Origin of the sequence: Streptomyces sp. NPDC048604 (assembly GCF_043199435.1) — a bacterium.
Classification (GTDB): domain Bacteria; phylum Actinomycetota; class Actinomycetes; order Streptomycetales; family Streptomycetaceae; genus Streptomyces.
The window spans coordinates 168883-224856 of record NZ_JBICVX010000008.1 but is presented as its reverse complement, the minus strand read 5'-3'; the positions used below and the strand labels follow the sequence as shown (position 1 = coordinate 224856).

Genomic DNA, 55974 nt, shown 5'->3' with positions numbered 1-55974 from the left:
GCGAGCCAGGCGGCGGCCACCTCGACGGCGAGCGGCAGGTCGCCGACGGCCTCGGCGACCCGGTCGGCGTCGCGGGACGGCAGCCGGTTGACCCGGCGGGACAGGTGCTCGACGCTCTCGGGGCGGGTGAAGACGTCGACCTCGACGGTGTCGACCCGGCTGGCGACGGGCCGGTTCCGGCAGGTGACCAGGATGTGCCCGTACACCCCGTCGGAGATCGGCCCGGTCTCGTCGGGCAGCAGGTCGAGCACCTGGTCCAGGTCCTCGACGTTGTCGAAGATCAACAGCCAGCGGCGGTACGGAGCACCGCGGCGCAGCGCCTGGAGGGCGGCCGTGGCGGCCTCGGTCACGTTGCCGTCGCCGGCGAGGCCGAGTTCGACGGCGAGGTCGGCCAGCGCGGACACGACCCGGTCGGGCTGCTCGGCCTCGACCCACCACACCAGCTCGTAGTCGGCCCGGAACCGGTGCGCGTACTCACGGGCCACCTGGGTCTTGCCGACGCCGCCGAGGCCGTACAGCACCTGCGGCAGCCGGCGTCCGGCGCGGCTGTCGCCGCGCAGCTGGTCGCGGAGCCGTTCGAGGATGGGCGTGCGGCCGGTGAACCAGGCGTGCCGGGGCCGTACGTTCCAGACCCTCGGACTGCCGCCGGGGAAGCGCGGGCCGCCCGGTGCGACCGGGGCCGTGCCGACGGCCTCCTCCCGGTCCAGGGCGGTCAGCAGCGTGGACGCGGCCTCGTCGGGGTCGAGCCTGACGAGGTCGACGACGCCGCGGCTGCTCAGCGGCAGCCCGAGCCGGACGTCGCCGACGCGGACGGGCACGAGCTGACGGCGCGCACCGGAGGGGTCCTGGCCGATGACGGCCTCCCACATGGCGCGGGCGCGGTGCGAGTTGAGGTACGCCTGGGACACCACGGAGACCACGCGGTAGCCGCCGCTGGCGGCGAAGTCGGCGTCGACGCCGGAGAGCGGCATGGTGCGGGCGTCGAGGGCGGCGACCTGGAAGCCGCCCCGGTTCAGCAGGGAGGTGAGCCAGTCGGCCCACATCTGGTCCTCGGCCACGTAGGACAGCACGATGTTGGCGGGCGGGGCGGGCCGGCGGCGGGTGTAGGCGCTGACGTAGGCGAGGCGTTCGGCCTCGTCGATGGACGGCATGGAGGTGACGTCGCCGCGGGTGAGCACCGAGGTGAGGCGCTCGCAGGAGGTGAGCAGCGAGCTGGAGACGTTGGGCGCGTCGCCGAAGGTCGCCAGAATCTCCTCGTACGCGTAGAACGGCCGGTACGGGATCTCCACGGTTCCCCAGTACTGGGCGAGTTCCTCGCCGCTCATGCCGCTGGGCAGTCCCGTGAAGCTCTTGCGGGCGAGGGCCCGGCCGGCGTCCGCCTTCTCCTTCTCGCCGTCGTCGATGCGCATCGGTACGGGCAGGATCCGGATGTTCCGGTCGCCGAAGCGTTCCTCGATGTCGTGGGCGACGGAGGAGGCGCCTTCGATGCTCTGGTCGCTGAGGGTGAAGCAGACGACCAGGACCTCGGGCATCTGGACGGTGCAGATGTCGGCGATGTCGCTGAGTCCGGTGCGGCTGTCGATCAGCGTGTAGTCGTAGTGCTTGCGCATGTCGGCGCGCATGGCGTCGAAGAACTGGCCGCCTTTGAAACGCTCGTAGAAGTCGTCCCAGTCCATCTTGCCGACGGTCGCCTGGTAGTCGCGGTTGCGCCGGCCGGCGGACAGGAAGTCGAGGCTTCCGCCGCGGGGGAACGCCCAGTTAAGGGAGGTGGCGTGGGGCCGGACGCGGGCGTATTCGCGGTGCCAGTCCCGCTCCCGTTCGGCGGGCCGCCGTACCTCCGTCTGGTATTCGGTGATGAGGTTGATCAGCCCGGGTGTGGCCTCCAGGGCGGCCAGGTCGAGAAAGGGATGGAAGAACCGGTGTAAGCCCGGTGCTTCCAGGTCCCAGTCGACCGCGAGCACACGGTGGCCGTTGGAGGCGAGGATCCATGCGGTGTTGGCGAGGGCCATGGTCCGGCCGGTCCCGCCCTTGTACGAATAGAAGGTAACAACGGTGCCTTCACGGTTCGCGGTCATACGGCGGTGTCCTCACCCTTCTCCGGCGTGCTCGGGTACTCCTCCGACGTGCTCGGTTCCGTGTGCGATGTGCTGGGCGCTTCCCGCGACGCGCTCGGCGCCTCGTCCGGCGTGCTCGGCTTCTCGTCCGTGCGCTGTGCGGGCAGCCCCGGGGCGTCCGCCCCGTACCCGATGCCGCTCGGCAGCACCCGGGGCAGCGGGGTGCTGGGTCCGTCCGGCGGGAAGGTGCGGGCGTGGGCCTTGTAGTGCCGCTCGGCGGCCTCGACGGCGCGGGGCAGCTCGTGGTTGAAGGCCTCCAGGGTGAGCAGTCCGCCGCCGGGCGAGCGGTGTCCCGCGGATTCCAGCTGCCGGGGGGCGAGGGCCGCCTCGGCCATCTCTCGCAACTCCGGTTCCCGTGCGGCGGATTCGGGGTCCGCTCGGTTCCACGGCACCATGACGCTGATCCAGGGACGGTCCTCGGAGCAGAGCTTGTCGACCAGTTCCCGCCCGTGCCGGGTGGCGAGCGCCCAGCGGTCCATGAGCAGCAGCCCGGGCGCGCTCGGCGGCCCCGGGGCGAGCATGCGGCCGGCGTCGGCGTCGAACTCGCCGACGGACACCCGGTAGTCCAGGTTCCGCACCAGCTCCGCCGCGTGCTCCGCCAGTGGGCGGGACGAGTCGGGCCGGTACGGGTTCCACTCGCGGACGTGGGTGCCGTAGCAGTCGGGGCCGCGGTGGTCGGGCAGTTCGGTACGGGAGCAGGCCAGGACGGAGACGTCCATCTGCCGGGCGGGGCCGGGCGGCCCGAAGGCGCTGGGGACGGAGAGATAGTCCCGATGGGGGTCGCCGTCGGGCAGGCTGGTCTCCTGGGCGACCCGGACGATCCGTTTGGCGAGCAGATAGACGGCCCGCTCGTACTGCTCGCGCAGGTACTTCAGCTTGATCAGCCCGTAGAAGCCCTCGTCGGCGTATTCCTCCCCGAAGCTCGCATGGTTGAACTGCAATCTCTCGGCGGGCTGCGGCAGTTGTTTCGGCGGCACGGGCACCCACAGCGCGGGAACGATCTCGCTGACGGAGCTTCCATTGCCCCGGGACTGGTGATTGACCGCCCGCTGGGAGAACGCGAACCATTCCCGGCCGCACTGTTCACTGAGGAAATAGCGCGGAGAATAGAGCGGGACGAAGACCCGGGAGTAGGAGAGCGCTTCGGAGAGTCTCTCCTGCCAGCCCTCCCCCGGCTGCATCTGCTTGTCCATGAAGCCTGCCGGCACTCCGGCGGGCAGTGAGGTCAACGACAGTACGTGGTCGCACAGGTCACGAAAGAAGCGTTCCACCCAGTGGTTCGGATCACGGTCGTCCGGGTGATTCTTCGGGGTGTGCGCATAACTCAGAAAGAAGTACGGCGCCGCACGATCACGACTTCCGCCTCCCGCGATTCCGGACACGAACGACTCCCCCCGTCCATGCGTATGGTGCCCAGTGTCCCTCAGAAGGGCCGGGATTCCGCAGCCTTCCCGCACATTCCTTCCACGAAACGCTCACCGAGACCGGAGAGCCCGGGGAGCGTGGTGAGCGCCGGTGGAACTGGGGTGGCGCGAGGGGCACTCGGGTCGTCCGCCGCGTCCACGAGCCGGGCGTACGCGTCCTCCATGGCGTCGAGGAGCAGCCCGGCGGCCGGGGCGGCGGGGACCGTCAGAGCGCAGGCGTCCCGCAGCGCACGGAACTTGACGCGCTGGAACTCGCGGACCAGCAGCCGCGCCAGTTCGTCGGTCCGCTCGGGCAGGGCGATGCCGACGGCCCCGACGGCGTCGCGGGCGGAGAGCGAGAAGCCGCCTCCGGCGCGGGGGGCAAGGGGCGTGATGCTGCGCAGGCCGGCGGCGAGGGCCGGGGCGAACGCGGGCAGTCCGGCGCCGATGGCCCCCCAGGCGGCGGCGAGGTCCTCGGCCCAGGCCTTGGCGTCTCCCGTCGCGAGCCGGTCGGCGGCGGTCGGCCAGGCGCGGCGCAGCGGGTCGGTGTCCTCCAGGGTGACGGTCCAGCCGGGGAGTTCGACGAGCCGGACGGGACGCCAGGACGGAGAGGGGCAGTCGAGGCCCTCGTCCCAGCCGATGCGCAGCTCTCGCCCGCCGGCGCGTACGGTGAACTCCTCGTCGCCCGCCGACACCTGGGCGAAGCCGGTCACGCCGTCGAGAAGGACGACTCCGAGTCCGGGGAGCCGGAGCAGTCCGCCGCCGGCGGGCGCGCCGTCGGCGGGCCCGCGCAGGGGGACGGAGACCGCCGCCGTGTGACGGGCCCGGAGAGCCGCGGCGGCGACGAGTTCGGCGAGCCCGCCGCCGGCCGGAGCGCCGGAGCGGAGGAGGCCGGTGGCCCAGGGGCGGGTCCAGGGGTGGACGAGGACGGTGTCGAGCGCGTCGGGCGCCTCCGCGTCGAGAACGTCGAGAAGCTCCCAGGCCGCCTGCTCCATGGGGTCCTGCCGGGCCGGGTCGGCCGCGCGACGGCGCAGGGTGACCAACAGGTCGGCTACGGCAAGGAGCTGAGCGGCGGACAGCCGGGCGAGGGTGTCGGCGCTGCCGTGTCCGCGGGCGAGGACGTCGAAGGCGGCGAGGTCTCCGGGGGTCTCGGAGGGCCAGGCGTCGAGGCGGCGCAGGCGGGCGTGCTCACGGTCCCGGACGGCGTGCACGAGGGCTTTCAGGTCCGCGCAGAAGACGGAGGGGTTGTCGAAGCCGGTGTCCTCGGGGGTGGCTCCGGTGCGGTACCGGTGGGCGTACAGCCCGCCTCCGCAGGAGGTGACGACCGGGCAGGCCCTGCAGGCGGCGCTGAGGTCCTCGACGGACTGCCGGCGGGCGGCCATGCCCGGGTGGTCCAGGACGTCGTCGAGGGTGTGGCTGAAGACGTCCATGCCGGTGGCGGGCGCGCCGTCGTAGGCGGTCTTGAGGCTGTCGGCCTGCTCGAAACTGCCGTCGGTCTCGACCACCACGAGATCGGCCGGGGTGAGGCCGAGGGATTCGATCAGGCTGCTCTCGCCGCGCAAGGTGCGGTGGATCGACTCGAACATGCGGATGCCGACGGGGCGTCCGCCGGCGTCCCAGCGCTCGTGGATCGCGTCGAGCCACTCCGCGTACGGCGTCGGAGAGGGGCCGGGCCGCAGCGGCGGTTCGTCCCAGGTCGCGTGCGGGAGCAGGAAGTCGATGCGGGGCGGGTCGAGTTCGACCAGGGCGTCGTAGACCTTGACCGGGTCGTTGCGGACGTCGACGGTGCACATCAGTCCGGCGAAGAGGTGCCGGTACCGGGGCCGGTTGAGGAGTTCGACGGCCTTGAGGACCTGGGCGTGGCTGGACCGGCCGTTCGCGTAGCGGCGGTGCCGGTCGTTGGCTTCCTTGTCCCCGTCGAGGGAGACGCCCACGGTGATGCCGAGTTCGTCGAAGAGCTCACAGAAGCGTTCACTCAGCAGGACGCCGTTGGTGTGAATCTTCAGATTGAGGGCGGTCACTCCGTCCAGGGCGCGGTGCAGTTCCTCGGCCGCCATGCGGATTCCGGCGGGGCCGGCCAGGAGGGGTTCACCGCCGTGCAGGACGACGTGGACGCCGGGGAGTTCGTGGGTGCGCGCATGGTCGGCGATGCGTGACGCCGTGCGGGCCAGGATCGCCCGGGAGATCATTCTGGGCCGGCCTCGCCAACTCGTGTCGGCGTGCTCGTACACGTAGCAGTGATCACACGCAAGATCACAGCGGCTGTGCAGCTTGACGACGAACTGGGTGAGTGTCGGCAAAGGCCGGTCCATGGTGTGCGAAGTCGACTTTCCGGTGGCTAGAAGGCCGACTGGAAAGCCGCGTCCACCTGGGGGACCGGCGTGGCCGAGGGGGTCGGCAGGATCCGGCTCAGGGGAGCGCTTGCATCCCCTCGACCCAGCACGGAGACGCGCTGATGAACCGACACGCGAGGGCCGCCGTGCCGACGGGAGACGTTCCCGGGCCTGGCGGCCGCGGAGACGAGAGTGGTAGCCATGGATTGCCTCTCCTCGATAGTGCTTGGATCACACCGCCCCGCCCTGGTGCACATGGTAAGCAAAGGTGCGACTTCGGGCAGAACGCCACCCCCTAGCGCGCATAACGTTCTGCGGGTGCGACGGGTTCTCTCGCGAACGTCGGCGTCATCCAAACGTGTGACCAGGTCAGGGTACCGGCCCATCTCTCCCCTGTGGCGAGTCTGTGAAAACCCCTGTGCAGCAAGGGAGTTGACCACTTTCACTCCTGTCTCAGACGTACCGGGAGGGTGGCGGTGCTGTTGCCGACGAAGCTCTTGTGGCGGGGGAGGTCGGGGGGTGGGGTGGCCAGGGTGAGGGTGGGGAAACGGGTGAAGAGGGACTGCAGCGCGACGGTCGTTTCCAGGCGGGCCAGAGGGGCGCCGAGGCAGTAGTGGGGGCCGTGGCCCAGGGAGAGGTGTTTGGCGGGGGTGCGGCGGGTGAGGTCGAAGGCGGCGGCGTCCTCGCCGTGGGCGGACGGGTCGCGGCCCGCCGCGGAGTAGCCGGCCAGGACCGGGGTGCCCCGGGGGATGAGGGCGCCGTGGAGGGTCAGGTCGCGGGTGGGGTAGCGGAACGGGAAGTAGCTCACGGGGCTGTCCCAGCGCAGGGTCTCCTCCACGACGTCCGGCCAGGTGGCGCGGCCTGCGAGGACGTGGGCGAGTTGGGCCGGGTGGGTGCACAGGGCACGGACCGCGTTGGTGATCAGGTTCAGGGTGGTCTCGTGGCCGGCGATGATCAGCAGGAGCAGGGTGCCGATGAGTTCGGGGCCGCTGAGCCGGTCGCCGTCCTCCTCGCGGGCCGCGATCAGGGCGCTGGTCAGGTCGTCTCCGGGGGACTTCGCCCGGTCGGCGGCTATGGCGGTCAGCAGGGAGAGCAGGTCGCGGTTCGCGTTCAGGGCCTCTTCCGGGCCTACATCAGTCGAGACGACCCGGTTCGACAGGGCGTGCAGGCCGTCCTGGTGCTCCTCGGCCACGCCCATGAGTTCGCAGATCACGCCGAGCGGGAGCGGCAACGCGTAGTGGCGGCGCAGGTCCGCGACGCCGTCGCCCGCCTCCGCCGCCGCCTCCAGGTCGTCGAGCAGGGTGGAGGTCATCGCCTCTACGCGCGGGCGGAGTTCCTCCACCCTGCGCGGCGTGAACGCGCGGCTCACCAGGGCGCGCAGCCGCCGGTGGTCCGCGTCGTCCGCGGTCGTCATGCCCTGGACGGTGGCGAAGGTCCGCAGCGGCCAGCCCTCGGGGACGCGGCCCTCAGCCAGGGCGGTGAAGTGCCGCGCCCCCTTCGCGACGTCCGGGTGCGCCAGGAACTCCCGTAGCGCTTCATGGCCGAGGACGGCCATGCCGGCGACCTCGCCCGGCAGGACGACCGGGACCACCGGTCCCCGCGCCGCCAGCAGGCGTGCGTTGCCGGCGTGCGGGCAGCCCCCTGCGGGATCCATGCGATGGGGCGGGCTCTGCTGGGATGGAGCGGTCAACTGGCTCCTCCTGATGGCGCGTTGGCGGCGTCCGGGGATCCGGGTCGGACCAGGGTAGGAGGTTTCGGGGTTTCTCGTACCTCGTCCGTCGGCCATCCGCGCCGTCTCACAGCAGTTCCGCGAGGCCCCTTCGGGTCGTCGCCAGGACCACGCGGTCGCCGGCCTTCAGTACGTATCCGGGGTGCAACTGCCACACCAGGTGCGGCTGCTCGCGACCACCGGCGCCACGGCCCTGCCGGCTGACGTTACGGTCGTCCGGGGCGGTGGTCTCCAGGGCGATGACGCGCCAGGCCCCGGGGTGGAAGGCCTCCGCCACCGTGCGGCCCTCCAGGAGGGGATGCCCCGCCACCTCGAGGGCGGCGAAGAGCAGGACGCGGCGTTCCACCGGTATGGCGCCGAGGATCTGGCGGCCCATCATCGCCGCGGCGAACGACGGCGCGGCCAGGTGGGAGACGCTGCGGCTGCGGGTCACGGCCTCGGGGTGGGCGGCGCGGAGGGTGCGGTACACGGCGGTGGCGAAGTCGTCGTCGTACAGACGCATCGCGACCTTCAGGTCCGGCTTGAGGGCGCGGGCGGCCAGCGCCGCCTCCAGGTTGGTGATGTCGATGCTGGTCAGCGCCAGGAGCGCCTGGGCGCGGTGGATGCGCGCGGCCTCCAGGACGCCCTCCTCGGTGACGTCGCCGACCACGGTCGGCACCCGCAGCCGTCTGGCCAGGGCGATCCCGCGCGCCTCCGGGTCGGACTCCACGCACACCACCTGGATCCCGAGGGCGCGCAGCCGGAGGAGGACGCGGGTGCCGACCTTGCCGAGGCCCAGCAGGACGACGTGGCCGGACAGGGCGCGGGAGGGGCGGCGCAGCGAGGTCGCGGAGCGGAACGTGCCCAGCGCCTCCAGGAGTCCGGCGACGAGGACGGGCAGCACCAGGAGGCCGGTGAAGCCCGCGAGGATCTGCAGGATCTGCCGGCTGACGGGTTCCTCGACCGCCGGGTCGCCGATGGCGAAGATGTCCAGCAGGGTCAGGTACGCGGCGTGCAGCGGGTGGTCGCCGGTGGTCAGCCAGGTGGCGACGGCGATGGCGGCGACCGCGGCCACCACGCCCGCCAGCGACCAGCGGAACCGGCGGGAGAACAGCGAGGCGACGGGCAGGAACCCGGCGCCGCTCGCCCGGGCCGCCGTCGGCGCCGTGCCGTTCGGGCCGGTGTGACTGATCGCCTCCAGGACGACCGTGCCGCGTCCGGTGGCCGCCGCGACGGCGCGGTCGTCGGGCAGCAGCTGCGGTCCGAGCCGGCCGCTGGTGTGCGAACCCTCGATGCCCGCGGGGTCGTTGGTGGTGGACGACAGCAGGGCCAGCGTGCACAGGCCCGGGTCGGTGAGCCGGCCGCGGGCCGGCGGCGGCCGGTCCACCGCGCGCAGCAGCAGCCCGCCGGCCTGGACGACCTTGCTCGTCCCGGCGACGGCGGTGGCCGCGAGGGCGGGCGCCGCGGTGTCGGCGTCGGAGAGCACCGTCGTGGCGGCGTCCAGGGCCTCCAGGTCCAGCCCCGGCTCGGCGACGGCGGCGGCCTGGTCGAGCAGGTTCTCCAGGTGCTGGCCGAGCTTGCGGTTGTAGAGCCGGATGACGAGGCGCAGGCGCGGGTTGAGCCGGCGCGCGGCGAGGGCGTGCCGGATGTTGGCCTCGTCGTCGTCGTGGACGAGGGCGAGGGCCGAGGCCCGCTGGACGCCCACGCGGACGAGGACGTCCTCGTCGATCCCGGTGGCCTCGACGATCCGGATCGGCCGGATCTCGCCGGTCGTGGTGATCCCCGCCGCGCCCGGTACACCCCCGGGCGCCGAACCGGCCGTCGGCCCGGCCGCCGTCCCGGTCGGAGTCGCTGTCGCGCCCGGCGCGGCCACCGTGCGGCTCACCGCGGCGGTCACCCGGCCGAACAGCGCCATGGCCCGGCCGGGGCGCGGGGCCGTCGGCTCCTCCGGGACGGGGGCCACGGCGGGGACGACGAGGGTGACCAGTTCCCGGTACGCGTCGCTGAGCTCGCTCGCGAGCCGGTGCGCGAGCACGTCGTCGCCGCACACGATCATGTGGCCGGACGGCGCGGGCCCGCCCGGCCGGTCCGCCTCGCCTCGGGCCGCCGGTCCGCCCGCGGGCGCGCCGAAGCCCCCGGCGTACGGGTCCCTGGGCGGCGGCGGGCCGGGCGTGTCCGATGTCCCGGGCGGCGCGGCGGGTGCCGGCCACGGGGCGGGCTCCGGTCCCGGGGCAGGCGCGGGTACGGGCGGCGGGGCCCCGTCGGAGGCGGCGGCCGCAGGCGACGGATCCTCACCCGGTCGGCTCTGGTGCAGAAGTGACGACACGTGAGACAGCATGCCTGGTCGCGACCCCTGACGTGCGCGGTATCCCCCGGCAGGTCAGGTGCGCCGCGCTACGCCGGTCGGCGCATCTCGTCCTGCGGACGCGGCGGAGCCGTTCCTACCGTGACTGAATGATCGTCACCTCAGCGGTTCGTCATGCCGCCGCCGGCGCCACGGCGCTCCTGCTCGCCCTGGAGGCCCCGGCAGCCCTCGCCGCGACCGTCGCCGAGCCCACTCCCCCGCCCCGCTCCTTCGTCGACCCCGCGCAGCTGCACCGGCCGGGCACCCAGGTCCAGCGGCTGCCGGGTGCTCCCGCCCTGCCGGACGACCTCTCCGCCCGGGCGTGGCTGCTGGCCGACGCGCACTCGGGCGAGGTGCTGGCCGCGCACGACGCGCACCGGCGGCTGCCGCCGGCGAGCACGCTGAAGACGCTGTTCGCGCTGACCGCCATGCCGAACCTGCCGGCCGACCTGCGGCACAAGGTGACGGAGGACGAACTGGACGGCATCGGCTCGGGCAGCAGTCTGGTCGGCGTGAAAGAGGGTTACACCTACAAGGTCTCCGACCTGTGGAACGGGGTCTTCCTCGGCTCCGGCAACGACGCGGTGCGGGTGCTGGCGGCGCTCGACGGCGGCTGGGACGGCATGGCCCGCAAGATGCAGCAGAAGGCGGAGGCGCTCGGCGCGCGGGACACGCGGGTGGTGTCACCGGACGGCTACGACGCGCCGGGCCAGGTCTCGTCCGCGTACGACCTGGCGGTCTTCGGCCGCGCGGGGCTGCAGAACCCGGACTTCGCCCGCTACAGCGCCACCGCGTACACGGAATTCCCGGCCGGCGGCTGGTCGTACGGGATCCGGAACACCAACCGGCTGCTCACCGGCGCCGACGGGGTGGCCCGCTACCCGGGCCTGATCGGCGTCAAGAACGGCTACACGAGCGGCGCGGGCAACACGCTGATCGCGGCCGCGCAGCGCGGCTCGCGGACCTTGGTCGTGACGGTCATGGACCCGCGGTCGGGCGGCGGGCTCGCGGTGTACGAGGAGGCGCGGCGGCTGCTCGACTGGGGGTTCGAGGCGGCGGGGAAGGTACGGCCGGTGGGCTCGCTGCAGCCGGGGCCCGCACCCGCCGACGCGCAGCGGGCGGCGGGCCCGGACCACCCGGCGAAGGGGGCGGCCGACGCCAAGGGCGCGGCCGCCGCCCGTCCGGAGGCGGCGGCCGCGCAGGAGCCGGCGGAAAGCGGCGGCCTGCCGCTGGGGTTCGTCGGCTCCGCGCTGGCGGCCGCCGCGGGTCTGTGGTTCTGGCGGCGCAGGAACGCGGGAGGGAACCCCGAGGGCCGGGGCTGAAGGGAGTTGAAAGGCGGGGACTCCATGGCAACGAGCGCCTCGCTCAATGCCCCGGTGAGCGCTTGAGTTCGGCCTTGTTCCTCGGCCCGCTCGCGGCTCTCGACTACCCGCCGGGCCTGCCTTCAGGCACCCGGGGGAGCCAGATCTCGAACCAGACCGCCTTGCCCTCGCCGCGCGGCACCGAACCCCACGCCTCGGCGAGCCGCTCCACCAGGTAGAGGCCGTGCCCGGAGGGGTGGCCCGCCCGGTGCCGGCCGTGCGGGCGCGGCGGGACGGGGCTGGTGTCGCTGACCTGCACCCACAGCCGGTCGCCGGAACGCTCGAGCACCAGCTCGTACGGGGCACCGCCATGGGTGTGCGCATTGGTGACGACCTCGGAGACGAGCAGCAGGACGTCGTCGACGACCGCCCGGCCCGTCGCCCCGTCCCTGCCGAACCACTCGTCGAGCACCTCGGCGGTCCTGTCCCGGCACTCCCCCACGGTCACCTGACCGTCGGCGAGCGGGATCCGGCGGGTGGTCGACGGCGGCCTCACCTTCCGTTCGTCGCCCATGTCGCTGCGCGTACCCCGCGAAACGGGTCGAACCACCTGATAGAGGGCATAATTCGTAAAGGAACCTCGTACGACGGACCCCGTCGGAGGTGCCTCATGTCAGGGTCCACAGCACGCGGCCCCGCCCCCGACGCCGCGCCCGCCCCCTCCCCCGCAGCCGTGCGGAGACACGCACTCGGCGGACTGCCCGAACTCGACCGGCCCACGGCCGTCGGCACGCGAGAGGCGCGGACCCTGTCGGCCGCCCTCTTCGCCCGCCTCACGGAGCTGGAGGAGGGCACACCAGAGCATGCGTACGTGCGCAACACGCTGGTGGAGCTCAACCTCAGCCTGGTGAAGTTCGCCGCCCGCCGGTTCCGGAACCGGGCCGAGCCGGCCGAGGACATCGTCCAGGCCGGCACGATCGGCCTGATCAAGGCGATCAACCGGTTCGAGCCGGGGCGCGGGGTGGAGTTCTCGGCGTTCGCGCTGCCGACGATCGTCGGCGAGATGAAGCGGTTCTTCCGTGACACCAGCTGGTCCGTCCAGGTGCCGCGCCGCCTCCAGGAGCTGCGCATCGACCTCGCGAAGGCGGTCGACGGACTGGAGCAGGAGCTGGGCCGGCGGCCCACCCGGGCCGAGCTCGCCGGGCGTCTGGGCACGGACGAGGCGACCGTCGCGGAGGGCGAGCAGGCGGCGAACGCCTACGCGGCCCGCTCCCTGGACACCCCGCTCGGCGACGACGAGGACGCCTTCAACGGCCTGCTGCGCCACCTGGGCACGGAGGAGCGCGCGTACGAGGTGACCGACGCGCTGGAGTCGCTGAAGCCGCTGCTCGCCCGGCTCGACGCGCGCGACCGCGAGATCCTGTCGCTCCGGTTCGGCGCGGAACTCACCCAGACGGAGATCGGCGCACGGCTCGGCCTCTCGCAGATGCACGTCTCGCGCCTGCTGGCCCGCATCATGCGCACCCTGCGCGACGGGCTGCTCGACGACGCCCAGGACGCGGCGTAGGACGACGAGCACCGCGTACGCCCGAAGCAGCGGCCCGGGCTACCGGACCGGCCCCGGCAGCAAGGGCCCCGGCCCCGCGATCTCCATCCACACCACCTTGCCGCGCCCGTCCGGGCGCGGCTGCGAGCCCCAGCGTCCCGCGAGCAGGTCGAGGACCATCACGCCGTGGCCACCGGGCAGCGAGGCGGGGCGCGGCGCGCCGCGCTTCGGGAGTTCGGGGCTCGGGTCGGTCACTTCCACCCGCAGCACGTGGCCGCGCCGGCGCAGTACGAGTTCCTCGGGGCCGCCGGCGTGCAGGCAGGCGTTGGTGACGACCTCCGACACGAGCAGCAGCACGTCGTCGGCCCGTTCGCCGGCCTCGGGGTCGCGGGCCGGGGTCCAGCCCCAGTCGGCGAGGGCACGGGCGGTGAAGTCACGGCATCGGGTGACCGCCTGTTCGCCGCCGCGGAGTTCGAGCCGGCGCACCCGGTCGGGCTCCGCCGCGTCCCGCGTGTCGTCGTCGGCCATCGGCGTCACCGCTGTTCCGGCCGCCGGTCCGCGGCCGCGAGCGCGGCGCGCAGGTCGTCGTGGACCGTGAAGACGGTGCGCGCCCCGGTGATCTCGAACATCCGGTTCACCGGCGGCCGCAGGTCCGCCAGCTCCACCCGGCCGCCGGCCTCCTGCGCCTGGAGCCGGGCCCGCAGCAGGGCGTTGAGGCCGGTGGAGTCGCAGAAGGTCAGGGCGGCGCAGTCGACGACGATCCGCGCGGCGCCGGCCTCGATCTGCTCGTCCAGCGCGGTGCGCAGCGGGTCGGCCGTGTCGTGGTCGAGCTCGCCCGTGAGGGTGAGCACGACCACCCCGGGTCCGGCCGTCACGCGCCGGTCGACGTCCACGCCGAACCGTCCGGAATCACCGGCCATCCGCCGCCCGCCTCCTTCGTCCGCCTGCCCCCGCCCCTCCCCTCGACTATCGCGCCGATGGGGCGGGGGTGCGAGCGGCGGTCAGCCCGCCGCCTCCGCCGGGGCGGGAGGGACGGCGGCGGTGCTGCGGCCGATGGCGGTACTGCCGACGGCGGTACTGCCGACGGCCGTGCTGCCGACGGCGCTGCGGCCGACGTAGTGCTCCGCGGCGTGCACGGCCTCACGCGCCGTGCGCTCGCCCATCAGGACGCACAGGGTGTAGGCGGTGTCCTCGAAGCGGCGGCGGATCCCCAGATCCCCGGGACGCGACAGCACGATCCGCTCCTGCGCGCGGTAGTGGTGCAGGAGTCGGTCGATCGTGTTTCGGTCGGGCAGCAGCATCATGTCCTCCTGGCTGGACCCCCGCTGCGGCCATCTTGGGGCCGATCGGTCGCCCCCGCGAGCCGGACGGGCACGTTCCGTGACCCTTTGGCCCCCGCATGGCCTCTGACGTGCGAAAAGACCCCGCGAAAGTCGGTGGGAGCGCTTCGGGACGACCCGGGCCAGGACCCGGATCTCCGAAGATGCGGGCGTCCGCGCGGTGACCGAGAGTGTGCCTCATGGAAACCGCGGGAGGCGCACCGCTGCGCGTGGTCGTCGTCGGCGCGACCGGGAACGTCGGGACGAGCGTGGTACGGGCGCTGGCCGAGGACCCGAGGATCGGCTCGGTCCTCGGCCTCGCCCGCCGCCGGCCCGCCCTCGAGGTGCCGAAGACGTCCTGGGAGACCGTGGACCTGACCGACGACGACGCGGGCCCGGCACTGACCCGCCACTTCGCGGACGCCGCCGCGGTCGTCCATCTGGCCTGGCGGTTCGGGCCCACGCGCGATCCGCTGACGACCTGGCGGACCAACGTGCTCGGCTCGATGCGGGTGTTCGACGCGGTGGCGGCGGCGCGGACGCCGGTGCTCGTGCACGCCTCGTCGGTGGGCGCGTACGCGCCGGGGCCCAAATCCGGCCCCGGCGTGACCGAGGCATGGCCGACGCACGGCTGGCCGGGGGCCGCGTACTGCCGGGAGAAGGCGTACCTGGAGCGGGTCCTGGACGCGTACGAGTACGAGCACCCGGAGATCCGGGTGGTGCGGATGCGCCCCGGCTTCCTCTTCAAGGAGGAGGCGGCCAGCGAGCAGCGCCGGATCTTCGCGGGGCGGCTGTTCCCCGGGGCGCTGCTGCGCCCGGAGCTGATCCCGCTGGTGCCGGACCTCGACGGGCTGCGCTTCCAGACGCTGCACACCGACGACGCGGCGCAGGCGTACCGGCTCGCGGTCCTCGCCGACGTGCGCGGGGCGTTCAACCTCGCGGCCGAACCGGTCGTGGACGCCCGGCAGTTGGCCGGGCTGCTGGACGCACGCACGGTACGGCTGCCGGACGGCGCGGTCCGCGGGGCGCTGTCGGCGGCCTGGCGGCTGCGGCTGGCCCAGGCGTCGCCGGGGCTCTTCGACGCCGTGCTGCACCTGCCGGTGATGTCCACCGAGCGGGCCCGCCGCGAACTGGGCTGGCAGCCCACGACCAGCTCCCTGGAGGCCCTTGAGGCCTTCCTGCGCGGGGTGCGCACGGGCGCCGGCGACCGTACCGCGCCGCTGGCCGGCCGCCGCATCGGCTGACCGGCCACAAGCGATTCGGCACGGCGGATCGCGCCGACGCTCCGCCGACGGAACGATCGGCGGCGGTGCGGAATAATGCTGCCATGCGCATCTCAGCCAGGGCCGACTACGCCGTGCGTGCGGCACTGCACCTCGCCGCCGCACAGGACGAGGGCCCGCTGAAGGCCGAGGCCGTCGCGGACGCGCAGGGCATCTCGCACAAGTTCCTCGAGGGCATCCTCGGCGACATGCGGCGCGGCGGCCTCGTGCAGAGCCAGCGCGGCGGCAACGGCGGGTACTGGCTGGCGCGGCCGGCGGCCGAGATCTCGGTCGCGGACGTGATCCGCGTGGTGGACGGCCCGCTGGTGTCGGTACGCGGGGTGCGGCCCCCGGAGCTGGCGTACACGGGTCCGGCGGAGTCGCTGCTGCCGCTGTGGATCGCGGTACGGGCCAATGTCCGCCGGGTCCTCGAAGGGGTGTCGCTGGAGGACGTGGCCGCGGGGAGGCTGCCGGCGGAGATCACGGCGCTCGCGGATGCCCCGGAGGCGTGGACCAACCCCTGACCCACCCGGGGACGAACACCTGACCCACCCAGGCCGGTGAGACCCGCGTCTCACTCGCCGATACCCCGTTGTCCGCGATACGAACTGCCCCTGGAGTCCGATGCCTTCGCCGTGGAAGTATCCCTAGTATTCCAGTGGGAAAAGTAGGAATCACGGTGAGGGGGAGCGGAGACCATGCGAGGCGATACTGCGGCGGCGGACTGGCGACGCGTCACACGGGAGGTCGCCGACGACCTCGCCGTGGACGCGCTCGCCCGCGACCGGGCCGGCAAGCCCCCGTACGACGAGGTCGCGCGGCTCCGGGAGGCGGGGCTGCCGGCCCGGCTCGTCCCGCCGACACCGGGCGGGCGACGCGGGGCGGCCCTGGCCGCGGCCTGCGCCGCGCTCCGGGAGCTGGCGGCGGCCGACGGCTCGGTGGGTGAACTCCTCGCCCACCACTACGCGTTGGCATGGAGCTCCCGGCTCCTCGCAACCGCGGAGACCGGCGGGGCCGACAGGGCCGGTGACGCGGCGGGAGCCAGCAGGGCCGAGCCCGTGGACCGGGCGGCCGCGCGGGAGGGCTGGCTGCTCGCGGGCGGCGTGGAGCCGTCCCGTACCGGACCGGACCTGACCGTCACCCCGGCCCGGCAGGGCCATGTCCTCGACGGCAGGCGGTACTTCGCCTCCGGCGTGACCGTCGCCGACCGGCTCGTCGTCGGCGCGCGGTGTACCGCGACCGGGGACCTCCTGGTCGTCCTCGCCGACCCCGCCGACCCGACCGTCTTCGTCGAACCCGCCGCCGACCGCGTCGGCCAGCGAGTGGCCGGGGCGGGCTCCGTCGCCTTCGACTCCACACCCGTCGCCGCGTCCCAGGTCCTCGGCCGGCTGCCGCGCGACGAGCACGCCGTCGCCCCGTACGCCGGACTCGCCCCGCTCCTGCTGCGGCTGCTCCTCGTGCACGTCGCCCTCGGCGTGGCCGAGGGCGCGCTGGCCGAGGCCCGGGACGTCAGCCGCGCCGCGCACGCCGCGCCCATACCCGAGGGGGCCGCCTTCGCAGCGGCCCGCGACGACGATCCGTACCTGCTGCTCGCGTACGGAGAGCTGGCCACCGCCGCCCACGCCGCCGCGTCCGTCGTGGCCCGCGCCACCGACGGGCTGACCGGCGGGCTGGCCGCTGGCCCCGGCCTCGGCGTGGAGGAGCGCGCCGAGCCGGCGGTCCTGGTCGCGGCGGCCGAGGCGGTCACCGGCCGGGTGGCCGTGCACCTCACCACCCGCGTCCTGGAACTCGTCGGCCCGGCGGCCACCGACGGCGCAACGGGCCTCGACCGCTTCTGGCGCGACGCCCGCGCGCTGACCGCCGGCCACTCCCCCGCCCACCGGCTCCGCGCGATCGGCGACCACTACCTCAACGCCGGTCTGCCCCTGGCGGGTTGACCCTCGGGCGGCGGCCGGCTGCCGGACGCCCCATCCTGGAAGGAGCACCGTAGGGCCGCAGCGCATGGAGGGCAGCCGCATGAGTCTCGAGATCGTCGCCGGAGTGGACGGTTCCGCGGAGAGTCTCGCCGCGGCGCACTGGGCGGCCCGCGAGGCGGGACGGCGCAGGCTGCCGCTACGGCTCGTGCACGCCTGGCTCTGGCAGCCGCTGGACCTGCCCATCGAGCAGGACCGGAACACGCAGGCCCGGCTCGCCGAGGAACTCCTCAAGGACGCGGAGTCCGCCGTCGTCGCGGCGCACCCCGAGGTCGCGGTGACGGCGGAGATCGTCCCGGACACCCCGGTCGCCGCCGTGCTCGGCGTCCAGGAGCGGGCGGCGATGCTGGTCGTCGGCTCGCGCGGACACGGCGCGCTGGCCGGCTTCCTGCTCGGCTCGTACGGGCAGCAGATCATCGCCGGCGCGGAGCGGCCCGTCGTCGCGGTCCGCTCGCGCGACGCGGCAGGGGCCGACGCGGCGGGGGCCGACGCCTCGGCCGACGCGGGCGAGGTCGTGGTCGGACAGCTCGGCACCCCGGAGGACAGCGCCCCGGCGCTGCGGTTCGCCTTCGAGACGGCGGCCGCGCGCGGGGCCGTGCTGCGCGCCGTACGGGCGTGGAGCCTGCCGCCGCTCTACTCGTACAGCCCCGGTTCGATGCGGGCGGCGGACGAGGCGGGCGGTCTGGTGCCGTTCGAGGAGAAGGCCCTGCACGAGGCCCTGGCGCCGTGGCGCGAGCGTCACCCCGAGGTACGCGTGACCGAGCTCGTGGAGATCGGCAGCGCGGGCCAGGTCCTGCTCTCCGCCTCCGCGTCGGCGTCCCTGCTGGTGGTCGGCCGCCGCGCCAAGCGCGGCGCGATCGGCCCGCGGATCGGCTCCGTCGCCCATGCGGCCCTGCACCACGCGAACTGCCCGGTGACGGTCGTCCCACACGACTGACGGCCGGCGGGCGGCCAGGGCGAGGGCGAAGTCGGCCCGCCGTACGTCCTTCCGCCCGGCTCCGCGTGCCGTCCGCGCGGGGCGCGCCGAGACTGGGGCGCATGGAGCAGCGCGACGACGAGAGCGGGGCGCGGGCGGCCCGGGGCCCCAAGTGGCGCGCTCCGGCGGTGGCCGGAGTGCTGGCGGTGACCGGATGGGTCTGTCTGGTCCCCCCGGAGCCGCCCCGGCCGGACGGGAGCGAGACTCCCCCCGCCGGTCCCCCGGCCCGTACCGAACCAGGGCTCGGTACGCCCGAGCGGTACGCCGAACAGCTCGTCGCGCTGGTCAACGCCGAGCGGCTACGGGCGGGTTGCGACCCGCTGCGGTCCTCGGGGCCGCTGCGCGCGGCCGCGCAGGGGCACGCCGACGACATGGCGGCGCGCGGCTACTACGAGCACCGCGACCCGGACGGCTCGGACGGCGGCGACCGGATCACGGCGGCCGGGTACGACTGGCGGGCCTGGGGCGAGAACATCCACCGCGGCCCGAAGACGCCGGCGACGGCGATGCGGGACTGGATGGACAGCGCCGCGCACCGGCGCAACATCGTCAACTGCTCGTTCAAGGATCTGGGCGTGGGAGTCAACCTCCGCGCCAACGGCCCCTGGTGGGTCCAGGTCTTCGGCGCGAAGGGCTGAGGCGGCCCCGCCCTCCTCGTCTGCCTGCTCGCCGTCCGGTCAGGACGGCTTGGCGAGCGTCTGCACCCAGACGGTGCCGTCGGGTCCCGACACGGCAGCGACGCCGGTGTCCCGGTACTGGCAGTCGAGCAGGTTGCGGCGGTGCCCGGAGCTGTCCATCCAGCCGCCGACCACCGCGTCGGGCTCCCGCTGCCCGAGCGCCAGGTTCTCGCCGACCGCGCTCCAGGAGTAGCCGGCGGCGCTGACGCGCGCGTCGACGTTCCGTCCGTCGGGGCTCGCGTGGTCGAAGTAGCCGCGCTCCACCATGTCGCGGCCGTGTGTGCGCGCCGCCTCGGTGAGTTTCGGGTCGAGCCGCAGCGGCCCGCAACCGGCCTCGCCCCGGCGGAGGTTGACGATCCGCGTGAGCCGCTCGGCGACCGTCGGCCGGGGCGCGGTCCGGGACACCTTGGGCTTGGGGCGGGACGGGCTGGGACTGGGCGAGGCGCTCGGGCTCGGGCTCGGCGGCGTGACCGGGACCGTCGCCACGACGGTCGGCGGCGCGGCGGCGGGCGGCGGCCCGGCCGGCTCCTCCCGCTCGGGCCAGAGGGTGACGAGCAGCAGCGCGGTGACGGCGACCGCTCCTCCCCCGAGCGCGAACCGCCGCCCGCCGCCCGGCCCCACAGGTGCGGCACCGACGGCCGCCGCATCCGTCCCCGGTGCACCCGTCCCGGCCGGCGCGCCGGCCGCCTCGTACGCGCCGGTGCCGGCTGGCTCGTACCCGGCAGTGCCGGCCGCCTCGTACCCGCCGGCGACCGTCTCGTACGCTCCCGTGCCCGGCGACCCGGCCCCCGCGCCGATCAGCGGGACGACGAGGCCGAGCCCCACGAGGAGGCCCTCCGCCGGCGCCAGCCCGGACCACGCCCCCGAGCAGACCCGGCAGTCCCGCAGGTGGCGGGCGATCCGCTTGCGCCACAGCGGCGAGGGGTCGCCGTCCCAGGCCGCCACCGTGTCGGCGAGGGACGGGCAGCGGGGGTCGGCGGCCAACGCGCGGACGATGCCGCGCCCGGTCTCCAGCTGTTCCTTCATGCGCCGCACCCGCACCGCAGCGTGCTGCGCGCCCACGCCCAGGGCCTCGGCGAGCTCCGCGCGATCGAGCTCGCCCGCGGCCTCCAGCCACCACAGGGCCAGCAGCTCGCGGTCGTCGGCATCGAGCCACCGGGTGGCCTCGGCGACCTCGCGGCGCTGCCCGGACAGGCCGAGCCGCAGGATCGTGAGGTCCACGAAGTCGCCGGCCGGGTCGGGGGTCTCCGCGACCGTGTCGAGGCCGGTCTGCGGCTGCTGCTGCCGGGCGCGCCAGCGGTGGCGTATCTGGTTCATCGCGATGGCGACCAGCCAGGAGCGCAGGCGGGCCGGTTCGCGCAGTCCGTCGAGCCCGTCGAAGGCGCGGACCATGGTCTCCTGCACGACGTCGTCGACGTCCGCGTGCCCGTTCAGGGCGCGGCCGACGATGTTGTAGACCAGCGGAAGGTACGCGGCCGCCAGCGCGTCCCGGGCTCCCGGGTCGCCGGACCGCACCGCGTTCACCAGCTCCTCGGCGCGCCGCTCGTCGCTGTGCATGTCCGTGCTCCCTCGTGCCTGATCCGTGTCGTCCCGTCGTACGGGAGATCCACGGGAGGCCGTGGGATGACGGTTTTGCGGGCGCCGCGACCGGAATTCTTCAGTCGGAGACGGTACGCCGTGGCTCGCTCGGGGTGTCGGGCGGGTACGGGACAGTCGCCCCGCCGCCGGCCCGGACGGCCGCGACGACGGCGTCGTGCAGGTCCCGGCTCTCCTGTTCGGAGGAGCAGGGGACGGGGCTGCCCGACAGGGTGAACCAGTCGGAGGCGCCCGTGTACTGCACGGCGACGCGTGCCTCGTCGTCCGCGTAGGTGGTGTGCACCGTCAGGTCACCCGTGACGATGCCGCCCTCCTCGGTGAGGACCCCGCCGCGTCCGGTGTAGACCCCGGCCGTCGTCCATGATGCCCAGCTCATTCCCTCAGGTTCACACCGTGGTTCGGGTTCCGCCACCGGCGGGCCGGAGGCATTCCGTCCGGGGACCGAAAGCCGCGCCGTACGGGACCGGAAGCCCGCGGCCGTACGGGACCGCCCCGGCAGGACGGGAGCCTGCCGGGGCGGTACGCGCGGTGCGGGCGGCCGGGGCCGCCGCGGATCAGCCGAGGCTCGCGACGGCCTCGTTGAACGTCGCGGACGGACGCATGACGGCCGCGGCCTTGGCCGGGTCGGGCTGGTAGTAGCCGCCGATCTCGGCCGAGGCGCCCTGGACGGCGTTCAGCTCCTCGACGATCTTCGCCTCGTTCGCGGTGAGCGTCTCGGCGAACGGCGCGAAGGCCTTGGCCAGCTCGGCGTCGTCGGTCTGCTTGGCCAGCTCCTGGGCCCAGTACAGGGCGAGGTAGAAGTGGCTGCCGCGGTTGTCGATGCCGCCGACGCGACGGGTCGGCGACTTGTCCTCGTTGAGGAAGGTCGCGGTGCCGCGGTCGAGGGTGTCGGCCAGGACCTGCGCACGGGCGTTGCCCGTGGTGGTCGCCAGGTGCTCGAAGGAGGCGGCCAGGGCGAAGAACTCGCCGAGGCTGTCCCAGCGCAGGTAGTTCTCCTTGACGAGCTGCTGGACGTGCTTCGGGGCGGAGCCGCCGGCGCCGGTCTCGAACAGGCCGCCGCCCGCCATCAGCGGGACCACGGAGAGCATCTTGGCGCTGGTGCCCAGCTCCAGGATCGGGAAGAGGTCGGTCAGGTAGTCGCGGAGCACGTTGCCGGTGACCGAGATGGTGTTCTCGCCGCGGCGGATGCGCTCCAGGGAGAACTTCGTGGCCTCGACCGGGGACAGGATCTTGATCTCAAGGCCCTCGGTGTCGTGCTGCGGCAGGTACTGCTCGACCTTGGCGATCAGCTGCGCGTCGTGGGAGCGCTCGGCGTCCAGCCAGAAGACGGCCGGGTCGCCGGTGGCGCGGGCACGGGTGACGGCCAGCTTGACCCAGTCCTGGATCGGCAGGTCCTTGGTCTGGCAGGCGCGGAAGATGTCGCCCTCGGCGACCTCCTGCTCCAGGACGACGTTGCCGGCGGGGTCGACCAGGCGGACGGTGCCCGCGGCGGCGATCTCGAAGGTCTTGTCGTGGGAGCCGTACTCCTCGGCCTTCTGCGCCATCAGGCCGACGTTCGGGACGGAGCCCATGGTCGACGGGTCGAAGGCGCCGTGGGCGCGGCAGTCGTCGAGGACGACCTGGTACACGCCGGAGTAGGAGCTGTCCGGGAGGACGGCGAGCGTGTCGGCCTCCTGGCCGTCCGGGCCCCACATGTGGCCGGAGGTGCGGATCATGGCCGGCATCGAGGCGTCGACGATGACGTCGGACGGCACGTGCAGGTTGGTGATGCCCTTGTCGGAGTCGACCATGGCGAGGGCCGGGCCGGAGGCCAGCTCGTCGTCGAAGGACGCCTTGATCTCGTCGCCCTCGGGCAGCTGGGACAGGCCGGCGAGGATGGCGCCGAGGCCGTCGTTCGGGGACAGGCCGGCGGCGGCGAGCGCGGCGCCGTGGGCCTCGAAGGTCTTCGGGAAGAAGGCGCGGACCACGTGGCCGAAGACGATCGGGTCGGAGACCTTCATCATCGTGGCCTTGAGGTGCACGGAGAAGAGGACGTTCTCGGCCTTGGCGCGGGCGACCTGCTCGCCGAGGAAGGTGCGCAGCGCGGCGGCGCGCATGACGGAGGTGTCGACGACCTCGCCGGCGATGACCTTCAGCGGGCCGCGCAGCTCGGTGGCCGTGCCGTCGGCGGCGACGTGCTCGAAGCGGAGGGTGGTGTCCTCGGCGATGACGGTGGACTTCTCGGTGGAACGGAAGTCGTTCTCGCCCATGGTGGCCACGTTGGTCTTGGACTCGGAGGTCCAGGCGCCCATGCGGTGCGGGTGGGTCTTCGCGTAGTTCTTGACCGAGGCGGGGGCGCGGCGGTCGGAGTTGCCCTCGCGCAGGACCGGGTTGACGGCGCTGCCCTTGACCTTGTCGTAGCGGGCGCGGATCTCGCGCTCCTCGTCGGTCTTCGGGTCGTCCGGGTAGTCCGGCAGCGCGTAGCCCTGGGCCTGGAGCTCGGCGACGGCGGCCTTGAGCTGCGGGATGGACGCCGAGATGTTCGGCAGCTTGATGATGTTGGCGGCCGGCGACTTGGCCAGCTCGCCCAGCTCGGCGAGGGCGTCGGCGATGCGCTGGCCCTCCTCCAGGTACTCCGGGAAGTGGGCGATGATGCGGCCTGCCAGGGAGATGTCCCGGGTCTCGACGCCGACGCCGGCCGTGGCGGCGTACGCCTGGACCACGGGGAGGAACGAGTACGTCGCCAGGGCGGGCGCCTCGTCGGTGTGGGTGTAGATGATGGTCGAGTCAGTCACCAGGTGCTCCGCTCCACTGTCTGCGTATGCGAGATTGCTCGACATCAAGATATCTCGTGATCGTGCCCGGTGGGAAAGGGCCCTGCCTCACACGCCGGGAAGGCGTGTCCGGCGGAGCCCGTACCGGTACCGCCCGACCGATCCGCACTGATCGTGTCGCGGCCATGGCCCTGCGGGGCGTCGGCTTGGCAGGGTGGTCCCGGCGCGCCCGGGCCGGCCGGGGCGGAGGGCGACGGAGGGACGGCGGATGGCCGCGCAGTTCGGGGACTACCAGTACGAGATCTACCTCAACGGCCTCGCCGGGGTGCTGCCCGAGCTGCCGATGACCTTCGACGGGCTGGAGGCCGGGGCGCAGGCGGCGCTGCCCCCGTCGGTCTGGTCGTACGTGGCCGGGGGCGCCGGCGACGAGCGCACCCAGCGGGCCAACGCGAGCGCCTTCGACGGCTGGGGGCTGGTGCCGCGGATGCTGGTGGGGGCCAGGGAGCGCGACCTCACGGTGGACCTGTTCGGCCTGAATCTGCCCTCGCCGCTTTTCATGGCTCCCGTCGGGGTGCTCGGGCTGTGCGCGCAGGACGGGCATGGCGACCTGGCGGCCGCGCGGGCCGCCGCCCGCACCGGCGTGCCGATGGTCGCCTCGACGCTGAGCGTGGACCCGATGGAGCAGGTGGCGGCGGAGTACGGCGGGACGCCTGGCTTCTTCCAGCTGTACACGCCCACCGACCGCGAGCTGGCGGCGAGCCTGGTGCGGCGGGCGGAGGCGGCGGGCTTCAAGGGGATCGTGGTCACCCTGGACACCTGGGTCACCGGCTGGCGGCCACGGGACCTCGCCGGGGCGAACTTTCCTCAGCTGCGCGGGCACTGTCTGGCGAACTACACCTCGGACCCGGTGTTCCGGGCCCGCCTGAAGGAGGCCCCGGAGAGCAACCCGCAGGCCGCGGTCATGGAGTGGGTGTCCATCTTCGGCAATCCGCTGACCTGGGACGATCTGCCCTGGCTGCGTTCGCTGACCGATCTGCCGCTGATCCTCAAGGGCATCTGCCACCCCGAGGACGCGCGCCGCGCCCGGGACGGCGGCGTGGACGGGCTGTACTGCTCCACACACGGCGGCCGGCAGGCCAACGGCGGCCTCGCCGCGCTCGACATGCTGCCGGGCGTGGTGGAGGCCGCCGAGGGGCTGCCGGTGCTGTTCGACTCCGGGGTCCGCTCCGGTGCGGACGTGACCAAGGCGCTGGCGCTCGGCGCGACGGCGGTCGGCGTCGGCCGCCCGTACCTGTACGGCGCGGCCCTCGGCGGGACCGACGGCATCGTGCACGTACTGCGGTCACTGCTCGCCGAGGCCGATCTGATCATGGCCGTGGACGGGTATCCAGCACTGGCCGACCTGCGCGCCGAGGGGGCGCTCCGACGGGCCTGAGCGGCCTCGGAAGAGACCCAGGGAAGAGAACGGGACAAAAGGGTGGAATGCGAAGATAGAGGAAGTACCCCGGACCCCCTTGATCGATCAAACGGGGGTCGGGTTAGCATATGAGCGCCGCCTAGCTCGAAAGATAAGCCTGTGACTGTCAAAGACGACTCGTTCACCAACTGGAAGCACCGCGAGGAGATCGCGGAGTCGATGATCCCGATCATCGGGAAGCTGCACCGTGAGCAGGACGTCACGGTCCTGCTGCACAGCCGCTCCCTGGTGAACAAGTCGGTGGTCAGCATCCTCAAGACCCACCGATTCGCCCGGCAGATCGCCGGCGAGGAGCTCTCGGTCACCGAGACCCTGCCGTTCCTGGAGACGCTCACCACGCTCGACCTGGGCCCGTCCCAGATCGACATCGGCATGCTCGCCGCGGAGTACAAGGCCGACGACCGCGGCCTGTCGGTCGCGGAGTTCACCGCCGAGGCCGTCGCGGGCGCCACGGGCGCCAACAAGATCGAGCGCGGCGCGGGCCGCGACGTCGTCCTGTACGGCTTCGGCCGCATCGGCCGCCTCGTCGCCCGTCTCCTGATCGAGAAGGCCGGCTCCGGCAACGGGCTGCGCCTGCGCGCCATCGTCGTCCGCGGTGGCGGCGACCAGGACCTGGTCAAGCGCGCCTCGCTGCTGCGCCGCGACTCGATCCACGGCCAGTTCCAGGGCACGATCACCGTCGACGAGGCGAGCAGCACGATCGTCGCCAACGGCAACGAGATCAAGGTGATCTACGCCAACGACCCGTCCGAGGTCGACTACACGGCGTACGGCATCAAGGACGCCATCCTCATCGACAACACGGGCAAGTGGCGGGACCGCGAGGGCCTCTCCAAGCACCTGCGCCCGGGCATCGACAAGGTCGTCCTGACCGCTCCGGGCAAGGGCGACGTCCCGAACATCGTGCACGGCGTCAACCACGACACGATCAAGCCGGACGAGAAGGTGCTGTCCTGCGCCTCCTGCACCACCAACGCCATCGTCCCGCCGCTCAAGGCCATGGACGACGAGTACGGCGTGCTGCGCGGTCACGTGGAGACCGTCCACTCGTTCACGAACGACCAGAACCTGCTGGACAACTACCACAAGGCCGACCGTCGCGGCCGCTCCGCGCCGCTCAACATGGTCATCACCGAGACCGGCGCCGCCTCGGCCGTCGCGAAGGCGCTGCCGGACCTCAAGGCGCCGATCACCGGCTCCTCGATCCGCGTCCCCGTCCCGGACGTCTCGATCGCCATCCTGAGCCTGCGCCTGGGCCGTGAGACCACCCGCGACGAGGTCCTGGACTACCTCCGCGACGTCTCGCTGCACTCGCCGCTGAAGCGCCAGATCGACTTCACCACCGCCCCCGACGCCGTCTCCATGGACTTCGTCGGCTCGCGCCACGCGTCGATCATCGACGCCGGCGCGACCAAGGTCGACGGCGACAACGCGATCCTGTACCTCTGGTACGACAACGAGTTCGGCTACTCCTGCCAGGTCATCCGGGTCGTCCAGCACGTCTCGGGCGTCGAGTACCCGACGTACCCGGCCCCCCAGGCCTGACCCGTCGGGCGGACCCTGCTCCGCCCGCCCCGTCACCCCGCCCCGCCCGGGCCGGCCCCCGCCGGTCCGGGCGGACGCGTATGCGGGGCGGGCGCGTGTGTGGGGCGGGCGCGTGTGTGGGGCGGGCGCGTGTGTGGGGCGGGCGCGGACAGGGGCGCCGGCGGCCGGCGCTTGCACACGCAGATCGTCGCAATACCCCGAGCGCCTCGTTCTGCGGGATGAATCCGCAGTTCAACCGGCGCTGCACCGGCGCGGCATCGGCGCAGTGACAGCTCCGGTTCGCCGGATCGCAAGCATTTATCGGCCGCGCGGCGAGAAGTGACGCATTTTGAACGGCGTTCTTCTTTCCGCTTCTACTATTCAGCCATGTACGACCGAAGCGGCCACCGGAAGATCTTTTCCGACGCTCCCGCCGGATGCACCCGAGTCCGGCCTCGGCAGGCCCTCGGCAGGCCGCCGGCGGGCCGGAGACGGCGGTCCGCCGACGCCTCGCCCCTCCTCGACAACCCAGGGGAAACGAATGGACGGTCGGGCGCGAACATCATGGGGAATCGTTTCTGCAAACGAATCCCCGGCAGCCGGATCAGGCGGCAACCGCCCCCTCGCCATTACCCACCCGCGACACAGAAGTCCCCATTCCGACGGCATCGCCGCCATTCCACGTCACCAATTCCCAGGAATTGCCCGCCGATACTCGCCGCAATTCCGTCGGGCCTGTCGCACGGAGTCGGCAATTCGCTGACGAAAAGGAAGCAGCGACCGGGCGGGAGCGACTCGTACGGCAGGGTCGCCCACCACCCCGGCAGACCACCCCCGCCGCCCCCGAACTCCTCGCCACAGCAGGCACGTTGGACGGCTCTCGCGCGCGCGTTCGACCGCCCGGGCGCGAGCGCGTGACCGAATATGCCCATCGCATACCCGACTCCCGCACGGTCATTGACGGTTTACGATCAATCGCCCAGATTCGCCCTCCTACATTGACAGTTCACTCTCACCTGAGGGTTAATTACCTGACAACTAGGCAGATCACACTGTGGGGAGGCCGATTAGGAGTCACACGAGCCGACCACGGCACACCAGGCGAACTCATTCACCCTGGGGGAAGAATGAACCAGCTCCACAATTTCTCCGTCCCCGACTTTCATCTGCCTTTCGGGAACGCAAAGCATCCGCAGGCGGCCCGGGCCAACGAGGAGGCGACCGCCTGGGTGGTCGGCCACGGCCTCGTGACCCACGCCCTGGAGCAGTTCTCCGGCATCGGCTGCGGCCACCTGGCAGGCCGGGTCAGCGGCGAGGTCCCGTACGAGCGGGTGCTGCTGCTGGCCGAGTGGATGGCCTGGTCGTTCGTCCTCGACGACCAGCACGACCACCTCATAAGGAACGGCGAGCTGGAAGCCTGGCGCCCCGTCGTCGGCGCCATCACCGCGTACCTGGACACCGGACGGGCCGACGGCCCGGCGGAGGAACGCAACCCCCTGGTGAACGGGTTCGTCGACGTCTGCGAGCGCATCGTCGACGGCATGTCCGAAGCCTGCGCCGCCCGTTACCGCACCCATGTCCGTCTCGTGCTCCGCTCGCTCGACCAGGAGGCCGGCAACCGCCGCGCCGACGCCCGCCCCACGGTCGAGGACTACATCCTGATGCGTCGTAACAGCTCCCAACTCCTGCCGATGATGGACATGGTGGAGGCGGCCCTCGGCATCGACCTCCCCTCCCGGATCACCGCGCTCCCCCAGTTCGAAGAGGTCATGAAGGCCACGCTGGACGTCATCTCCTGGGGCAACGACGTGTTCTCGCTGCCGAAGGAATACGCCTGCGGCGACACCAACAACCTCGTGTCCCGGATCGCCTCCCGCGACGGCTGCTCGCTCGCCGACGCGGTGCGCGAGGTCGAGCACCTCATCCAGACGCGGATCGAGGACTATCTGACGGCCAGGCAGAAACTCCTCGACGCCCTCGACTCCGACCCGCGCACCGGCCCGGCCCTGCGCGACGAGGTCGCCCGCTGCGTCCGGACCTATGAGGACTGGATGATCGGCACGGAGCTGTGGCAGCGTTACGAGTGCACGCGATACAGCGACGAACGCTTCGCGGCCGGTCTGGAGGGGGCCTACACCCGCCCGGACCTGGTCTCGGTGGCATGACCGGGGGGTCGACCCGTGACACAGGTGGATGAGCAGACCTCGACGGCGGTCCCGGCGGCCCCCGCACCGGGACGGGTACCCCTGCTGGGGCACGTCCTGAAGCTGTGGAAAGAGCCGATCGCCTTCCTTGAGTCCCTGCGGGAGCACGGCGACATCGTGCGGCTGGACATCGGGACGTGGCCCGTGCATGTGGCCACGAGTCCCGAGCACGTCAACGCCGTACTCGTCCAGCATGCCCAGCAGTTCGGCCGGGGCCGCGTGTTCGAGCGGCTGCGGCCCATGTTCGGCAACGGCCTGGTGACGACCGACGGCGAGTTCCACCGCAAGCAGCGCCGGATGATGCAGCCGGCGTTCCACCGCGACCACATCGCCGAGTACACGCAGTCGATGTGCCGCAACGCCGAGGAGATGGCGGCGTCCTGGACGGACGGCCAGGAGATCTCCGTCCTCAACGAGACCCGCCGCTACGCCATGGCGGCGGTCGCCGACATGATCTTCTCCGGCGACCTCAGCAGGCCCGCCGTCGAGGAGGTGCACCGGTCGCTGCCCATCGTCCTGGAGGGCATGCTCCTGCGCGCCGTCATGCCCAAGGCTCTGGACCGGCTCCCCGTCCCGGCCAACCGGCGCTTCGACACGGCCGCCACCCGGCTGCGGCAGATCATCGACGACGTCATCGAACGGTACGAGCCGGAGAAGACCGACGGTCGCGACGCGCTGTCCCTGATGCTCACCACGGCCGACCCGGAGACGGGTGCCACGATGAGCCCGGAGCAGGTGCGGGACGAAGTCATCTCCATCATGTTCGCCGGCACGGAGACCCCCGCCACGACGCTGGCGTGGATCTTCCACGAACTCGGCCGGCATCCGGAGGCGGAGGCGCGGGTGCAGGCCGAGGTCGACCGCGTCGTCGGGCAGCGCCCCGTACGACCCGAAGACCTCAGGGAACTCACGTACACGCGCCATGTGTTCCAGGAGGCGCTGCGGCTGCACTCTCCGCTGCTGTTCACCCGGCGCGCGCTCGCGCCGCTGGTCCTCGGCAACGTGCGGATACCGGAGGGCGCCGAGGTGGGCTACAGCCCGTACGCCCTGCACCGGGACCCCGCGCTCTTCAGCGACCCGACGGTCTTCGACCCGGACCGCTGGGACCGCGACGGCGGCGAAAGTCCGCGCGCCCACCGCTACATCCCCTTCGGCGCGGGGCAGCACAAGTGCATCGGCGACTCGTTCGCCGTGGCGGAGATCCTGGCGTTCGTGGCGAGCGTCGCGTCCCGCTGGCGGCTGACGCATGTGCCCGGGGTCGAGGTACGCGAGTTGCCGGCGGGCATCCCCCAGCCGAGCACACTGCCCATGATTCCGGTGGCGCGCAGCTGACCGTGGGGGCCGTGGACCCGTTTGAGGCGGAATGCCACGGCCCGTCACGAAAGCGCGGACAGTACACCATCTCTCCTCCGCGCAGGGCGGGTTGCAAGAATACGGAGCGAAACCGCGCCGCCACGCCCTGAAGGTCATACACTCGGCCGCATACGCAGGAGGGGCGGGAATGTCATCTGTCACTGATCTCAGGAGCGACAACTCGAACCCGCTGCTCGAACGGGAGTCCGAGCTACTGGACATCCAGCGCGCGGTGGACGAGTTGCGCGGTGGATCCGGTCTGGGTCCGGCGCTGCGCCGGGGCGGAGTCCTGACGTTCGTCGGCTCGGCCGGCATGGGCAAGACGACGTTGCTCAACGAGGCGCGCCGGTACGCGGCCGAGCGCGGGTGCACGGTGCTGTCCGCCCGGGGCGGCGAGCAGGAACGGCAGGTCCCCTTCCATGTGATGCGTCAGCTCATGCAGCCCACGTTCGCGGCCATGCCCGAACAGGAACGACGCGAGGCGTTCGGCAACTGGTACCCGATCGTGGCGCCCGCGCTCGGACTCACGGCCGCCGACCCGGAGCGGATCGCACCCGACCCTCAGGGTGTGCGCGACGGACTGGACTGGATCGTCACGCAGTTGACGGTGCACAGCGCCCCGGTGGTGCTCGTGCTCGACGACGCCCACTGGGCCGACGCGGAGTCACTGGCCTGGCTCACCTCCTTCGCCTCACGGGCCGAGGAGCTGGGCATGGTCATCATGGTGGCCTGCCGTCCCGACGAGATCCCCGCCGACGCGGCCGGCCTGCGGGCCCTGATGTCCCGCCGTGGCGCCCGTCCGCACGACCTGTCCCCGCTCACCACCGGCGGCGTCGCGCGGATCATCCGCGACGTCCTGGGCGAGAGCGCCGACGACGTCTTCTGCCGTGAGTGCTGGGCGATCAGCGGCGGCAACCCCTTCGAGGTCGTCGAGCTGGCGATGAAGGGCCGCGAGCGCGGGCTCCGGCCGCATCAGGACGCCATCGCCCAGCTGCGCGACCTGGCCTCCACGGTCAAGGGCAACGGCCTCATCGAGCGGCTGGAGCAACTCGGCCCGTCCACGGTGCGGTTCGCCTGGGCGGCGGCCGTACTCGGCACCGCGATGCCGACCACGATGGTCGGCGGCGTCGCGGCGCTGGGCGAGGCCCAGACCAACGAGTCCATCGAGCTGCTCCGCAAGGCCCGCATCCTGACCGTGCTGACGAGCGTGCGTCGCGAGGAAGTGGTGGAGTTCTTCCATCCGCTCATCGCCACCGCCGTGTACCGCTCGATACCGCCCGGTGTGCGGGTCGCGATGCACGGAGTGGCGGCTCAGGCGCTGATCAACGACGGGTACGGTTCGTCCGGCGCGGCACGGCATTTACTCGAGATGCACCCGGAGGGCGACCCCTGGGTCGTGCAGCAGCTGCGGCAGGCGGCCCGTGACAGCTTCTCGGCAGGCGCCCCGGACGCCGCACGGCGCTATCTGACCCGCGCGCTGCGCGAGCCCCCGGACGCGGAGGACCGCGCCGAGGTGCTGTTCGAGCTGGGCTCGGCCAACCTGCTGCACGATCCGGTGACGACGATCAACCAGCTGCAGGCGGCTCTGGAGGAGCCGTTCATCGAGCAGAACCTCCGCGAGGCGATCACGTACCGGCTGGCGCAGGCCATGGCCCACTCGGGCCGGCTGGCCGCGGCGTCCGACCTGCTCGCCGACGAGGCGCGGAGGGCCAACAGCGGCCGGACCCGACTGCGTATGCAGGCAGAGCAGTTCAAGTGGAGTTCGGTACGGGTCGACGAGCAGAACTCACCCGCGCGTTCGCGGCTGCTCGCCCAGTTCGCCAAGCGCCTCACCGGCCGAGGGCTCGCCGAGCGGCACATCCTGGGCCTGCGCTCCTGGGACGCCGCGATGCGAGGGGAGCCCGTCGGCGTCGCCCTCGACTACGCCGAGCAGGCGCTCGAGGGCGGCATGAGCTGGATCGACCAGGACTACGGATTCGAGGTCCCGGCGGCCGTCGCCATCACCCTGATGTACTGCGACCAGCCCGGGCGGGCCGAGGAGCTGTTCAACAAGGGCATCGTCGAGTTCGAGCTGAAGGGCTGGCGCGGCGCGCACCTCTCGTTCCTGTACACGCTGCTCGGGTACATCCGTTATCGGCGCGGCCGCCTCTCCGAGGCCGAGGACTTCGTCCGCAACGGACTGGAGATCGCCGAGCGCGTCGGGTCGGACATCCCGGCGAAGTGGTACGCGGTCGGCACCCTGATCGAGACGCTCGTCGCACGGGGCAATATCGCGGAGGCCGAGGAGGTCGCCGACCGGCACGGTCTCAGCCGCTACGCCTCGCGCGCCATCGTCTACCCCGACCCGCAGGCCGTCCACGGCAAACTGCTGCTGGCCCAGGAGCGGTACGACGAAGCCCGGCGCGAACTCAACAAGGCGGGCCGACGGCTCGATCTGCGCGGCATCCGGAACCCGACCTGGAGCCCCTGGCAGCTCGATCTGGCACTTGCGGAACGGATCGACGACCCCAAACGCGCCGCCGCCACCGCCGCGGAGGCGGTCTCGCGGGCTCGGGCGTTCGGCGTGCCGAGCATCATCGGACACGCTCTGCGGGTGGAGGCGACGACGGCGGATCCGACCCGTTCGATCACGTTGCTGCAGGAGGCGGTCTCGCACCTGGAGCAGTCGCCCGCCGCGTACGAACTGGCGCTGGCGCTCGTGGATCACGGTACGGCGTTGTACGCGGTCGGCGACCAGCCGCAGGCGGCGCAGCAGTTGTACCGAGGCATGGAGGTCGCCACGCTCTGCGGCGCCGACGTGCTGGCGTCGCGGACCCGCAGTCAGCTCGCCGCCGCGGGCCTGCGGCCGCGCCGGCTGCACAACTCGGGGCGCGGCACCCTCACGGTCGCGGAGCACGAGGCGGCCGGTCACGCGGTGAAGGGGCTGTCCGGGGTGGCGATCGCCAAGGAGATGAACCTGGACACGCAGGCCGTGTCGGAGCTTCTGTCCTCCGTCTTCACCAAGCTGGGCACGGACCGCAACGGCCTGCCGCAGGCACTGGGCGACGGCTGAGGCGGCCGGCGGTGAAGCGGGTGGGTCCCCTCCGATGAGGGGACCCACCCGTTTCGCCTGCTCGTCGTCTCCGTCACCCCGGGGGCGGTTGCGGAACGATCCTGAAGCTGTGGGTCTCGCGGGCCAGTTCGCGTCCGTCGCCGTCGACGAAGCGGCCGGTGGCGTCGTACCGGCCTCCGCTCGCCGGCCCGACGGGCAGCCGTTCGGGCGGCAGCCGTACCTCGTACGGTCCGCCGGCGCGGAACCCGCCCAGGGTGTGCGTGCAGGCGGCGATCCGATTCCCGTCGTCGCTGTACCGGGTCTCGTCGAACTTCAGTCCGTCGATCTCCGCCTCCGTCCGGAAGGCCAGGACGACGGAGACGACCGCGCCGGCGGGCAGGGCGACGGGTTCGCCCCGCTCCTCGCCCAGGGGCAGGTGCAGCCGTTCGAAGCCGTCGGAGACCAGGGACACGTCGATCAGCTCGAAGTCGGCCATCGCGGGCTCACGTCCTCCATCGGTCGTCGCGCTTCGCCGAGGCGAAGTCACGCACCGTCACCGGGTTGTCGGTCGTCATCTCCTCGACCCGTCGCAGCATGGCGCTGCCTCCCGCCTCGCGCGCGGCCTCTGTCGTGGCGGCTACCCCGACGGGTCAGGAGTACTCGACCCGTGCCGTGCCGCCCAGGCGGATGCGGGAGGCCGAGCCGGTCGCACACGGCGCGCAGCCGTGCGGCGTCGGGGGCGAGGGCGGCCGGGGACGCCACGGGGAGCAGGAGCCTGGGGCGGCCCACCGAGGCGATGCGGGCGCCGGGGGCCTCCGCGGCCTCGGGGACGCCGAGGGCGGCACGTACGAGGGCGTGCTCGGCGGCGGTGAAGGAGCGCCGGGCCCTGGCGGACGGCCGTGCCGGCGAAGGTGCGGTGAGCTGTGCGGAGCGTGGCCTCGTACGTGTCGGTACCGGCGCGCTCGGCCAGGTACACGAGCACGGCGACCGTGCCGTGGCCGCATCCAGCAGGGCCTGGAGTCGTTCGACGCGCTGCTGCCCGAACAGGACCGCTACGACGTCCGCTTCGTCGCGACCACGGACGGCGGAGCCGTTGTCGGTGCAGGGGGCTAACGTGATCACATGAGTTCTTCCCTGAGCGTGTACCTGCTCGACCCCGAGGCCACCCGTGCCCTCGTCGGCTCCGGTGACGAGGAGCTGCTGAAGGCCGTACGCGGCGAGTTCGGCGCAGAGCTGGCCGCCGACGACTCCTGGTTCTCGACCGAGATAGCGGACGGCGCGCCCACGGCGTACGAGGCGCTTCGCACGATGGTGCACGGCGGGCCGTATCCGGAGACCCGGGAGTACGCGTTCCAGTACGGCTACGCCTACAAGCGGCTGTGCGCCATGACCGGGCTGTTCCTCGACAACTCCTGCTTCAGCCCGTTCCGGGGCGACTGGCTGGAGCTGGTGGACGAGGGGCTGCGCGCGCTGCGGATCACGGCGGTCTCGGTCGCGGAGCTCGGGTACTACGGCGGGTTCCCCAAGGGCGTCCCGGTGTACGACCTGCCGCGCTGCGGCGAGTGGACGCACGCGCAGTGTCTGGAGGCGCTGGAGCAGTTCGAGCGGACGAAGCGGGACGGCCACGCGCCGCCGCTGGAGCCGGAGGTGCTCGACGCCGTGATGGACGTGATCGGCTGGCTGCGGCGGGCGGAGGCGCGTCCGGGCTTCGGAGTGGTCGGCTTCGTATCCTGAGGCCTTGGGGCCTGGGGGCCGGAGGGGGGTGCCCCGGGCGCGTGCCCTCTACTCGGCGAAGATCTCGCGGAGCTTCGCCTCCTGCGCGCTGTCCAGGTTCGACTGGATGAGTTCGGCGTGGGCGGAGGGGAAGGCCTCCTTCACCCGGTCGACCACCGCGTCCTGCGACATCAGGAAGAGCGCCGACGTGCCCGGGGTGACCTGGGACTTGACCGACTCGATGAAGTCGTCGTCGATGCCGACGTCGGCCATCTTGCCGCCGAGTGCGCCGGCGGCCGCGCCGATGGCGGCGCCGAAGAGCGGCATCAGGAAGATCAGCCCGAAGAGCATGCCCCAGAACATGCCCGACAGCGCGCCCACGCCGGCGAGGTTGTGCAGCTGCTTGGTCTTCGGCTTCTTGGCGTCCTGCGGCCAGGTGGCGACCGCAGCGTCCAGGACCTGGATCAGCTCCTGCTTCTGCAGCTGGAGCAGGGTGCTCTCGGCGCTTTCCGCTCCGTCGGGGGTGTCGAACTTCCAGACGGTCAGGGTGGCCATGCGTGTCCTCCGGTGGCATCGCTGCCGGATCGACGTCGGGTGCCTCCCCAGTAAACGAGCTGTTCCGCCCCTTCGCATGTCGTGACGCCGCGGCTTCGCGTGCCGTGATGCCGCAGCCCCGGCCAAAACGCTTCGACAGCTGTGCGGGGGTGCGGCACACTCCCCCTCGATGACGCAACGAACCGATACGCCTCCCGCTTGGGACGAGCGCACGCAGCTGACCACCTTCCTCGACTACGCCCGCGCCACGGCGCTGGCCAAGTGCGACGGGGTCTCCCCGGAGGACGCCCGCAAGGCCCCGCTCCCCGACTCCCCGCTGATGACGCTCTGCGGACTGATCAGCCATCTGCGCTGGGTGGAGCACCACTGGGTGCAGGTGGTGTTCCTGGGCGAGGATCCCGCGGGCCCACTGACCCTGGCCACGGACGAGGACCCCGATCCCGAGATGCGCACGGCGGTCGACGTCCCGCTGCCCCAGCTCCTCGCCGAGTACGAGGAGCAGAGCGCCCGCTACCGCGCCCTGCTGGCCGACCTCGACCTCGACGCCACGGCCCGGCGCTCCATCAGGGACGGCCGCCATGTGGACCTCCGCTGGGTGATCCTCCACCTCATCGAGGAGACCTCCCGCCACAACGGCCACCTCGACATCGTCCGCGAACTCGTCGACGGCCGGACGGGCGTCTAGGGAGCGGTGTCACCGCTCGTAGCGGTCCGCCAGGGTGCGGACCGTCCCGGCGATGCGGGTGCGCAGTTCGAGGGGTTCCAGGACCTCGATGTCGGCGCCGAGACGGAGGAAGTCCCCGTGTGCGTGGGCGATCGACTCGATCGGCACCCGGGCCTCCGTCCACCCGTCGCCCGCCGCTGCGACGCCCAGGCGGCGGGCGCCCTCGGGGCTGAGGCGGACCAGGGCCTCCCCGGTGTGCAGCCGGGCCCGGAAGTCGGCCAGGTAGCGGGTCCAGTACGCGGTCAGGACGAAGTCCTCCGGTACGGCGAACTGCACGTCCAGCGGCTGGAGTTCGGCGATCTGGTCGACCCGGTAGGTGCGGATCCCGGACGGTCCGCCGGCGACCAGGTACCAGCGGCCGGCCTTGAGGACCAGTCCGTACGGTTCCACCCGCCGTTCGATCTCCTCCGGTGCCCGCCAGCGCCGGTACCGCAGGACCACCGCCCGCCGTTCCCACAACGCGGTGGCGGCCGCGGCCAGATGCGGCGTGCGGTCGGCGTCGCCGTACCAGCCGGGGGCGTCGAGCAGGAAGCGTTCCTGGATCCGCCCGGCGTGCTCGCGCAGCTCCGCCGGCAGTGCGGCCCGCAGCTTGAGCTGGGCGGCGGCGAGCGCCTCGCCGAGGCCGAGCTCGGCGGCGGCGCCGGGGAGCGCGGCAAGGAACGCGGCCTGCGCCTCGTCCGCGGTCAGTCCGGTGAGCCGGGTGCGGTAGCCGTCGACCAGCCGGTATCCGCCGGCGTGCCCGGCCTCGCCGTACAGCGGGATCCCGGCGCCGCCGAGCGCCTCGACGTCCCGGTAGACCGTGCGGACGGAGACCTCCAGCTCCTCGGCCAGCTGTTGGGCCGTCATCCGGCCCCGGTTCTGGAGCAGCAGCAGGAGGGTGACGAGTCGGGCCGCGCGCATGACGCCCAGTATCCACTGACACAGGTTGTCAGGGGAGCGTGCCTAACCTGCGGCGCATGGACGACTTCGAGATCGACTTCGCCTCCGACTCCGACTGCATCGTCGAGCTGCGGCAGTACACCCTGCATCCCGGAGCCCGGGAGACGCTGATCACGCTGTTCGAGCGGGAGTTCGTGACCGGGCAGGAGGCCGTCGGCATCACACTCGGCGGGCGATTCCGGGACCTGGACGATCCGGACCGCTTCGTCTGGCTGCGCGCGTTCCCCGACATGGCGCACCGTCGGCGCGCGCTGGAGGCGTTCTACTCCGGGCCGGTCTGGCAGCGGCACCGCGACGCCGCCAACGCGACCATGGTCGACAGCGACGACGTGCTGCTGCTGCGCGGCCCCGGCTTCGCGGCGGAACCGGACGCGTGCGAGGTGGTCGCGACGGTCTGCCACCCGTCCGACGCGGCCGCGTTCGACGCGTACGCCGCCCGGCACCTGGGCCCGGGCCACGCGCTGCACCGCACCGAGCACGCCGAGAACGACTTCCCCCGGCTGCCGGTCCGCACCGGGGAGGACGTCCGGGTCTGGTTCGGTCCGGCCGAGCCGCCGCCATGGCCGGTCCGGCGGCTGCGGCTGGAACCCGTGGGCCGCCGGACGCCGCGTCCCGCGGTCAGCTGGCACTGACGGTGCGATGACCGCGGCCTGAAGCCGCCGTCCGGTGGGTCATCGCGTTGAGCTGGGCCAGGGTGGCGATGTCCGGGACAGGGACAAGGTGGTTCGGCGTGGTCGGTGAGGGCTCGTGGTTGCGATGAGTGGCCATGGGGAGCTCGCGACTCCAGGTCTCCGGCTTCTGCTGCGAGGCGGGCGTTCAGGCCACTGGACGGGTCCGGCCAACGGTTGCCTGTCGCAACGTGGCTTCCAGCCGGTCGCGGGCCTCGGTCTGGGCGGCGATCCGTTCGTTGAGGACCGCAAGCCGATCCAGCGCGACCCGCAGGCCCTTGTCCGAGGGCGGCGCGGCGGCCACATCGCCGTCCAGGCACGGCAGGAACACCCGCACGTCGTCCAGGGTGAGCCCGGCCGCCAGCAGGTAGCGGACGTTGCGGACTCGCACCACCGCCCGCTCGTCGTAGATGCGGTAGCCGTTGGGCGCCCGCTGCGAGGAGATCAGCCCGGCCTGCTCGTAGTGCCGCAGCGCACGGGCTGTCGTCCCGGTCGCCGTGGCCAGTTCACCGATCCGCACGCATCCCACCTCCCGGGCCACTCCTATCACGCCACGACCGCTCCGCCGTCGACCGGGAGTACCACTCCGGTGACGAACGACGCGGCCGGTGCGGCAAGTTGGGTAATCGCCCAGGCCACCTCCTCGGGGCGGCCGATCCGGGCCAGTGGGGTGTGCGCCAGCTGCCACTCCCGCACCGCAGCCATCCGCTCCGGCGTCAGGCCCTGGTGGTCGCCGATGGGGGTGTCGATCGCGCCGGGGGCGACCGCCACCACCCGGATCCCGCGGGGCGCCAGCTCGACCGCCCAGCTACGGGTCAGCAACTCCAGAGCGGTCTTGGTGGCCGCATAGACCGAGCTGCCGGGCCAGGCTCGCTGCCCCACCGACGTACTGACATTGACGATCACCCCGCCCGACTTCTCCAGGAGCGGCAGCGCGGCCTGGGCCAGCAGGATGGGGGCGACGAGGTTGGTCGCAAGCTGAGCTGTGATCATCTCCGGCGTCAGCGCGCCGAGGACGCCGCTGCGCACGATGCCTGCGTTGTTGACCAGCACGTCCAGCCGGCCGTGTGTCCCCAGCACGGCCCGGATGATCCGATCCGGCTCGCCCTCGGCGGTGATGTCGGCGGCCAGCGGCGTGATCCGGTCGTGCCCGGCCGCGGTCTCCTCGAGGGGCTCGAGCCGCCGCCCGATCGCGACCACGTGGGCGCCCTCGGCGGCGAAGGCGCGGGCGGTGGCCCGGCCGATCCCGGTGCCGGCTCCGGTGACGGCGACGATCCTGCTGCCCTGCGGTGCGGTGACGTTCATGCCGGTCATCGTGCAACCCTGCCGCCAGCGGCAAGGTCAAGCAGCGCCTGGTCGATCTTCGGGAGCATCTTCGCGGTGTCCTGGCGCTGCCGATTTGGCGGCCCCACACCCGCACGGGCGCCTACCCGGCAGGGCGTCGGCGACGGCAACGTCTTCGGCCATCGCCAACAGCTCGCCCTACGTACGGAAAACGATCGTGCCCGGGTGCTTCGTGCAGCACCAGCGTCGGCCTCGTCGTGAGTCGCGCCGGACGGCGGCGCCTGGCTCAGCGCCCTCGTTCAATTCCGATACTGCTGTTGCGTAACTGCCCGGAGCTGTCGTACCGTCAATTTCGCTACTCAGATAGCGGAATTGGAGACTCTCGTGACCCCAACCCGGCGCGGCCGGCCGCGCGATACGACGGTGGACGAGCGCGTGCTGCGGATCGCCGCCGACCTGATCTTCCGGCACGGCTACACGCGCCTGAGCATCGACGAGGTGGCCGAGCAAGCCGGCGTCGCCAAGACGACGCTGTACCGCCGATGGCCGACGAAGGACCATCTGGCCGTCGCGGTGGTGGCCAGGCTCCAGGAAGACGACGAGATCACCGAGACCGGCGACATCCGGCGTGACCTGACCGACTACCTGACGAAGGTCGCGGCCGGACTCAACCGCATGCGGGCGGCAGGCAGGGACGACGGCCACGACGACCCGTCCGCAGGCGTCGCCGGCGAGATGGTGGCGGCTGCCGCCCGTCACGACGACATCGGAGCCCTGGCCCGTGACCTCTACGAGCGTCGCAACGCCCTCGCCCTCGCCATGATCCGCCGTGCCTGTGAGCGCGGTGAGCTGCGCCAGGACCTCGACGCCGGCACCCTTCTCGACCAGCTGGCCGGAGCCCTGTACTACCGGGTGCTGATCACCGGCGCGCGGGTCGACCGGGCCTACGCCGAACGCCTGGTGGAGAACGCCCTCGTTGGCGCCGCGAGCCCATGACGGCGTGCTGAGCCGTGCATATCGGGTGTACGGCGCCACCGCCGCGATGGCAGCGGCAACAGGCGCACTGCTGCTACGCGAAAGCCCTCGACATCACTGAGAAGGAAGGACGGAGAAGCACCATGTCACTGCTGGTTCCGAACGACTCCGGAGCGGTCATCACCCGCGCCGTGAACGCGGAGATGGTGGGCGGGCCGTTAGCCACCGGCCGCCTGCTGATGCACTCCAGCGCCACCCGTGGGGCGCTGAGCACCGTCCGGATGACGCGCAGGGAAGGCGCCGACGGTGCCGCGCCCCACGACCCCGGTTCGAGCCCCGACCTGCTGATCGTCATGGCACCGGGCACCGAGCTCTTCGAGTACGTCCGGTTGCTCGACCGCATACGGACGGGGAAAGCCACCGTCCTGGACAGCCCTGAGTGGCAGCGTGACCGGGCGGCCTTCCACGGCGGGAGGCCGGCATGACCGGGACAGCGGTTGTCGTGGGGGCGGGAGTGGCAGGCCTGGCAACGGCGATCGGGTTGCGCCGGGCCGGCTGGGAGGTGGCGCTGCTGGAACGCCGCACCGAACTGGAGCGTTACGGCACGGCCTTCGGTATCCACCCCACCGCGCAGGCCGCCCTCGAACGACTCGGCGTGGGCACAGCCTTCCACGCACGAGCCGTGCCCTACCGGAGCGCTCGGATTCGCACTCCGCGGGGCAAGACCCTGGCGAGCCTCCCCCTGGAACGCATCGAGCGGAAGGCCGGCCGACCCGAACTGCTGATCTCCCGGCCCTACCTGATCGACGCCTTGCTGACCGAGTTGGACGGCCTGGGCGTACCGCTCACGCTCGGGCAGCGCGTCTCGGACGTCAACGCCCTCAGGGACGACTGCGATCTGCTGGTCGGCGCCGACGGAATCCGCAGCGCCGTGCGCGCCGCGTGTTTCGGCGAGCGCAGCGGCCCGCACCACGTCGGGACGACCGCCTGGATCGGGATCGCCGACTTCGAGAGCGGCGTTTACGGCGAGACCTGGGGCAGCGGCCGGTCCTTCGGGATGACCCCGGTCGAACCGGGTCGCACCAACTGGTACGCCACGGTGCCGGAAGCCGTCACCGCCGAGGAACTGCGAGAGCAGTTCGACGGCTGGCACGATCCCATCCCCCGGATCCTCAACGGGTCCGACCCCGCCACCTGGATCCGCTACGAGATGCGGCACCTGTTCCCCGCGCTCCCCAGCTTCGTCCATGGCACGAGTGTCGCGCTTGTCGGCGACGCCGCGCATGCGATGACACCCAACCTGGGCCAGGGCGCATGCACGGCGATCCTCGACGCGGAGGCGCTGACCCGGGCTGTGGTCGAACATGGCGCGGCCGACCTGAAGTCCGCTCTGCTCGACTACGACAGGAAACGCCGACGCGCCGCACAACGCGTCGCCCTCGGTTCGCGGACCCTGCACCGGGTCATGACCACCGAGCACACACGACTGCGCGATGCACTGCTGCGCCTGCTGCCAAGCTGATACCAGCGGGAACCCCCGGCGATGTCGCCACTGGTCGCCTGCTTACGGTCCCGCTACGACAGATGATGGGCGAAGAAGGTCCCCACCTTGCGCCGTACCTCGGCCAGTGTCACCACCGGGTTTCCGGTGCCGACGAGCGCGGCCCGCGCCGTCGCGGTTGCGAGACCGGCGCTCTGGAGTCGTGGGACGAGCGAGCCGTAGTCGGTGAACGCCCAGTGGTTCGCGTCGGCGAGCAGGGCGCGGCAGCCGGGCAGGCCTGCCCAGGAGGACTTGATGCGGGCGGTGCCCTCGAATCCGTCGGTGCGGAACAGCAGCAGCGGTTGCTCGCGGCCGGCCGGCGTCGGGTACAGGTCGAGGTAGCCCTCGAGGTTCGCCACCGCGCCGACCCGGCGGTCGCCCCGGGCCGCGTACACCGCCGCCGTGCCGCCTGCGGAGTGCCCGTACAAGCCGATCCGGCGGGAGTCCATGACCGGGGCGAGCGGCAGATCGCTGAGCTGGTCCAGGATCAGACGGAGGTCCGCGATCCGGGTGTCCACCATCGTGCGGAAGGTCGCCGGGTCCGGCGGCCCGAACAGGACGGTCGTCCGCATCCCGGTCGGCAGCTCCACCTGAGAAGCGTCGCCGGGATGGTCGACGAGGACGACCACCCGGCCGTGGCTCGCCAAGTCCTCGGCGAGGCTTGTGCCGAGCGAGCGGGAGTCGCCGCCGCCCGGCGAGTACACCAGCACCGGGCGCCGCCCGGGCAGGGGCGGCGCGCCCACGTGCCCGTGAGTGAGGACTGCGGCCCAGTCCACCGCTCCCGGCTTCGGCAGCCCCGGGTGGCGTCCCGGTGCGTACTCGGCGAACACCCTGGCCTCGGCCGGCGTGAGCTGCGGCCCGCGGGAGAAACCGCGTACGGATCGGGCCGGGTACAGGACGGTCAGCATCAACTCGCGCACCCCGCCCACCCACGGGTCGGTACGGGAAGGGTCCGTCAGATGGACCGTCTGCATGCCGACGGGGTACGGGCCGGAGGGCGCGGGCAGCCGGAGGAGAGGGCCGCCGGCGAAGGCGGACACAGCCTCAGCCGCAGCCACAGCCGTGGGCAACAGGGCGGCGGCACTCCCGAGTAGGGTGCCCTTCAGAACAGTGCGTCGAGACGTCATACGAACATCCTCGGGAGGGGGACCGTATCGACGCGAAGGTTCAGGCCCTGCTCGAAATGCCGGCCCCCGGACGAGGAGCTGTGGGAGTGCTGCGGGTTCATTTCACTGCGGAGGACTTCGCCCGGGTTCGCTTCCCACCCCGTCCGGCGCCGCTCCAGGAGCTGCACGCCGCCCTGACGACCGCTGTGACCCGACGTGGCGGGCCGCTGTTCGCACCATGGCGCGGCCGGGTCCTGCGCTCCCTCCCGACCGCCGCTGAACCCCTTGCCGACCTGGTCCCATCCGGCAGCCCGCCCTCCTTCCTCGACGTCCTCGGCGACACCATGGCCGACGGCTTCCGACAGATCCGGGACGCCGGCCCCGGCCTCGTCCGCTCCGAGCTGGAGCGGGTCTACGGGGTGGCTCCCGCGCCTCGCTGGGTCCGCGGCCTGCACGCGGGCGACGAGACGGCCTGGCGCACCCTGCACCGCGGCCAGCAGGCGGCGTACGAGACGGTCCTCGCCCCGGTCTGGTCCGTCGTACAGGATCTGCACCGTGAGGAGTTCACACGCTACGCCCTGGCAGTCGCCGAACGCGGCGTGGCCGCCGCGCTGACGGGCTTGGCCCCGGACAGCCGTCTCCACGAGGGCGTGTGGGAATGGCCCGGTACAGCGCCGACCCGGGATGTCTTTCTTGACGGGCGCGGCCTGGTGCTGCTGCCGACCTTCCACCACCCGGCGGGCCCCCTTCTCCAGGACCAGCCGGGCCGTCCCGCGGTTCTGACGTACCCAGCCGGTCCCGGGCTCCCTCCCACCGCAAGAGGCCCGGCCGTCCCCGCCGAGGCCCTGGCCGCCGTCCTGGGCCGCACCCGGCTCGACGCCCTGCGCCTCCTCGCCGAGCCTCACACCACGACGTCCCTGGCCCGCGCCCTGCACGTCACCAACGCGACGGCCTCGTCCCATGCGGCGGCGCTCAGATCGGCCGGCATGGCGACGACAACCCGTACAGGCCGCTCGGTCACCCACCGGCGCACGGCCCTCGGCACGCTGGTCGCGGGCGCCGGACCGCCATAGTTCGGAATTGCCCGGGGGGGGACCCCCGATCTGGCGTTTCGCGAGGTAGTGACATCCTTGGCCGGTGTTCTCATCCGATCATGCGGGCGCCGTGTTCTTCGATGTCGATGGCACCCTCGTCCCCGGCACGAGTTCGTCGGTCTTTCTGGCCGGCTTCCTCGGCCATCGGGACGAGTTGGCCACGGCCGAGGACGCCTACGCCTCCGGCGCCCTGGACAATCGGCAGGTCTCCGAGCTGGATGCCGCGGGCTGGGCGGGGGTTCCCGAAGACCGGGTCTCCGGCTGGCTCGACGGGCTGCCCCTGGTCTCCGGCATCCCGGAGACCGTGACCTGGTGCAGGCAGAACGGGTTGGTACCCGTGCTGGCAACCCTCGCCTGGTCGCCGGTCGGCAACTACCTGACCGACCGCTTCGGCTTCCACGCGTTCAGCGGACCCCGGCTGGAGACCGCCGACGGTCGGTTCACGGGCCGGGTCGCCCGTCACTTCGACGAGTACGACAAGCGGGATTTCGCGCTCGCGCAGGCGCGGGAGCTGCGGCTGACTCCCCACGCGTGCGGGGCCGTCGGGGACAGCCGCTCCGATCTGCCCCTCTTCGCATCTGTCGGGTTGAGCGTGGCGTTCAACGCCTCGGCAGGAGCGCGCGAGGCGGCGACCGTCACCGTGGACGACGGCGACCTGCGGAGCGTGCTTCCCGCCTTGAGTCGCCTGGTCCCAGCCACTCGTTGATGGCCACGATGCGGGCGGTCGCCTCGTAGCGAACCGCGAGTTCGGCTGCTGGCCGGCCACGGGCCGCCTCCGGCCTGCCGGTGGTGCTGCTGGCCCGCGGCGGCCGTCGCGGAGTCCCGGCACCGGCCCCATGTTGGGCGCGCGCACTTCGGGCGGTAGAACTATGGGGTCCCACCACATACGCCGGTGACCTGCGTGTTTCTACGGTGTGGCGACACGCAAACGTCCCCGTCACATGCAGGAAGTGGTGCCGATGTCCTCCCCCGCGACCGCTCCACCCGCCCCGTCCAACCTCCGTCGCATCGTCGCCGCGAGCCTCATCGGCACCACCATCGAGTGGTACGACTTCTTCCTCTACGGCTCGGCCGCCGCGCTGGTGTTCAACAAGTTGTTCTTCCCCGACTCCGACCCTCTCGTCGGCACGCTGCTGTCGTTCCTGACGTACGCCGTCGGCTTCGCGGCGCGGCCGCTCGGCGCCCTGGTGTTCGGCCACTACGGGGACCGGCTCGGGCGCAAGAAGCTGCTGGTGCTGAGCCTGCTGATGATGGGCGGCGCGACGTTCGCGATCGGTCTGCTGCCCACCCACGCGGCGATCGGCAGCGCCGCGCCGGTCCTGCTCACCGTGCTCCGGCTGGTGCAGGGCTTCGCGCTCGGCGGCGAGTGGGGCGGGGCGGTACTGCTGGTCTCCGAGCACGGAGACGCCGAGCGGCGCGGCTTCTGGGCCTCCTGGCCGCAGACCGGCGCGCCGGCCGGCCAGCTGCTGGCGACCGGTGTGCTCTCGGCGCTGACCGCGCTGCTCTCCGAGTCCGCGTTCCTCTCGTGGGGCTGGCGCGTGCCGTTCCTGCTCTCCGGCGTGCTCGTGATCGTCGGTCTGTGGATCCGTCTCTCCGTCGACGAGTCGCCGGTGTTCAAGGCCGCCCTCGCGGCCGCCGAGCTGCGCAAGGCCGAGGCGGGGAAGACCGAGAAGCTGCCGCTGGTCGCCGTGCTGCGGCACCACTGGCGGGACGTCCTGATCGCCATGGGCGCGCGCATGGCCGAGAACATCAGCTACTACGTGATCACGGCCTTCATCCTCGTCTACGCGGTCTCCGAGGCCGGCATGTCCAAGCAGAGCGCCCTGAACGCGGTGCTCATCGCCTCCGCCGTCCACTTCGCCGTCATCCCCGCCTGGGGTGCGCTGTCCGACCGGATCGGCCGCCGGCCGGTGTACCTGATCGGCGCGATCGGCGTCGGCGCCTGGATGTTCCCGTTCTTCGCGCTCATCGACTCCAAGAGCTTCGGCAGTCTGCTCCTCGCGGTCACCGTGGGCCTCGTCCTGCACGGTGCGATGTACGCGCCGCAGGCGGCCTTCTTCTCGGAGATGTTCGCGACCCGGATGCGGTACTCCGGCGCCTCGATCGGCGCGCAGTTCTCCTCCGTCGCCGCCGGCGCCCCGGCCCCGCTCATCGCCACCGCGCTGCTCGCCGACTACGGCAGCTCGACGCCGATCGCCCTGTACGTGATCGCCGCCGCGCTGCTCACCGTCGTGGCGATCGCCTGCGCCAAGGAGACCCGCCACCGCGACCTCGCCGCCCTGGAGGACGACCCGGCTGCCGCCGGCGCCCCCGCGGCGGGCGGTGCGGTGCGGGCCGAGCACGCCTGACACCCGCACCACGACCAAGAGCGCCGGGCCCACGGGCCCGGCGCTCTTGCGTGCTCGGGGTCAGCCGAGCGGAGGGTCAGCGCACCACCGCGCCCGACAGGGCGTGCAGCCGCAGCGCCAGCTGGATCTCCAGGGCGCGGGCCGGGGACTGCCAGTCCGGGCCGAGCAGCCGGCCGATCCGCTCGATCCGCTGCGCCACCGTGTTCACGTGGACGTGCAGATCGTCCTTGGTGCGGGCCGGGCTCATCCCGCTGGCGAAGTACGCCTCCATGGTGCGCAGCAGGTCCGTGCCGCGCTTCTCGTCGTACGCGACGACCTCGCCGATCGTGCGCGCGACGAAGCCCTCGATGTCGCGGGAGTCGGCGAGCAGCAGTCCGAGGAAGCCCAGGTCCTCCGCGGCCGCGCCGTCGCCCGAGCGGTGGAGCAGCCGGAGCGCGTCCAGACAGCGGCGGGCCTCCTCGTACGCGACGGCCACGGCGCCGGGGCTGGCGGCGGGGGCCTCGACGGGCGCGGACGCGCCGACCGTGACCGGTTCGTGCAGGGCGCCGCCGAGGTGGCGGGCGGTCTGCCGGGCCAGTTCGGCGGCGGTGTCGCCGGGGCCGAGCGGCAGCAGCAGAACCGTGCCGCCGTCGCGGGCGGAGGCGAGGCCGTGCCGGGTGGCCGCCAGATGCGAGGCGGCGGACCACAGGCGCTGGCGGTCCGCGCTCTCACGGCCGCTGCCCGCTTCCGCGGCCGTGCGGGCCCGGTCGATCCGGGCGGCGAGCACCACGTGGGGCGCGTCGACGTCGGTACGGAGCCGGGCGGCGCGCTCGCGCAGCAGCCGGCGGTCGCGGTCGGGGGCGTCGATCAGGTCGTCGAGCAGTTCGCCGCGGACCCGCTGCTCGGCCTCGCCGGCGGAGCGGCGGGCGAGCAGCAGCAGGGAGGTGACCAGGGCGGCGCGCTCCAGGGTGCGCTGGTCCACCGGGTCGAGGTCCGGCTGCCCGCGCAGTACCAGCGCGCCGAATATCTCGCCGCCCGCCGAGACCGCGGCGATCCACTCGTCGCCGTCCCGCAGGGCGTGTCCGCCGGCGAGGCGCGCGGGGCCGGGCGGCTCCTCGGTGAACTCGACCGTGCCGCCGAGCGCCTCGGAGACCGCGTCGGCCACGTCGTGCACCCCGCCGCCGTGCAGCACCAGTTCGGTGAGGCGGTCGTGGACCTCGGAGGCGCGCTCGATGACGGCGCTGTGCTCGCGGATGATGTCGTTGGCCCGCTCCAGCTCGGCGAGGGCCGAGCGGGTCTCGGCGAGCAGGTTGGCGGTGTCGATGGCGACGGCGGCGTGCGCGGCGAGGGAGCCGAGCAGGGCGACCTGCTCCCGCTCGAAGACCCTGGCCCGTCGGTCGGCGGCGAAGAGGACGCCGATGACCTGGCTGCCGAGGCTGAGCGGTACGCCGAGGATGGCGACGAGGCCCTCGTCCCGTACCGCGCTGTCGATGGTGCGGGTGTGCTGGAAGCGGTCGTCGTCGAAGTAGTCGTCGGTGACGTAGGGGCGGGCGGTCTGGGCGACGAGTCCGCCGAGGCCCTCGCCCATGCCGAGGCGCACCTGCTGGAAGCGGGCGGAGACAGAGCCCTCGGTGACCCGCATGTAGGTGTCCCCGGCCGCCGGGTCGTTCAGGCTGAGGTAGGCGACCTCGGTACCGAGCAGGGAGCGGGCGCGCTGGACGATGGCGCGCAGCACCGCGTCGAGGTCGCGCAGTCCGGCGAGGTCGTGGGCGGTCTCGAAGAGGGCGGAGAGCTCGGCCTCGCGGCGGCGCCGGCCCTCCAGCTCGGCCCGGACCCGCAGCGCGAGCTGCTTGGCCTCCTCGAGGCCGGCCAGCGCCTCGGGGCCCGCGCCGCTCGCACGGGCGAGCAGCACGGGTCGGTCGTACGCCTCCGTTGCCGCTCCGCGGGCGAGGAGCTCCAGGTAGGAGGCCTGTTCTTGGGACATGGACACAGGGATACCTGCCGTACGGGTGATCGCACCAGCCCTGTGGACAACCGTCGTGGACAACCGTCCGGGCCGTCCTGTGGACAGGTGGGGGTGGCCAGGGTGCCGCGGACGGCCGTCACAGGGTTGCCGCGGACGGCCGTCAGTGGGCCGTCCAGCCGCCGTCCATGGTGAGCGAGGCGCCGGTGACGAAGGACGCCTGGGGCGCGCAGAGGTAGAGCACGGCCTCGGCGACGTCCTCGGGCTCGATGAGCCTCTTGAGCGCCGAGTCCTTGAGCAGGACGTCGGTGACGACCCGCTCCGGCGGGATGCCGTGGGCGGCGGCCTGGTCGGCGATCTGCCGCTCGACGAGCGGGGTGCGGACATAGCCGGGGTTCACACAGTTCGAGGTGACGCCATGGGGCGCGCCCTCCAGGGCGGCGGTCTTCGACAGTCCTTCGAGACCGTGTTTGGCCGCCACATAGGCGGACTTGTAGGCGGAGGCGCGCAGACCGTGCACGGAGGAGATGTTCACGATCCGCCCCCAGCCGTGCCCGTACATGTGCGGCAATGCGCCTCTGATCAGCCGGAACGGCGCTTCGAGCATCACGGTCAGCACGGTGTGGAAGACGTCGGGCGGGAACTCCTCGATGGGGCGCACCAGTTGCAGACCGGCGTTGTTGACGAGGATGTCCGTGCCCGCGGCGGCCGCCTCGGCGGCGTCGAGGTCGGTGAGGTCGAGGACCTGCGGTGTGACGGCCCCGGGAAGGCCGGCGGCCAGTTCGGCCAGGGCCTCGAGCCCGTCGGCCGCCCGGTCCACGGCTCTGACCCGGGCCCCGGCGGCCGCGAGCCGCAGCGCGCAGGCGCGGCCGATGCCGCCGGCCGCGCCCGTGACGAGGGCGGTGCGGCCGGCGAGGTCGACGGCGACGGAACCGGGCAGGGACGCGGTGGCGGGATCGGCGCCGGGGACGGTGGCGGGACCCGGGCCGGGGATGGAGGCCGGTGCTATGGGGGCGCTCATGTTCCGCACCCTATGAAGCGCCCCACCTCAGACCGATGTGGTCCCAACCCATAGTTCACTGAGGGAGCATAGGGTCGAACCACGTCGGTTCGTCGGCGAGCGCCTGCTCGATCCGGAAGTGCGAGAAGCGCTTCATCTGCGGCAGCGCGTCCACGTCGAACCAGCCGACGTCCGTGGACTCCTCGTCGTTGACCCGCGCCTCGCCGCCGACGGCCCGGCAGCGGAAGGTCACGTCCATGAACTGGCACTGGTCGCCGTTGGGGTAGACGACGGGCTTGCGCAGGGTCTGCACCAGCACGACCCGCTCCGGCTCGCAGCGCACGGCGGTCTCCTCGTACACCTCGCGGACCGCGCAGGCGGCAGGCTGCTCGCCCGGTTCGACGATGCCGCCGATGATCGCCCACAGGCCGTTGTCGGCCCGGCGGCCGAGCAGCACCCGGCCCCGGTCGTCGAAGACAACGGCGCTCACACCGGGCAGGAAGAGCAGCTGATGACCGGCAGTGGCGCGCAGGTCGCGAATGAAATCCGGAGTACCCATACCCCGACCCTAGATCCTTGTGGATCTTCGGGGCCCCCGGTCAGGCAGTGCGGCGGCCCGCACGCGCCCCGCGGGCCCGCACCGCCGCCCAGCCCAGGCCGCCCGCGGCGAGGCCGAGCAGCAGCAGTTCCGGCGCGATGCCGAACCGGGTGGCCGGGGTCTGCGAGGAGCGCAGCGGCACCTCCTCGACCAGCGCGTCCGGGGTGAACATCGCCGACTGGCGGACGATCTGCCCGTCGGGGCGGATGATCGCGCTGACGCCGCTGGTGACCGGCACGACGACGGAGCGGCTGTGCTCGACCGCGCGGACCCGGGACATCGCGAGCTGCTGGTAGGTCATCTCGCTGCGCCCGAAGGTGGCGTTGTTGCTGGGGACGGCGATGAGCTGGGCGCCGTGCGTGACGGTGTCCCGCACCGCCCAGTCGAAGGCGGCCTCGTAGCAGGTGGCGAGGCCGACGCGGGTCCCGGCGAGATCGAAGACGCCGATCTTGCTGCCGGGGCCGAAGTCGCGGCTGACCCGGTCCACGTTGCTGTTGAAGATCCGCACGAGGGACCGCATCGGGATGTACTCGCCGAAGGGCTGCACGTGCCGCTTGTCGTAGGTCTCGACCGGGCCGCGCTGCGGGTCCCACTCGATGAGGGTGTTGCGGAGCTTGCCGGTCTCCGGGGCGATCACCGCGCCGATGACGGTGGGCACGCCGATCTTCTGCACGGCCTTGTCGATGACGTCGTACGCGTCGGGGTTGGCGTACGGGTCGATGTCGGAGGAGTTCTCCGGCCAGAGCACGAAGTCGGGCTGCTTCGCCTTGCCGCGCGCCACGTCGTCGGCGAGCTGCGCGGTGCGGTCGGCGTGGTTGTCGAGGACCTGGCGGCGCTGGGCGTTGAAGTCCAGGCCGAGGCGGGGCACGTTGCCCTGGATCGCCGCGACGGTGGCGGTGCCGTTCTCGGCGGTGGCGTCGACCAGCGGCAGCGCCGCGGCCGCCCCCGCGACCGGGACGAGCACCGCCGCGACGGCCGCGATGACCGGGCCGCGCGGCAGCCGGCCGGTACGGCGGTACGCGACGGCGCGGCGCAGCGCCTCGTACAGGCCGAAGCCGCACAGCGCCACGGCGAAGCCGAGGAGGGGGGTGCCGCCGACGGCGGCCAGCGGCAGGAAGATCCCGTCGGCCTGCCCGAAGGCGATCTTGCCCCAGGGGAAGCCGCCGAACGGGACCCGGGCGCGCGCCGCCTCGCCGGCGATCCAGACCGCCGCGGCCCACAGGGGCCAGCCGGGAAGCCGGGAGACGGCGGCGATGCCGAGTCCGGAGGCCGCCACGAACACCGCCTCGGCGGCGACGAGGGCGAGCCACGGGCCGGGCCCGACGAAGGAGCCCGTCCAGATCAGCAGCGGCGCGAGGAAGCCCAGGCCGGCCAGGTAGCCGAGCCCGAACCCGGCCCGCAGCCGGCGGCCGCGGACGGTCCAGCCGAGCAGCGCGAAGGCGGGCAGCGCCAGCCACCACAGGGGGCGGGGCGGGAAGCTGAGGTAGAGCAGGACACCCGACAGCAGGGCGGCGGCCGGCCGCGCCAGACGCCGCTCCAGGCGCCGCGCCCGTACGAGCCACACGGACGCCTCCGAGGAACCGGAGGCGGCCGAGGACGTGGCGGACCCGGGGGGCATGTCGGGGTCGGGCGCGTCGACGGGAGTCATGGTGGTGCTCACACAGCGGAGTCTACGGTGGGTCCCTGTGCACCGAGCAGGTCGGCCGGACGGCCCGCCGAGCCGGTGCGCTCCCCCGCCTGGGGCTCCCTCCCTGACGGACTCGACCGATTTTCCGGTCGATGCCGCAACGTTCCTGCACGAAGTACTCCCCCTGGCCCCGCTCCTGCCGTTACCGTGACGGCGGCTCCGGCGCGCGGCCCGATCGGCGTGCGCGCCGTGCCGTCACAGTCGGGGGGTCGACGGGGATGACTGCGCGAATGGCCGAGCGGCCGGTCGTGCGCGAGCGCGGGCACGCCTCGGACGTGGCCGGGGTACTGGTCCTCGGCGCATGCGTGCTCTGGTCACTGATCAGCGCCGCCGGGCGGGAGGCCCGGCCCGAGGGCGTCGTCCTCGCGGTGCTCGCCGTGGCCGCCGGGTACGCCGTGGGGCGCATCGTCGGCTCGCTGCTCCCGGTCGCGGCGGCGACCGCGGCGGCCCTGGGCCTGGCCGCCTTCGTCCTGTTCCCCGGCGACGGCGCGCCCGGCGCGGTGGACGCCACGGCACCGCTCGGGCGCGCGGGCGCGACGACGGCGCTCCTCGTGCTGGCCGCCGGGGCGGCCTGCTGCGCGGCCGCGGCCGCCGGACCGGGCCCGCTGCGTCAGGCACTGCGGGCGCTGGCCGTGGTCATCGCGGCGACGGCGGCGGTCCTGGGATCGGTGGTCGGGGTGATCGCCTCGCTGGGCGTCCTGCTGTGCTCGCTGGCCGCGGTCCGGATGCGGCGCCGCGTGCTGGCCCTGGCCGGGCTGGCACTGGCCGCGGGCCTGGTGGCCGGCGGGTCCTGGGCCGTCGCGGAGGACGCCCTTCCGGACGGCCCGGCCGCCTCGGCGCAGGGCCTGCTGACCGCGCACCGCGTGGGGCTGTGGCGCGACGCGGCCGGGATGGCGCACGCGGACCCGGTCCGCGGCGCGGGCCCGGACCGGTTCGGGGAGCTGAGCCCGACGGCTCAGCAGACGCTGTACGCGGACGGCAAGCCGCACTCGGCGGTGCTCCAGCAGGCCGCGGAGCAGGGGGTTCCGGGGGTGGTGCTGCTCGGCGCGGCGTACGGCTGGCTGCTCTGCGGTCTCGCGTCCTCGCCCCGCTCCACGCCGGTCGTCCTCACCGCCGCCGCGACGCTCACCGCGCTCGCGATCCTGGCCTCGGTCGGCAACGCGCTCAGCTTCACCCCGGTCACGGCCGCAGCCGGTCTCCTGGCCGGTCTCGCCACGGCCGGCGCCTTACCAGCGCCCGATGGGACGGACGCGACCGACGCCACCGAGGCCGCTACACCCCCGCCGTGGGAGTCGACCGGCGCAGGTGGCCGCGGATGACGCGGACGGCCGTCGCCGCGTCGTCGACGGTGACCGTGAAGCTGCGGCCGTCGCCGAGGGTGAGGACCAGGCCCTCGCCGCGGCGGACCACCACGGCCGTGCCCTTCTCGGGCCGCCAGCGGTAGCCCCAGCCGCCCCACTGCCGCGGGTCGACGCTGGGCTCGAAGTCCGCGCCGACGACGTGGGAGAGCAGGATGCGGCGGCGCGGCAGGCCCAGATGGCCGCAGCGCACCTCCATCGCCCGGGAGTCGACCTTCACCGCGACGTGCACGAACGCGACGGTGCCGAACATCATCAGGAGCCCGGCGAGCACACAGCCGATCACGGACATGAGCAGCGGGACGACGCCGGAGGTCCAGGGACGGTCGACGGCCAGTTCGATGCCGAGCGCCATGAAGCCGGCGCCGAGGACCGCGAGCACCCATTGGACGCGGTTGGTCGCCCGACCGGTCCAGGTCTCGGGCTCGGAGGCTTCTCCGCGTCGCTCGACGCGGGGGTCGTCCCTCATGAGTGGCAGCCTACGCACGTTCTGCTCCTGCGGCGCTGCGTGGGCACCCGGCCGGGTGCCGGGCGACCGCCCGGGAGTGACGCTCCGTGTCGCCGCGCCGGGGTCAGCGGGCGGACGCCACCGGTCGGAGCAGCCGGCCTTCGGGATAGGCGAGCGCGGCCTTCGGAAGCTCGGCCGTCCGGCCGCTGTGCAGCACGGTCAGTCCGCCGGTGGGGGCGAGGCCGGGCGCGGGTTCCGCGCCGATGCGGCGCAGCGCCTGTGCCGCTACTGCCCCGGCGGAGCCGTGCAGAACGAGGGGCGGCAGGCCGGTGGGCCGTACCGCCGTCCGGATGAGCTCGGCGACGAGTTCGTAGTGGGTGCAGCCGAGGACGACCGCGCGGACGTCACGCGGAGTGAGCGCGGCGGCCGCGGCGACGGTCCGTTCGACGGCGGCGGAGTCCGCGGCCTCCACGGCGTCGGCGAGGCCGGGGCAGGGCACCTCGGCGACCTCCACGCCGTCGGCGAACTCCTGGATGAGTCCGCGCTGGTACGGGCTCCCGGTGGTCGCCGGGGTGGCCCAGATCGCCACGGGGCCGCCGCCCGCCGCGGCGGGCTTGATCGCCGGGACCGTGCCGATCACCGGGACGGCGGGCTCCAGCTCGGCGCGGAGCGCGGGCAGGGCGTTCACGGAGGCGGTGTTGCAGGCGACGACCAGCGCGTCCGGCTCGTGGGCGGCGGCGGCGCGGGCCACGGCGAGCGCCCGCTCGACGATGTCGTCGGTACTGCGGGGACCCCAGGGCATGCCGTCGGGGTCGGAGGAGAGCACCAGATCGGCGTCCGGCCGCAGCCGGCGTACCGCGGCCGCCGCGGCGAGGAGGCCCGTCCCGGAGTCGATGAGGGCGATCTTCACCCGGTCACCCTATCCGACCGGCCTTGCGCTCCCGGCGATCTGGGGCAGACTGCGCGGAATGAGCGCCATTGCCTGGATCGCCGTGGGGTCGCTGGCCGCCTGGGGGTGGCTGCTGCTGGGTCAGGGGTTCTTCTGGCGGACCGACCAGCGGCTGCCCGCGCGGGTGGACCCGCCGGTGTGGCCGCGGGTCGCCGTGGTCGTGCCGGCGCGCGACGAGGCCGAGGTGCTGCCGGTGAGCCTGCCGTCGCTGCTGACCCAGGACTATCCGGGGCCGGCGGAGATCGTGCTGGTCGACGACGGCAGCTCGGACGGGACCGGGAAGCTGGCGCGCGAGCTGGCCGAGCGGTTCACGGGGCTGCCGCTGATGGTGGTCTCCCCCGGGGAGCCGGAGCCGGGGTGGACGGGCAAGCTGTGGGCCCTCAAGCACGGCATCGCGCGCGCCCGGCGGGGCTGCCCGGAGCCGGACGAGCCGGTGCTCGGCGGCTCGCGGGCGGACGGGCACCAGGCGGACGGGCACCCGGCGCACGGCGGCCCGGCGTATCTGCTGCTCACGGACGCCGACATCGCGCACGAGCCGGACAGCCTGCGCCGGCTGGTGGCGGCGGCGGAGACGAACGGGCTCGACCTGGTGTCGCAGATGGCGCGTCTGCGGGTGGCGACGGCCTGGGAGCGGCTGATCGTGCCGGCGTTCGTCTACTTCTTCGCGCAGCTGTATCCGTTCCGCTGGATCAACGATCCGGGTGCGCGGACGGCCGCGGCGGCCGGAGGCTGTGTGCTGCTGCGCACGGAGGCGGCGGTACGGGCGGGGGTGCCGGACGTGATCAGGGACGCGGTGATCGACGACGTCTCGCTGGCGCGGGCGGTGCAGCGGTCCGGCGGCCGGATCTGGCTGGGGCTCGCGGAGCGGGTGGACAGCGTGCGGCCGTACCCGCGGCTCGGGGACCTGTGGCGCATGGTGTCGCGCAGCGCGTACACCCAGCTGCGGCACAGTCCGCTGCTGCTGGGGGGCACGGTCCTCGGTCTCGTCCTCGTCTATCTGGTGCCACCGGTGGCACTGGCCGTGGGGCTGCTGACGGGCGACGGGCCGGCGGCGTGGACCGGGGCGCCGGCGTGGGCGGTGATGGCGGGGACGTACGTGCCGATGCTCGGTTACTACCGGCAGCCGCTGTGGCAGGCGGTGACGCTGCCGTTCACGGCGCTGCTCTATCTGTTCATGACGGTGGATTCGGCGGTGCAGCACTACCGCGGGCGCGGCGCGGCCTGGAAGGGGCGTACGTACGCCCGTCCCGAGGCCGCGCCGGACCGCTGACGCGGCTGAGACGGCTGAGGCGTCACTTCCGTCCCGGCGTCCAGTTCATGCCCCAGCCGTAGGCCTGGTCGACGGTGCGCTGCGGGCTGACGCCACGCGCCGGGACCAGGTAGCGGGCCTCGCGCTGGACGACGAGGTCGCCGCCGTTGTTGGTGAGCAGGGCGAGCGCGCAGACGGTGGAGGGGACGGTGCACTCGTCGAGGGAGAAGTCGATGGGCGCGCCGTGCTGCGGCTGGAGGGTGACCGTGGCGTGCAGGTCGGCGAAGCTGCGCGCGCCCTCGTAGATGGTGACGAAGACGAGCACGCGGCGCAGCTTGTCGCGGTGGTCGAGGTTGATGGTGAGGTTCTCGCCGCTGGCGACCGCGCCCGTCCGGTCGTCGCCGTCGAGGTGGATGAACGGGGGCTGGTGCAGCGCTCCGAAGGCGTTGCCGAGGGCCTGGACGACGCCCTTGCGGCCGTCGGACAGCTCGTACAGGGCGCACAGGTCGAGGTCGAGTTCGGAGTGCTGGGCGACGGCGCGGCCGAGCTTCGCGCCCCAGCCGGAGAACTGCCGGCGGACCTCCCAGTTGAGGTTCACCCGCATCGCACCCGAGGTGGCGCCCTGCTTGGCGAGGGAGACGGACGGCGCCTCCTTCGTCAGGGTGACTTTGGTGAGGCGCACGGGCTCCGGCGGGGAGGGCGGCACGGGCGGCATGGGGGCCGGGGGCGGGGTGAAGGTCGGGGTGAACGACGCCGTGGGCATCGAGGGCATGGTGGGCTGGCCCGCCACGGCCGCCGCGTTCGAGGGCGGTGTGGAGGGCTGCGGGGCAGGCGTGGGAGTCGGGGCCGGGGCCGGGACGGTGGGGCTCTGGGGTTCGTCGACGGTGATGCCGAAGTCGGTCG

At 73.0% G+C, this 55974-nt stretch carries 48 protein-coding genes (2 of these 48 cut by a window edge); 23 read left to right on the top strand and 25 right to left on the bottom strand.

The window, feature by feature from the left end:
- The 5 genes from fxsT to ACGFMM_RS18755 all read right to left on the bottom strand — a co-directional run.
- A protein-coding gene (gene fxsT, locus ACGFMM_RS18775) for an FxSxx-COOH system tetratricopeptide repeat protein (protein ID WP_393647467.1) crosses the window boundary here: on the bottom strand, nt 1–2075 show its 5' portion. It extends 1888 nt beyond the left edge of the window; 2075 of the gene's 3963 nt are visible here — the first part of the coding sequence; the start codon lies at nt 2073–2075; the stop codon falls past the left edge of the window.
- Complete coding sequence (locus ACGFMM_RS18770; protein ID WP_393647466.1) at nt 2072–3496, bottom strand: TIR-like protein FxsC; 1425 nt, start codon at nt 3494–3496, stop codon at nt 2072–2074. Before ACGFMM_RS18770 ends, fxsT begins: the two co-directional genes overlap by 4 nt.
- A 41-nt stretch (nt 3497–3537) precedes the next feature.
- Complete coding sequence (locus ACGFMM_RS18765) at nt 3538–5817, bottom strand: FxsB family cyclophane-forming radical SAM/SPASM peptide maturase (RefSeq protein ID WP_393647465.1); 2280 nt, start codon at nt 5815–5817, stop codon at nt 3538–3540.
- A 475-nt stretch (nt 5818–6292) separates the two neighbouring features.
- Nucleotides 6293–7504 carry a cytochrome P450 gene (locus ACGFMM_RS18760; RefSeq protein WP_393647577.1) on the bottom strand — a complete coding sequence of 404 codons (1212 nt, stop codon included), beginning with the start codon at nt 7502–7504 and terminating at the stop codon, nt 6293–6295.
- A 142-nt stretch (nt 7505–7646) separates the two neighbouring features.
- Complete coding sequence (locus ACGFMM_RS18755) at nt 7647–9614, bottom strand: NAD-binding protein (RefSeq protein WP_393647576.1); 1968 nt, start codon at nt 9612–9614, stop codon at nt 7647–7649.
- Nucleotides 9615–10012: 398 nt separating this feature from the next.
- Between ACGFMM_RS18755 and ACGFMM_RS18750 the strand changes: the two genes are divergently transcribed.
- Nucleotides 10013–11224, top strand: coding sequence for a D-alanyl-D-alanine carboxypeptidase family protein (locus ACGFMM_RS18750; protein ID WP_393647464.1), 1212 nt, complete (start codon nt 10013–10015; stop codon nt 11222–11224).
- Between the two features lie 103 nt (nt 11225–11327).
- Here ACGFMM_RS18750 and ACGFMM_RS18745 read toward each other — a convergent pair whose 3' ends face one another.
- Nucleotides 11328–11777 (bottom strand): ATP-binding protein, encoded by a 450-nt coding sequence (locus tag ACGFMM_RS18745; protein ID WP_393647463.1) that lies wholly within the window; start codon nt 11775–11777, stop codon nt 11328–11330.
- A 96-nt stretch (nt 11778–11873) separates the two neighbouring features.
- Between ACGFMM_RS18745 and ACGFMM_RS18740 the strand changes: the two genes are divergently transcribed.
- Complete coding sequence (locus tag ACGFMM_RS18740; protein ID WP_393647462.1) at nt 11874–12770, top strand: SigB/SigF/SigG family RNA polymerase sigma factor; 897 nt, start codon at nt 11874–11876, stop codon at nt 12768–12770.
- Between the two features lie 39 nt (nt 12771–12809).
- Here the strand turns inward: ACGFMM_RS18740 and ACGFMM_RS18735 are convergent, their stop codons facing one another.
- The 3 genes from ACGFMM_RS18735 to ACGFMM_RS18725 all read right to left on the bottom strand — a co-directional run bounded on the left by ACGFMM_RS18735 (nt 12810) and on the right by ACGFMM_RS18725 (nt 14053).
- The gene (locus tag ACGFMM_RS18735) at nt 12810–13277 is read right to left on the bottom strand and encodes an ATP-binding protein (protein WP_393647461.1); all 468 of its coding nucleotides are present in this window, start codon (nt 13275–13277) and stop codon (nt 12810–12812) included.
- Nucleotides 13278–13282: 5 nt separating this feature from the next.
- A complete protein-coding gene (locus ACGFMM_RS18730) occupies nt 13283–13669 on the bottom strand; it encodes an STAS domain-containing protein (protein WP_393647460.1) in 387 nt (128 codons plus the stop codon).
- Between the two features lie 81 nt (nt 13670–13750).
- On the bottom strand, nt 13751–14053 hold the full coding sequence (locus ACGFMM_RS18725; RefSeq protein WP_393647459.1) for a DUF5133 domain-containing protein: 303 nt from the start codon (nt 14051–14053) through the stop codon (nt 13751–13753).
- Nucleotides 14054–14268: 215 nt separating this feature from the next.
- Here ACGFMM_RS18725 and ACGFMM_RS18720 point away from each other — a divergent pair, with 215 nt between their 5' ends.
- From ACGFMM_RS18720 to ACGFMM_RS18700, 5 genes are all read left to right on the top strand, one after another.
- Complete coding sequence (locus tag ACGFMM_RS18720) at nt 14269–15312, top strand: NAD-dependent epimerase/dehydratase family protein (protein WP_393647458.1); 1044 nt, start codon at nt 14269–14271, stop codon at nt 15310–15312.
- Nucleotides 15313–15395: 83 nt separating this feature from the next.
- Nucleotides 15396–15854, top strand: coding sequence for an RrF2 family transcriptional regulator (locus ACGFMM_RS18715; RefSeq protein ID WP_393647457.1), 459 nt, complete (start codon nt 15396–15398; stop codon nt 15852–15854).
- 174 nt (nt 15855–16028) lie between these two features.
- The gene (locus tag ACGFMM_RS18710) at nt 16029–17267 is read left to right on the top strand and encodes an acyl-CoA dehydrogenase family protein (protein ID WP_393647456.1); all 1239 of its coding nucleotides are present in this window, start codon (nt 16029–16031) and stop codon (nt 17265–17267) included.
- Nucleotides 17268–17346: 79 nt separating this feature from the next.
- On the top strand, nt 17347–18240 hold the full coding sequence (locus ACGFMM_RS18705; protein ID WP_393647455.1) for a universal stress protein: 894 nt from the start codon (nt 17347–17349) through the stop codon (nt 18238–18240).
- Between the two features lie 101 nt (nt 18241–18341).
- The gene (locus ACGFMM_RS18700) at nt 18342–18917 is read left to right on the top strand and encodes a CAP domain-containing protein (protein WP_393647454.1); all 576 of its coding nucleotides are present in this window, start codon (nt 18342–18344) and stop codon (nt 18915–18917) included.
- 39 nt (nt 18918–18956) lie between these two features.
- On the opposite strand, the gene ACGFMM_RS18695 is transcribed toward ACGFMM_RS18700, so the two are convergent.
- From ACGFMM_RS18695 to ACGFMM_RS18685, 3 genes are all read right to left on the bottom strand, one after another.
- Nucleotides 18957–20513, bottom strand: a complete 1557-nt coding sequence (locus ACGFMM_RS18695) for a sigma-70 family RNA polymerase sigma factor (protein ID WP_393647453.1) — start codon at nt 20511–20513, stop codon at nt 18957–18959.
- 100 nt (nt 20514–20613) lie between these two features.
- Nucleotides 20614–20928: a hypothetical protein gene (locus tag ACGFMM_RS18690; RefSeq protein ID WP_393647452.1), complete on the bottom strand. Its 315-nt coding sequence runs from the start codon at nt 20926–20928 to the stop codon at nt 20614–20616.
- 178 nt (nt 20929–21106) lie between these two features.
- Nucleotides 21107–23326, bottom strand: coding sequence for an NADP-dependent isocitrate dehydrogenase (locus tag ACGFMM_RS18685; protein ID WP_393647451.1), 2220 nt, complete (start codon nt 23324–23326; stop codon nt 21107–21109).
- A 247-nt stretch (nt 23327–23573) separates the two neighbouring features.
- Between ACGFMM_RS18685 and ACGFMM_RS18680 the strand changes: the two genes are divergently transcribed.
- The 5 genes from ACGFMM_RS18680 (at nt 23574) to ACGFMM_RS18660 (ending at nt 32915) form a co-directional block, all read left to right on the top strand.
- Nucleotides 23574–24740, top strand: a complete 1167-nt coding sequence (locus ACGFMM_RS18680) for an alpha-hydroxy-acid oxidizing protein (RefSeq protein WP_393647450.1) — start codon at nt 23574–23576, stop codon at nt 24738–24740.
- Nucleotides 24741–24881: 141 nt separating this feature from the next.
- Nucleotides 24882–26327 (top strand): glyceraldehyde-3-phosphate dehydrogenase, encoded by a 1446-nt coding sequence (locus ACGFMM_RS18675; RefSeq protein WP_393647449.1) that lies wholly within the window; start codon nt 24882–24884, stop codon nt 26325–26327.
- 1106 nt (nt 26328–27433) lie between these two features.
- A complete protein-coding gene (locus ACGFMM_RS18670; protein ID WP_393647448.1) occupies nt 27434–28471 on the top strand; it encodes a terpene synthase family protein in 1038 nt (345 codons plus the stop codon).
- Nucleotides 28472–28486: 15 nt separating this feature from the next.
- On the top strand, nt 28487–29842 hold the full coding sequence (locus tag ACGFMM_RS18665) for a cytochrome P450 (protein WP_393647447.1): 1356 nt from the start codon (nt 28487–28489) through the stop codon (nt 29840–29842).
- 169 nt (nt 29843–30011) lie between these two features.
- A complete protein-coding gene (locus tag ACGFMM_RS18660) occupies nt 30012–32915 on the top strand; it encodes an ATP-binding protein (RefSeq protein WP_393647446.1) in 2904 nt (967 codons plus the stop codon).
- A gap of 73 nt (nt 32916–32988) precedes the next feature.
- Here the strand turns inward: ACGFMM_RS18660 and ACGFMM_RS18655 are convergent, their stop codons facing one another.
- Complete coding sequence (locus tag ACGFMM_RS18655; protein ID WP_393647445.1) at nt 32989–33390, bottom strand: hypothetical protein; 402 nt, start codon at nt 33388–33390, stop codon at nt 32989–32991.
- Nucleotides 33391–34016: 626 nt separating this feature from the next.
- On the opposite strand from ACGFMM_RS18655, the gene ACGFMM_RS18650 reads away from it, so the two are divergent.
- Nucleotides 34017–34628, top strand: a complete 612-nt coding sequence (locus ACGFMM_RS18650) for a hypothetical protein (RefSeq protein WP_393647444.1) — start codon at nt 34017–34019, stop codon at nt 34626–34628.
- 48 nt (nt 34629–34676) lie between these two features.
- On the opposite strand, the gene ACGFMM_RS18645 is transcribed toward ACGFMM_RS18650, so the two are convergent.
- Nucleotides 34677–35162, bottom strand: coding sequence for a DUF1269 domain-containing protein (locus tag ACGFMM_RS18645; RefSeq protein ID WP_393647443.1), 486 nt, complete (start codon nt 35160–35162; stop codon nt 34677–34679).
- 169 nt (nt 35163–35331) lie between these two features.
- On the opposite strand from ACGFMM_RS18645, the gene ACGFMM_RS18640 reads away from it, so the two are divergent.
- Complete coding sequence (locus ACGFMM_RS18640) at nt 35332–35847, top strand: DinB family protein (protein ID WP_393647442.1); 516 nt, start codon at nt 35332–35334, stop codon at nt 35845–35847.
- A 9-nt stretch (nt 35848–35856) separates the two neighbouring features.
- On the opposite strand, the gene ACGFMM_RS18635 is transcribed toward ACGFMM_RS18640, so the two are convergent.
- A complete protein-coding gene (locus ACGFMM_RS18635; protein ID WP_393647441.1) occupies nt 35857–36786 on the bottom strand; it encodes a helix-turn-helix transcriptional regulator in 930 nt (309 codons plus the stop codon).
- Between the two features lie 56 nt (nt 36787–36842).
- Between ACGFMM_RS18635 and ACGFMM_RS18630 the strand changes: the two genes are divergently transcribed.
- Complete coding sequence (locus tag ACGFMM_RS18630) at nt 36843–37457, top strand: NIPSNAP family protein (RefSeq protein WP_393647440.1); 615 nt, start codon at nt 36843–36845, stop codon at nt 37455–37457.
- A 184-nt stretch (nt 37458–37641) separates the two neighbouring features.
- On the opposite strand, the gene ACGFMM_RS18625 is transcribed toward ACGFMM_RS18630, so the two are convergent.
- Complete coding sequence (locus ACGFMM_RS18625; RefSeq protein ID WP_393647439.1) at nt 37642–38013, bottom strand: MerR family transcriptional regulator; 372 nt, start codon at nt 38011–38013, stop codon at nt 37642–37644.
- A 26-nt stretch (nt 38014–38039) separates the two neighbouring features.
- Nucleotides 38040–38807 carry an SDR family NAD(P)-dependent oxidoreductase gene (locus tag ACGFMM_RS18620; protein WP_393647438.1) on the bottom strand — a complete coding sequence of 256 codons (768 nt, stop codon included), beginning with the start codon at nt 38805–38807 and terminating at the stop codon, nt 38040–38042.
- Nucleotides 38808–39161: 354 nt separating this feature from the next.
- Between ACGFMM_RS18620 and ACGFMM_RS18615 the strand changes: the two genes are divergently transcribed.
- The 3 genes from ACGFMM_RS18615 (at nt 39162) to ACGFMM_RS18605 (ending at nt 41274) form a co-directional block, all read left to right on the top strand.
- A complete protein-coding gene (locus tag ACGFMM_RS18615) occupies nt 39162–39773 on the top strand; it encodes a TetR/AcrR family transcriptional regulator (RefSeq protein ID WP_393647437.1) in 612 nt (203 codons plus the stop codon).
- Between the two features lie 122 nt (nt 39774–39895).
- On the top strand, nt 39896–40237 hold the full coding sequence (locus tag ACGFMM_RS18610) for a hypothetical protein (RefSeq protein WP_393647436.1): 342 nt from the start codon (nt 39896–39898) through the stop codon (nt 40235–40237).
- The gene (locus ACGFMM_RS18605) at nt 40234–41274 is read left to right on the top strand and encodes an FAD-dependent oxidoreductase (RefSeq protein ID WP_393647435.1); all 1041 of its coding nucleotides are present in this window, start codon (nt 40234–40236) and stop codon (nt 41272–41274) included. The genes ACGFMM_RS18610 and ACGFMM_RS18605 overlap by 4 nt, the downstream gene beginning before the upstream one ends.
- Nucleotides 41275–41327: 53 nt before the next feature.
- On the opposite strand, the gene ACGFMM_RS18600 is transcribed toward ACGFMM_RS18605, so the two are convergent.
- Nucleotides 41328–42419 (bottom strand): alpha/beta hydrolase family protein, encoded by a 1092-nt coding sequence (locus tag ACGFMM_RS18600; RefSeq protein WP_393647434.1) that lies wholly within the window; start codon nt 42417–42419, stop codon nt 41328–41330.
- A gap of 86 nt (nt 42420–42505) precedes the next feature.
- Between ACGFMM_RS18600 and ACGFMM_RS18595 the strand changes: the two genes are divergently transcribed.
- The 3 genes from ACGFMM_RS18595 (at nt 42506) to ACGFMM_RS18585 (ending at nt 45840) form a co-directional block, all read left to right on the top strand.
- Entirely contained in the window at nt 42506–43471 is a 966-nt protein-coding gene (locus ACGFMM_RS18595; protein ID WP_393647433.1) for an ArsR/SmtB family transcription factor, read from the top strand.
- A 64-nt stretch (nt 43472–43535) separates the two neighbouring features.
- Nucleotides 43536–44198, top strand: coding sequence for an HAD family hydrolase (locus tag ACGFMM_RS18590; protein ID WP_393647432.1), 663 nt, complete (start codon nt 43536–43538; stop codon nt 44196–44198).
- Nucleotides 44199–44451: 253 nt separating this feature from the next.
- Nucleotides 44452–45840 carry an MFS transporter gene (locus ACGFMM_RS18585; RefSeq protein WP_393647431.1) on the top strand — a complete coding sequence of 463 codons (1389 nt, stop codon included), beginning with the start codon at nt 44452–44454 and terminating at the stop codon, nt 45838–45840.
- A 76-nt stretch (nt 45841–45916) separates the two neighbouring features.
- Here the strand turns inward: ACGFMM_RS18585 and ACGFMM_RS18580 are convergent, their stop codons facing one another.
- The 4 genes from ACGFMM_RS18580 to lnt form a co-directional block, all read right to left on the bottom strand.
- On the bottom strand, nt 45917–47803 hold the full coding sequence (locus ACGFMM_RS18580) for a helix-turn-helix domain-containing protein (protein ID WP_393647430.1): 1887 nt from the start codon (nt 47801–47803) through the stop codon (nt 45917–45919).
- A 142-nt stretch (nt 47804–47945) separates the two neighbouring features.
- Nucleotides 47946–48803 (bottom strand): 3-hydroxybutyrate dehydrogenase, encoded by an 858-nt coding sequence (locus ACGFMM_RS18575; protein ID WP_393647429.1) that lies wholly within the window; start codon nt 48801–48803, stop codon nt 47946–47948.
- Nucleotides 48804–48858: 55 nt separating this feature from the next.
- The gene (locus ACGFMM_RS18570; protein ID WP_393647428.1) at nt 48859–49341 is read right to left on the bottom strand and encodes an NUDIX domain-containing protein; all 483 of its coding nucleotides are present in this window, start codon (nt 49339–49341) and stop codon (nt 48859–48861) included.
- Nucleotides 49342–49381: 40 nt separating this feature from the next.
- Nucleotides 49382–51040, bottom strand: coding sequence for an apolipoprotein N-acyltransferase (gene lnt, locus ACGFMM_RS18565; RefSeq protein ID WP_393647427.1), 1659 nt, complete (start codon nt 51038–51040; stop codon nt 49382–49384).
- 245 nt (nt 51041–51285) lie between these two features.
- Between lnt and ACGFMM_RS18560 the strand changes: the two genes are divergently transcribed.
- Nucleotides 51286–52386, top strand: a complete 1101-nt coding sequence (locus ACGFMM_RS18560; protein ID WP_393647426.1) for an O-antigen ligase family protein — start codon at nt 51286–51288, stop codon at nt 52384–52386.
- Here ACGFMM_RS18560 and ACGFMM_RS18555 read toward each other — a convergent pair.
- Together ACGFMM_RS18555 and ACGFMM_RS18550 are read right to left on the bottom strand one after the other, a co-directional pair.
- Entirely contained in the window at nt 52340–52894 is a 555-nt protein-coding gene (locus ACGFMM_RS18555) for a hypothetical protein (protein WP_393647425.1), read from the bottom strand. The two genes, ACGFMM_RS18560 and ACGFMM_RS18555, sit on opposite strands and share 47 nt — an antisense overlap.
- Before the next feature lie 103 nt (nt 52895–52997).
- Entirely contained in the window at nt 52998–53783 is a 786-nt protein-coding gene (locus tag ACGFMM_RS18550) for a glutamate racemase (RefSeq protein WP_393647424.1), read from the bottom strand.
- Nucleotides 53784–53841: 58 nt separating this feature from the next.
- On the opposite strand from ACGFMM_RS18550, the gene ACGFMM_RS18545 reads away from it, so the two are divergent.
- Nucleotides 53842–55092: a glycosyltransferase gene (locus tag ACGFMM_RS18545; protein ID WP_393647423.1), complete on the top strand. Its 1251-nt coding sequence runs from the start codon at nt 53842–53844 to the stop codon at nt 55090–55092.
- 22 nt (nt 55093–55114) lie between these two features.
- On the opposite strand, the gene ACGFMM_RS18540 is transcribed toward ACGFMM_RS18545, so the two are convergent.
- On the bottom strand, nt 55115–55974 hold the 3' portion of the coding sequence (locus tag ACGFMM_RS18540; protein ID WP_393647422.1) for a TerD family protein. 505 nt of this gene lie beyond the right edge of the window; only the last 860 of its 1365 coding nucleotides appear in the window; its start codon lies off the right edge, out of view; the stop codon is at nt 55115–55117.

What these genes read in the sequence shown, in the direction of transcription:
- ACGFMM_RS18760 (WP_393647577.1), bottom strand. Translation starts at nt 7,504, where the DNA reads ATGGATCCCGCAGGGGGCTGCCCGCACGCCGGCAACGCACGCCTGCTG.
- ACGFMM_RS18755 (WP_393647576.1), bottom strand. Translation starts at nt 9,614, where the DNA reads ATGATCGTGTGCGGCGACGACGTGCTCGCGCACCGGCTCGCGAGCGAG.
- ACGFMM_RS18750 (WP_393647464.1), top strand. Translation starts at nt 10,013, where the DNA reads ATGATCGTCACCTCAGCGGTTCGTCATGCCGCCGCCGGCGCCACGGCG.
- ACGFMM_RS18745 (WP_393647463.1), bottom strand. Translation starts at nt 11,777, where the DNA reads ATGGGCGACGAACGGAAGGTGAGGCCGCCGTCGACCACCCGCCGGATC.
- ACGFMM_RS18740 (WP_393647462.1), top strand. Translation starts at nt 11,874, where the DNA reads ATGTCAGGGTCCACAGCACGCGGCCCCGCCCCCGACGCCGCGCCCGCC.
- ACGFMM_RS18735 (WP_393647461.1), bottom strand. Translation starts at nt 13,277, where the DNA reads ATGGCCGACGACGACACGCGGGACGCGGCGGAGCCCGACCGGGTGCGC.
- ACGFMM_RS18730 (WP_393647460.1), bottom strand. Translation starts at nt 13,669, where the DNA reads ATGGCCGGTGATTCCGGACGGTTCGGCGTGGACGTCGACCGGCGCGTG.
- ACGFMM_RS18725 (WP_393647459.1), bottom strand. Translation starts at nt 14,053, where the DNA reads ATGATGCTGCTGCCCGACCGAAACACGATCGACCGACTCCTGCACCAC.
- ACGFMM_RS18720 (WP_393647458.1), top strand. Translation starts at nt 14,269, where the DNA reads ATGGAAACCGCGGGAGGCGCACCGCTGCGCGTGGTCGTCGTCGGCGCG.
- ACGFMM_RS18715 (WP_393647457.1), top strand. Translation starts at nt 15,396, where the DNA reads ATGCGCATCTCAGCCAGGGCCGACTACGCCGTGCGTGCGGCACTGCAC.
- ACGFMM_RS18710 (WP_393647456.1), top strand. Translation starts at nt 16,029, where the DNA reads ATGCGAGGCGATACTGCGGCGGCGGACTGGCGACGCGTCACACGGGAG.
- ACGFMM_RS18705 (WP_393647455.1), top strand. Translation starts at nt 17,347, where the DNA reads ATGAGTCTCGAGATCGTCGCCGGAGTGGACGGTTCCGCGGAGAGTCTC.
- ACGFMM_RS18700 (WP_393647454.1), top strand. Translation starts at nt 18,342, where the DNA reads ATGGAGCAGCGCGACGACGAGAGCGGGGCGCGGGCGGCCCGGGGCCCC.
- ACGFMM_RS18695 (WP_393647453.1), bottom strand. Translation starts at nt 20,513, where the DNA reads ATGCACAGCGACGAGCGGCGCGCCGAGGAGCTGGTGAACGCGGTGCGG.
- ACGFMM_RS18690 (WP_393647452.1), bottom strand. Translation starts at nt 20,928, where the DNA reads ATGAGCTGGGCATCATGGACGACGGCCGGGGTCTACACCGGACGCGGC.
- ACGFMM_RS18680 (WP_393647450.1), top strand. Translation starts at nt 23,574, where the DNA reads ATGGCCGCGCAGTTCGGGGACTACCAGTACGAGATCTACCTCAACGGC.
- ACGFMM_RS18670 (WP_393647448.1), top strand. Translation starts at nt 27,434, where the DNA reads ATGAACCAGCTCCACAATTTCTCCGTCCCCGACTTTCATCTGCCTTTC.
- ACGFMM_RS18660 (WP_393647446.1), top strand. Translation starts at nt 30,012, where the DNA reads ATGTCATCTGTCACTGATCTCAGGAGCGACAACTCGAACCCGCTGCTC.
- ACGFMM_RS18655 (WP_393647445.1), bottom strand. Translation starts at nt 33,390, where the DNA reads ATGGCCGACTTCGAGCTGATCGACGTGTCCCTGGTCTCCGACGGCTTC.
- ACGFMM_RS18650 (WP_393647444.1), top strand. Translation starts at nt 34,017, where the DNA reads ATGAGTTCTTCCCTGAGCGTGTACCTGCTCGACCCCGAGGCCACCCGT.
- ACGFMM_RS18645 (WP_393647443.1), bottom strand. Translation starts at nt 35,162, where the DNA reads ATGGCCACCCTGACCGTCTGGAAGTTCGACACCCCCGACGGAGCGGAA.
- ACGFMM_RS18640 (WP_393647442.1), top strand. Translation starts at nt 35,332, where the DNA reads ATGACGCAACGAACCGATACGCCTCCCGCTTGGGACGAGCGCACGCAG.
- ACGFMM_RS18635 (WP_393647441.1), bottom strand. Translation starts at nt 36,786, where the DNA reads ATGCGCGCGGCCCGACTCGTCACCCTCCTGCTGCTGCTCCAGAACCGG.
- ACGFMM_RS18630 (WP_393647440.1), top strand. Translation starts at nt 36,843, where the DNA reads ATGGACGACTTCGAGATCGACTTCGCCTCCGACTCCGACTGCATCGTC.
- ACGFMM_RS18620 (WP_393647438.1), bottom strand. Translation starts at nt 38,807, where the DNA reads ATGACCGGCATGAACGTCACCGCACCGCAGGGCAGCAGGATCGTCGCC.
- ACGFMM_RS18610 (WP_393647436.1), top strand. Translation starts at nt 39,896, where the DNA reads ATGTCACTGCTGGTTCCGAACGACTCCGGAGCGGTCATCACCCGCGCC.
- ACGFMM_RS18605 (WP_393647435.1), top strand. Translation starts at nt 40,234, where the DNA reads ATGACCGGGACAGCGGTTGTCGTGGGGGCGGGAGTGGCAGGCCTGGCA.
- ACGFMM_RS18600 (WP_393647434.1), bottom strand. Translation starts at nt 42,419, where the DNA reads ATGACGTCTCGACGCACTGTTCTGAAGGGCACCCTACTCGGGAGTGCC.
- ACGFMM_RS18585 (WP_393647431.1), top strand. Translation starts at nt 44,452, where the DNA reads ATGTCCTCCCCCGCGACCGCTCCACCCGCCCCGTCCAACCTCCGTCGC.
- ACGFMM_RS18580 (WP_393647430.1), bottom strand. Translation starts at nt 47,803, where the DNA reads ATGTCCCAAGAACAGGCCTCCTACCTGGAGCTCCTCGCCCGCGGAGCG.
- ACGFMM_RS18575 (WP_393647429.1), bottom strand. Translation starts at nt 48,803, where the DNA reads ATGAGCGCCCCCATAGCACCGGCCTCCATCCCCGGCCCGGGTCCCGCC.
- ACGFMM_RS18570 (WP_393647428.1), bottom strand. Translation starts at nt 49,341, where the DNA reads ATGGGTACTCCGGATTTCATTCGCGACCTGCGCGCCACTGCCGGTCAT.
- ACGFMM_RS18560 (WP_393647426.1), top strand. Translation starts at nt 51,286, where the DNA reads ATGACTGCGCGAATGGCCGAGCGGCCGGTCGTGCGCGAGCGCGGGCAC.
- ACGFMM_RS18555 (WP_393647425.1), bottom strand. Translation starts at nt 52,894, where the DNA reads ATGAGGGACGACCCCCGCGTCGAGCGACGCGGAGAAGCCTCCGAGCCC.
- ACGFMM_RS18545 (WP_393647423.1), top strand. Translation starts at nt 53,842, where the DNA reads ATGAGCGCCATTGCCTGGATCGCCGTGGGGTCGCTGGCCGCCTGGGGG.